Source organism: Bradyrhizobium sp. CW1 (assembly GCF_023100665.1).
GTDB lineage: Bacteria > Pseudomonadota > Alphaproteobacteria > Rhizobiales > Xanthobacteraceae > Bradyrhizobium > Bradyrhizobium canariense_D.
Genome location: NZ_CP064684.1, coordinates 3,306,338 through 3,364,008 on the forward strand (window position 1 = coordinate 3,306,338; position 57,671 = coordinate 3,364,008).

The 57,671-nt window shown below is 61.7% G+C and carries 50 protein-coding genes (2 of these 50 running past the window's edge); 29 read left to right on the forward strand and 21 right to left on the reverse strand.

What is annotated here, in order from left to right; translation table 11 throughout:
• From IVB54_RS16130 to IVB54_RS16170, 9 genes are all read right to left on the reverse strand, one after another.
• Positions 1-783, reverse strand: partial view of a class I SAM-dependent methyltransferase gene (locus tag IVB54_RS16130; RefSeq protein ID WP_247777363.1) — the start only. It extends 804 nt beyond the left edge of the window; only the first 783 of its 1,587 coding nucleotides appear in the window; it begins with the start codon at positions 781-783; its stop codon lies off the left edge, out of view.
• A 5-nt stretch (positions 784-788) separates the two neighbouring features.
• The gene (gene tssH / locus IVB54_RS16135) at positions 789-3,428 is read right to left on the reverse strand and encodes a type VI secretion system ATPase TssH (protein WP_247362313.1); all 2,640 of its coding nucleotides are present in this window, start codon (positions 3,426-3,428) and stop codon (positions 789-791) included.
• A 97-nt stretch (positions 3,429-3,525) separates the two neighbouring features.
• On the reverse strand, positions 3,526-4,590 hold the full coding sequence (gene tssG / locus IVB54_RS16140; protein WP_018457638.1) for a type VI secretion system baseplate subunit TssG: 1,065 nt from the start codon (positions 4,588-4,590) through the stop codon (positions 3,526-3,528).
• Positions 4,554-6,521 carry a type VI secretion system baseplate subunit TssF gene (tssF, locus tag IVB54_RS16145; protein ID WP_247362314.1) on the reverse strand — a complete coding sequence of 656 codons (1,968 nt, stop codon included), beginning with the start codon at positions 6,519-6,521 and terminating at the stop codon, positions 4,554-4,556. The genes tssG and tssF overlap by 37 nt, the downstream gene beginning before the upstream one ends.
• A 1-nt stretch (position 6,522) precedes the next feature.
• Complete coding sequence (gene tssE / locus IVB54_RS16150) at positions 6,523-7,071, reverse strand: type VI secretion system baseplate subunit TssE (protein ID WP_026233415.1); 549 nt, start codon at positions 7,069-7,071, stop codon at positions 6,523-6,525.
• Between the two features lie 181 nt (positions 7,072-7,252).
• On the reverse strand, positions 7,253-7,738 hold the full coding sequence (locus IVB54_RS16155) for a type VI secretion system tube protein Hcp (protein ID WP_018457635.1): 486 nt from the start codon (positions 7,736-7,738) through the stop codon (positions 7,253-7,255).
• Between the two features lie 49 nt (positions 7,739-7,787).
• Positions 7,788-9,290 (reverse strand): type VI secretion system contractile sheath large subunit, encoded by a 1,503-nt coding sequence (gene tssC / locus IVB54_RS16160; protein WP_204511553.1) that lies wholly within the window; start codon positions 9,288-9,290, stop codon positions 7,788-7,790.
• A 16-nt stretch (positions 9,291-9,306) separates the two neighbouring features.
• Positions 9,307-9,834 (reverse strand): type VI secretion system contractile sheath small subunit, encoded by a 528-nt coding sequence (gene tssB, locus IVB54_RS16165; RefSeq protein ID WP_026233414.1) that lies wholly within the window; start codon positions 9,832-9,834, stop codon positions 9,307-9,309.
• Positions 9,835-9,958: 124 nt separating this feature from the next.
• Complete coding sequence (locus IVB54_RS16170; RefSeq protein WP_247362316.1) at positions 9,959-11,299, reverse strand: type VI secretion system ImpA family N-terminal domain-containing protein; 1,341 nt, start codon at positions 11,297-11,299, stop codon at positions 9,959-9,961.
• Positions 11,300-11,620: 321 nt separating this feature from the next.
• Here IVB54_RS16170 and tssI point away from each other — a divergent pair, with 321 nt between their 5' ends.
• The 9 genes from tssI to IVB54_RS16215 are packed head-to-tail and all read left to right on the forward strand — an operon-like array spanning position 11,621 to position 25,211.
• Positions 11,621-13,489, forward strand: a complete 1,869-nt coding sequence (gene tssI, locus IVB54_RS16175) for a type VI secretion system tip protein TssI/VgrG (RefSeq protein ID WP_018457631.1) — start codon at positions 11,621-11,623, stop codon at positions 13,487-13,489.
• Positions 13,490-13,494: 5 nt separating this feature from the next.
• Positions 13,495-14,058, forward strand: a complete 564-nt coding sequence (locus IVB54_RS16180) for a hypothetical protein (RefSeq protein WP_026233412.1) — start codon at positions 13,495-13,497, stop codon at positions 14,056-14,058.
• Positions 14,059-14,070: 12 nt separating this feature from the next.
• A complete protein-coding gene (gene tagH, locus IVB54_RS16185; protein WP_018457629.1) occupies positions 14,071-15,441 on the forward strand; it encodes a type VI secretion system-associated FHA domain protein TagH in 1,371 nt (456 codons plus the stop codon).
• Between the two features lie 48 nt (positions 15,442-15,489).
• A complete protein-coding gene (gene tssK, locus IVB54_RS16190; protein WP_018457628.1) occupies positions 15,490-16,827 on the forward strand; it encodes a type VI secretion system baseplate subunit TssK in 1,338 nt (445 codons plus the stop codon).
• Complete coding sequence (gene tssL, locus IVB54_RS16195) at positions 16,824-18,350, forward strand: type VI secretion system protein TssL, long form (RefSeq protein WP_247362318.1); 1,527 nt, start codon at positions 16,824-16,826, stop codon at positions 18,348-18,350. The genes tssK and tssL overlap by 4 nt, the downstream gene beginning before the upstream one ends.
• A 44-nt stretch (positions 18,351-18,394) precedes the next feature.
• Positions 18,395-21,925 (forward strand): type VI secretion system membrane subunit TssM, encoded by a 3,531-nt coding sequence (gene tssM / locus IVB54_RS16200; protein WP_247562914.1) that lies wholly within the window; start codon positions 18,395-18,397, stop codon positions 21,923-21,925.
• On the forward strand, positions 21,922-22,623 hold the full coding sequence (gene tagF / locus IVB54_RS16205; RefSeq protein WP_018457625.1) for a type VI secretion system-associated protein TagF: 702 nt from the start codon (positions 21,922-21,924) through the stop codon (positions 22,621-22,623). The genes tssM and tagF overlap by 4 nt, the downstream gene beginning before the upstream one ends.
• Before the next feature lie 6 nt (positions 22,624-22,629).
• Positions 22,630-23,406, forward strand: a complete 777-nt coding sequence (locus IVB54_RS16210) for a protein phosphatase 2C domain-containing protein (protein WP_085348552.1) — start codon at positions 22,630-22,632, stop codon at positions 23,404-23,406.
• On the forward strand, positions 23,403-25,211 hold the full coding sequence (locus tag IVB54_RS16215; protein WP_247362322.1) for a serine/threonine-protein kinase: 1,809 nt from the start codon (positions 23,403-23,405) through the stop codon (positions 25,209-25,211). Before IVB54_RS16210 ends, IVB54_RS16215 begins: the two co-directional genes overlap by 4 nt.
• Positions 25,212-25,220: 9 nt before the next feature.
• Here IVB54_RS16215 and IVB54_RS16220 read toward each other — a convergent pair whose 3' ends face one another.
• Positions 25,221-26,204, reverse strand: coding sequence for a DUF4424 domain-containing protein (locus tag IVB54_RS16220; RefSeq protein ID WP_085383672.1), 984 nt, complete (start codon positions 26,202-26,204; stop codon positions 25,221-25,223).
• 98 nt (positions 26,205-26,302) lie between these two features.
• Positions 26,303-26,863 (reverse strand): hypothetical protein, encoded by a 561-nt coding sequence (locus IVB54_RS16225; RefSeq protein WP_231191009.1) that lies wholly within the window; start codon positions 26,861-26,863, stop codon positions 26,303-26,305.
• On the opposite strand from IVB54_RS16225, the gene IVB54_RS16230 reads away from it, so the two are divergent.
• Genes IVB54_RS16230 through IVB54_RS16240 form a run of 3 tightly spaced genes read left to right on the forward strand, consistent with a single transcriptional unit; the run spans position 26,745 to position 30,974 of the window.
• The gene (locus IVB54_RS16230) at positions 26,745-28,472 is read left to right on the forward strand and encodes a hypothetical protein (protein WP_247362323.1); all 1,728 of its coding nucleotides are present in this window, start codon (positions 26,745-26,747) and stop codon (positions 28,470-28,472) included. The two genes, IVB54_RS16225 and IVB54_RS16230, sit on opposite strands and share 119 nt — an antisense overlap.
• Positions 28,473-28,529: 57 nt before the next feature.
• Positions 28,530-30,308, forward strand: a complete 1,779-nt coding sequence (locus IVB54_RS16235) for a caspase family protein (RefSeq protein ID WP_247362325.1) — start codon at positions 28,530-28,532, stop codon at positions 30,306-30,308.
• Between the two features lie 18 nt (positions 30,309-30,326).
• Positions 30,327-30,974, forward strand: coding sequence for a DUF4384 domain-containing protein (locus IVB54_RS16240; protein WP_247362327.1), 648 nt, complete (start codon positions 30,327-30,329; stop codon positions 30,972-30,974).
• 18 nt (positions 30,975-30,992) lie between these two features.
• On the opposite strand, the gene IVB54_RS16245 is transcribed toward IVB54_RS16240, so the two are convergent.
• Together IVB54_RS16245 and IVB54_RS16250 are read right to left on the reverse strand one after the other, a co-directional pair.
• Positions 30,993-31,979 (reverse strand): hypothetical protein, encoded by a 987-nt coding sequence (locus IVB54_RS16245; RefSeq protein WP_247777364.1) that lies wholly within the window; start codon positions 31,977-31,979, stop codon positions 30,993-30,995.
• Between the two features lie 157 nt (positions 31,980-32,136).
• Entirely contained in the window at positions 32,137-33,981 is a 1,845-nt protein-coding gene (locus IVB54_RS16250; protein WP_247362339.1) for a caspase family protein, read from the reverse strand.
• A 706-nt stretch (positions 33,982-34,687) separates the two neighbouring features.
• Between IVB54_RS16250 and IVB54_RS16255 the strand changes: the two genes are divergently transcribed.
• Positions 34,688-35,248 (forward strand): hypothetical protein, encoded by a 561-nt coding sequence (locus IVB54_RS16255; RefSeq protein ID WP_026233406.1) that lies wholly within the window; start codon positions 34,688-34,690, stop codon positions 35,246-35,248.
• 644 nt (positions 35,249-35,892) lie between these two features.
• Positions 35,893-36,852: an OmpA family protein gene (locus IVB54_RS16260; RefSeq protein ID WP_018457614.1), complete on the forward strand. Its 960-nt coding sequence runs from the start codon at positions 35,893-35,895 to the stop codon at positions 36,850-36,852.
• A gap of 301 nt (positions 36,853-37,153) precedes the next feature.
• Here IVB54_RS16260 and IVB54_RS16265 read toward each other — a convergent pair whose 3' ends face one another.
• Together IVB54_RS16265 and IVB54_RS16270 are read right to left on the reverse strand one after the other, a co-directional pair.
• Positions 37,154-37,360 carry a hypothetical protein gene (locus IVB54_RS16265; RefSeq protein WP_018457613.1) on the reverse strand — a complete coding sequence of 69 codons (207 nt, stop codon included), beginning with the start codon at positions 37,358-37,360 and terminating at the stop codon, positions 37,154-37,156.
• A gap of 95 nt (positions 37,361-37,455) precedes the next feature.
• On the reverse strand, positions 37,456-38,319 hold the full coding sequence (locus IVB54_RS16270) for a formate/nitrite transporter family protein (RefSeq protein ID WP_204511540.1): 864 nt from the start codon (positions 38,317-38,319) through the stop codon (positions 37,456-37,458).
• 195 nt (positions 38,320-38,514) lie between these two features.
• On the opposite strand from IVB54_RS16270, the gene IVB54_RS16275 reads away from it, so the two are divergent.
• The 4 genes from IVB54_RS16275 to IVB54_RS16290 are packed head-to-tail and all read left to right on the forward strand — an operon-like array spanning position 38,515 to position 40,731.
• Complete coding sequence (locus IVB54_RS16275) at positions 38,515-38,967, forward strand: DUF2231 domain-containing protein (protein ID WP_085357988.1); 453 nt, start codon at positions 38,515-38,517, stop codon at positions 38,965-38,967.
• Positions 38,964-40,298, forward strand: coding sequence for a sorbosone dehydrogenase family protein (locus IVB54_RS16280; RefSeq protein ID WP_247777365.1), 1,335 nt, complete (start codon positions 38,964-38,966; stop codon positions 40,296-40,298). Before IVB54_RS16275 ends, IVB54_RS16280 begins: the two co-directional genes overlap by 4 nt.
• A 22-nt stretch (positions 40,299-40,320) precedes the next feature.
• Entirely contained in the window at positions 40,321-40,524 is a 204-nt protein-coding gene (locus IVB54_RS16285) for a hypothetical protein (RefSeq protein ID WP_007611681.1), read from the forward strand.
• A 36-nt stretch (positions 40,525-40,560) separates the two neighbouring features.
• Positions 40,561-40,731, forward strand: coding sequence for a hypothetical protein (locus IVB54_RS16290; protein WP_166520788.1), 171 nt, complete (start codon positions 40,561-40,563; stop codon positions 40,729-40,731).
• A gap of 56 nt (positions 40,732-40,787) precedes the next feature.
• On the opposite strand, the gene IVB54_RS16295 is transcribed toward IVB54_RS16290, so the two are convergent.
• Both IVB54_RS16295 and IVB54_RS16300 read right to left on the reverse strand, forming a co-directional pair.
• Entirely contained in the window at positions 40,788-41,171 is a 384-nt protein-coding gene (locus IVB54_RS16295; RefSeq protein WP_247377497.1) for a type II toxin-antitoxin system VapC family toxin, read from the reverse strand.
• Complete coding sequence (locus IVB54_RS16300) at positions 41,168-41,425, reverse strand: type II toxin-antitoxin system prevent-host-death family antitoxin (protein ID WP_018457607.1); 258 nt, start codon at positions 41,423-41,425, stop codon at positions 41,168-41,170. Before IVB54_RS16300 ends, IVB54_RS16295 begins: the two co-directional genes overlap by 4 nt.
• Before the next feature lie 348 nt (positions 41,426-41,773).
• Between IVB54_RS16300 and IVB54_RS16305 the strand changes: the two genes are divergently transcribed.
• The 6 genes from IVB54_RS16305 (at position 41,774) to IVB54_RS16330 (ending at position 47,762) form a co-directional block, all read left to right on the forward strand.
• On the forward strand, positions 41,774-43,165 hold the full coding sequence (locus tag IVB54_RS16305; protein ID WP_247362347.1) for an MFS transporter: 1,392 nt from the start codon (positions 41,774-41,776) through the stop codon (positions 43,163-43,165).
• A 123-nt stretch (positions 43,166-43,288) separates the two neighbouring features.
• The gene (locus tag IVB54_RS16310; protein WP_247362349.1) at positions 43,289-44,116 is read left to right on the forward strand and encodes a 3-keto-5-aminohexanoate cleavage protein; all 828 of its coding nucleotides are present in this window, start codon (positions 43,289-43,291) and stop codon (positions 44,114-44,116) included.
• A gap of 135 nt (positions 44,117-44,251) precedes the next feature.
• Positions 44,252-45,457, forward strand: coding sequence for an MFS transporter (locus IVB54_RS16315; RefSeq protein WP_247377499.1), 1,206 nt, complete (start codon positions 44,252-44,254; stop codon positions 45,455-45,457).
• Between the two features lie 169 nt (positions 45,458-45,626).
• Entirely contained in the window at positions 45,627-46,856 is a 1,230-nt protein-coding gene (locus IVB54_RS16320) for a CaiB/BaiF CoA-transferase family protein (RefSeq protein WP_247362353.1), read from the forward strand.
• A 189-nt stretch (positions 46,857-47,045) separates the two neighbouring features.
• On the forward strand, positions 47,046-47,261 hold the full coding sequence (locus tag IVB54_RS16325) for a hypothetical protein (RefSeq protein ID WP_018457601.1): 216 nt from the start codon (positions 47,046-47,048) through the stop codon (positions 47,259-47,261).
• Positions 47,262-47,369: 108 nt separating this feature from the next.
• Entirely contained in the window at positions 47,370-47,762 is a 393-nt protein-coding gene (locus IVB54_RS16330) for a RidA family protein (RefSeq protein ID WP_162847229.1), read from the forward strand.
• Positions 47,763-47,765: 3 nt separating this feature from the next.
• Here the strand turns inward: IVB54_RS16330 and IVB54_RS16335 are convergent, their stop codons facing one another.
• Positions 47,766-48,428 (reverse strand): TetR/AcrR family transcriptional regulator, encoded by a 663-nt coding sequence (locus IVB54_RS16335; RefSeq protein ID WP_247362355.1) that lies wholly within the window; start codon positions 48,426-48,428, stop codon positions 47,766-47,768.
• A gap of 222 nt (positions 48,429-48,650) precedes the next feature.
• Here IVB54_RS16335 and IVB54_RS16340 point away from each other — a divergent pair, with 222 nt between their 5' ends.
• The 3 genes from IVB54_RS16340 to IVB54_RS16350 all read left to right on the forward strand — a co-directional run bounded on the left by IVB54_RS16340 (position 48,651) and on the right by IVB54_RS16350 (position 51,793).
• A complete protein-coding gene (locus IVB54_RS16340) occupies positions 48,651-49,886 on the forward strand; it encodes an acyl-CoA dehydrogenase family protein (protein WP_007611657.1) in 1,236 nt (411 codons plus the stop codon).
• Between the two features lie 132 nt (positions 49,887-50,018).
• Positions 50,019-51,077: a phosphotransferase family protein gene (locus tag IVB54_RS16345; RefSeq protein ID WP_085351268.1), complete on the forward strand. Its 1,059-nt coding sequence runs from the start codon at positions 50,019-50,021 to the stop codon at positions 51,075-51,077.
• Between the two features lie 89 nt (positions 51,078-51,166).
• Positions 51,167-51,793 (forward strand): LysE family translocator, encoded by a 627-nt coding sequence (locus tag IVB54_RS16350; RefSeq protein WP_247777367.1) that lies wholly within the window; start codon positions 51,167-51,169, stop codon positions 51,791-51,793.
• Positions 51,794-51,994: 201 nt separating this feature from the next.
• Here the strand turns inward: IVB54_RS16350 and argE are convergent, their stop codons facing one another.
• Positions 51,995-53,167, reverse strand: coding sequence for an acetylornithine deacetylase (gene argE, locus IVB54_RS16355; protein ID WP_247362358.1), 1,173 nt, complete (start codon positions 53,165-53,167; stop codon positions 51,995-51,997).
• Between the two features lie 1,015 nt (positions 53,168-54,182).
• Positions 54,183-54,968, reverse strand: coding sequence for an SDR family oxidoreductase (locus IVB54_RS16360; RefSeq protein WP_018456438.1), 786 nt, complete (start codon positions 54,966-54,968; stop codon positions 54,183-54,185).
• A gap of 134 nt (positions 54,969-55,102) precedes the next feature.
• Between IVB54_RS16360 and IVB54_RS16365 the strand changes: the two genes are divergently transcribed.
• Positions 55,103-55,801 carry a histidine phosphatase family protein gene (locus IVB54_RS16365; protein WP_018456439.1) on the forward strand — a complete coding sequence of 233 codons (699 nt, stop codon included), beginning with the start codon at positions 55,103-55,105 and terminating at the stop codon, positions 55,799-55,801.
• Between the two features lie 67 nt (positions 55,802-55,868).
• Positions 55,869-56,636: an SDR family oxidoreductase gene (locus IVB54_RS16370; RefSeq protein ID WP_018456440.1), complete on the forward strand. Its 768-nt coding sequence runs from the start codon at positions 55,869-55,871 to the stop codon at positions 56,634-56,636.
• Positions 56,637-56,801: 165 nt separating this feature from the next.
• On the opposite strand, the gene IVB54_RS16375 is transcribed toward IVB54_RS16370, so the two are convergent.
• Positions 56,802-57,671, reverse strand: partial view of a serine hydrolase domain-containing protein gene (locus tag IVB54_RS16375; protein WP_018456441.1) — the 3' portion only. The gene runs 366 nt beyond the window's last position; the window shows 870 of its 1,236 coding nt (coding positions 367-1,236); the start codon falls outside the window, past its right edge; it ends in the stop codon at positions 56,802-56,804.

The window sequence follows — 57,671 nt, forward strand, 5'->3', positions numbered from 1 at the left end:
CGAGAAATCGGCGTCGCTTAGATATTGCAAGCCATGAGAGCCTGCAAGCTCGACAACCTCGTGCAGCAGGAAGGCCTCGGCGCCTTCGTCGAGATCGTCATGAAACAACAGCTCGTCGGGCGCCTTGAGGACGCGGTTGTACTGATCGCGCATGATCGCGCCGTGAACCGAGTTGGCTTTCGATCCCTCGCTCAAGAACTTCAAGATTGCGCGGGCCTGTCCTACTTTTTCTTTCATGCCGGTGAGGCGGCGGGTGTGATACCGCATCATGTCGCGGACCATGTCGCGCATATGTGAGAACGGGTGCGCATTGTAACTGACGTAGCAGACCCCCTGCGGCGCGAGGTTCTGTTTGAAGATCATCATCATCTTCTCGCGCACCGCCGGTGGCACCCAGGAATACACGCCGTGCGCGATGATGTAGTCGAACCGTCCGAAGCTTGCATCGACATTCATGATGTCGCAGTGGAGAAGCTTGATGTTCTCCAGGCCCAATGTAGCGACATTGTTCTGACCGCGCTCGATCGTCACGCCGCTCAGGTCGACACCGACGAATTCGCTGTTCGGGTATTGAAAGGCCATCGGCAACAGGTTGCCGCCGACGCCGCAGCCAAGCTCCAGCACCCGGCAACGCTCGACCGGCGCCGGCTGCATGCCGTAAACGGCGGCCATGGTAGCAAGATGGTTGGGATGAGTAAGCCCATAAACATGGCCCGGGTAGTAGACCTCGTCGTATGGCGTTGGACCGATGTTTGGGTGACGATGCTCGGTTTGAATGTTCATCGTGCTCAATTCCACGAATATGCGAACTTGTTGTTGTCGATCGAGACACGTGCTTCCTTCACCTCTTCCTTGGCGAGCGACTTGCTGAGGAATTCGCGCGACAGCTCGGGGAGCAGGGTGTTGGTGATGATGTTGTCAATCATTCGCCCACCGGAGTCGGGGTCGTTGCAGCGCGACACAATGTGCTCGACGACCGCGTCGTCATAACCGAAGGTCGCGTTATGATTGTCGCGAAGGCGCCTTCCGATGCGGTCGAGTTGCAAACGCACGATCCCGGACAGCATCTCGTCCGATAGCGGGAAGTACGGTATCGAGACGATGCGTCCGAGCAGCGCCGCTGGGAACACCTTGAGCAACTCCGGCCTTAGCATCCTGGCGAGCTCTTCCGGCTCGTCGCGATACTTTGGATCGCGTGATAGGCCCATGATCATATCGGTGCCGACGTTGGTGGTAAGGATGATCAAAGTGTTCTTGAAGTCGATCCGTCGCCCGTTGCCGTCCTCCATGGTTCCTTTGTCGAATACCTGAAAGAAAATCTCATGGACGTCGGGATGAGCTTTCTCCACCTCGTCGAGCAGAATGACGCTATAGGGCTTGCGCCGGACGGCCTCGGTGAGGCGCCCACCTTCGCCATAGCCGACATACCCGGGAGGTGCGCCTTTCAAGGTCGAGACGGTGTGCGCTTCCTGGAACTCTGACATGTTGATCGTAATCATGTTTTGCTCGCCGCCATAAAGAGTCTCGGCAAGCGCCAGGGCGGTTTCGGTCTTGCCCACACCGGATGGGCCAGCCAACATGAATACGCCGATCGGTTTCGACGGGTTGTCCAGCTTAGCGCGGCTGGTCTCAATTCGCTTGGCGATCATTGTCAGCCCATGGGACTGGCCGACGACGCGGCGGTTGAGGATCTCCGGTAGCTTCAGCACGGTTTCGATCTCGTCGCGCATCATCCGGCCGACCGGGATGCCGGTCCAATCAGAGACAACGGACGCCACCGACTGCTGGTCTACATGGGCATAGACCATTCGCTTTTCCGGATTGATGGTCTCAAGTGTGTCGAACTTGCCGCGCAGCTCCGCGCGCTTGGCAGCCGGATCTTCGCCTTCCTTGGGCCTGGACAGGATTTCACGAATGCTGCGGATGTCCTTGATGAGCTCCTGCTCGACCGCCCAATCGCCATCGAGGTTCGTCAGCTTGTCTTTCAGTGCGGCGATGTCGTTGTCGATCGCGACAATGCGCTCGTTGTCCTCTATCCCAAGGTCGCCGTCGCTGACGAGCGCAGATCTCTCAGCTTCACGAGCGGCAATCGCCACGCGTGCATCCTCGATCAAGGCCGGCGTCGCGCTCTGGCTGATGGCTACGCGTGCCGAGGCTGTATCAAGCAGGCTGACCGCCTTGTCCGGCAACTGCCGTGAAGGAATGTATCGGTGGGACAGGTTGACTGCTGCGACGATCGCAGCATCCGAAATGCGAACGCCATGGTGCTTTTCCATCGGACCGAGAAGTCCGCGAAGCATGATGCAGCAGGTCTCCACATCAGGTTCATCGATCTGGATTGGCTGGAAGCGCCGGGTGAGTGCGGGATCCTTCTCGATGTACTGGCGATATTCCGCCCATGTGGTGGCGGCGATCGTACGCAGCGTGCCACGGGCGAGGGGAGGTTTCAGGAGATTGGCCGCATCGCCGGTACCGGCGGCGCCGCCGGCGCCGATGAGTGTGTGGGCCTCATCGATGAACAAGATGATGGGAGTAGGTGAGCTCTGGACCTCGTCGATCACCGACCGCAAGCGCTGCTCGAACTCGCCCTTCATGGAGGCGCCGGCTTGCATCAGGCCGATGTCGAGTGCGCAGAGCCTTACACCGCGCAGCGGTGGCGGCACGTCGCCGGCGGCAATGCGCTGCGCAAAGCCTTCGACAACTGCGGTCTTGCCGACGCCAGCCTCGCCGGTGAGAATTGGATTGTTCTGCCGCCGACGCATCAACACGTCGATCAGTTGGCGGATTTCTTCGTCCCGGCCAAGGATCGGATCCATTTCGCCCGATTTAGCCTTGGCAGTGAGGTCCTGGGAGAACCGGTCGAGCGGCGTCGTGCCCTTCGGACCAGCTTGGGCCGCGCCTTCCGTGCCGGCGCCAACCAGGCCCGATCCGTCCATCGGCCGCATGTTCTCCTCGTCGGAGCCGGTCCAGACAGCGCGGCGTTCCGCCGCCAGTGCGTCGACGTTGACCTTGGCAAATTCCCGCGAGAGGTTGTTCAGCGCGCGACGAATATCGTTCGATTTCAGGCCGGCAACGAGCAGATGACCGGTGCGGATCTGGGTCTCGCCAAAGAAAAGCGTGGCATAGTGCCAGCCGCGATCGAGCAGATCGATGACCGAATTCGCGACGCCCGGCATGTCGGTCTCGTTCTTAGCAAAGCCGCTGATCACGCCGGCCAGGTCCGACAATAAGCGCGCGCGGTCGAGCTTGTAGTGATCGACCGAGAGGCTGAGATCGTTGCCCTCCTGCTGCAGAATATGAAACAGCCAGTGCGCAAGCTCGACGTTGCGATTGCCGGCGCTCTTTGCGTGGCGGAGGGCCTGTATGAAGGCATCATAGCCGGCCCGGTTCAGCTTGCCCGTTACAGCTTCAATGCTGATGTCGGTCACGGCGGCTCCTCCTGCTCAACTCCTCCGCGGATGCTTGTCATCATGCGGAATTGGCTTCAAATTCCATAGTATTAGGCGATCAGCACTATGGATAGGTTCAAATCGCCGTGGCATTGGCTGCGGCGCTCCGGCGGGATCTCAATCGCTCCCCGAGCTGAAAGCGGGCATCGCGGCGATATTCTTCTGTGGAGGCCCAGTTCGGCGAGACCCAAGAAGTCCATCCAAGTCGACCACTTTGTCCGAGCCTGACCGGTACAACCTCTCCGGCAGGAATGGCGAGCTCTACCTCCCATTCCAATTCGTCGCCGACATAGAAGAAAACGGCGTCGGCCAGTGGCTCCGACAGGTTGGGTGTTTCGGTCGGCAGGAATTGTTCGTACTGAGCAAATGTTCTGACAAAGACCCGAACTCTGATCTTGTCCTCGACGCTGAACACGCGCGAGCCCAGAAGGGCGTCCTGACCGAGCCTCGCATGCGTTCCGCCGAGCCGGCTGCAGTGACTTGGGTCGAACGAGAGCCAAGTGCCGACGAATTCGTCGATCTCGACTTTGACCTCGAACAGTCCTTGCAGGAATCGCGTCAACCGTGATGCACACTTCGCCCTTGGCGCGACCAGTCCAGCGAAGCTGAGCTTCGCCATGTCCGGAACGGTATCGCGATCGGCGAAAACATCGGTGCCCAAGCCGGCGAAGGAGCCGACATAGGCAATGAAGCGATCGTCCGCCGGGCGGTCGTGCTGCGCGATCGGGCGCGCGTCGGCCCAGGCACGAAAGAAGAGTTGCAGGAAGCGCCCGTTAAACAGATCGAGAAAGCGCGGGAAAGCGTCATCCCGCATCAGCCACCAGCTGAGGCTTTCGTCGGTGGTGGCAATGGGCAGGGCGCCCTGCGGGCCCAGGAGGCCGAGAAATTTGACGAGTATCCTGAGCCGGCCACTCTGGTCGTCCACGGCCGCGAGATTCGAGGCGGGAAACTCCAGATAAGGCACTTGGCCGAGGTCGACATATTCGTCGCGGCGCGCGGCACTGTCACCGATCCGCGGTCGATCCGGGTTGGCGCGCTCGAACTGGCGTAACGTATGGAAGAAATCGAAACGCCAGGGCTCGGCCTTCATCTGGTCGATCAGGGTCATAGCGGTCTCCGCGTGCCCATGCGCGGCGGCCATCGCATGATCTCGCCGCGCTCCGGCGTCGAGATGACCGTCTGGGTGAAGGTGTTGAAGCCGGAATAGTCGGCAAAGAAGCGTTCCAGGATCGCCCCGAGCAAGAACACGCCGCTGCCCTCAAATGCCTTCTCGTCGAGTGTGACGATAATCTCCAAGCCACGTGCTGCGCCGCTGCCGGTGCGCTCACGCACGCGTCGCACGATGGGGCGGCTTTCTATGCTGCGCACGCCGCGGATCTTGCGTTCCGTGGCGTCGTCGAATTGGTCGGCGAACAAGGACAGCATCTCGCGCAGCGCTCCGGCGTTCTTGCCGCCACCGCGCTCGACGAGCCCAAGATAGTTGAGGCTGAGCATGTTGATGAGCCGCCAGCTGACAACGCCGCTGTTGACGATTTCGCTGCGGCTGCGCAATTGGGCCACCACCGGCTCGCGCGGCGGCGTCGGACCAGCGACGCACATCAGATCAAGAGATGTGTCGTCCAGCAAACGAAAATCGGCGCCGCCCTGGCCGACCGGCAAGTGCTCCGTGAGATGGCGATTGGAGCAGAGAGCCCGAACGCTCAGTTCGGCGACAGAGCCTTTGCCGCTCAATTCACCGGGCTCGAGCAGTGACAGGAACATGTCCGTCCCGGTGTAGTCTGAGGAGGCGCCGTATGTCTTTTCTTCCACTGTGCGGCGCCGCGGCAAGCGGCGCACAGTGAAATAAAGCCTGTCGGCCGACCCGCCGCTCCGGTCGACGGCGGCCGAATATAGCGGGCGCACGGGGCGCTTATCCTTCTCTGCCGGAAGGTGTGCGTAGACTTCGAGCACCTGGTGCGGTTCGTATTCCAGATAGCGGCTGCGATCTGGCACCACATGGTACTCGTGCGTATTCGACTTGACCGGAATACGATCACTCGTCTTCTCGAACAGATTGATCGCCGGCGCGGTATAGAGCCTGAACGTCTCGGGGCGCACCGAGGCGGCCAATCGTGAACTGTGTTCATCGAATGCGAAGACAATATCGATCGATTTGCTGCGCAGCCGTGACATCACGCCGCGAAGTCCGGTGAGGGTAATGCCGAGGAACTTGCGTGGAAACATGAAATATTCACGCAGCAATTCCGAGCCACGAAAGATCCGGTTATCGTTAGGAAATAGAGACTCATTCTCGTCGAAGCCAATTTGCTGCACGCTGTCATGGGGGGCACGAGTCACCACCGGATCGCCAAAGTCGTCGAGATGCCGGAAGTAGACCCCCCTGCAATTCGAGATCAACTGCTCGTAAAGCGCGATGGCGTCGGATTCCGCACCGGACAGGTAGATCGGAAGCTCGCTCACGCGGCAGCCTGCGAACCACGTTTCCGGCTTGGTCCGAGCCTCCGCGTCCGGCGGCTCGTCCTCGAGCCGGGCCGCACTACGATGGGTCAACGATAGCCTCAGCCCCGCGATGACGTCACTGCCGATCGGGATACCAAGCGCCTGCAGAGCGCCCGCCGTCGAGAAATACTCGGCGCTTGTGACGTCAAATGGCCAGAGCACGATGTCGCGGCAAAGTCGAAACCGGCAGGAAAGACTTCGCTCTCTCTCGCGATAGGTCGCGTCGAAATAGGCGCCGCGCGCGATCTTCCTGCCGTCACGCAGCGCCGGGTCGGCATAGGGTGGCCGTGCGGTCACCAGCATGGCCGAAGGTGTCGGCGCAAGATAGTTCGGTACCAGTTGCTCGAGCAGGTTTGCAGTGAATTCCGGGAACTCGTGCTTGAGCTTGAGTTGAACGCGGGCGGCAAGAAAGGCAGCGCCTTCCAGCAGTCCCGTGATCATCGGGTCCGAGCGGTCTCGGATCAGGCCGCCGAGGCGCTCTGCGATACCTGGATATTCTTCGGCGAAATCTCCCGCCTGCTCGTACAGCAATGACAGTTCACGATTGTAGAAATCGAGGAATTCGCGATTCATGCTAAAGTCGATTGATCTGGATGTCGCCGCTGTCGAGATCGACGTCGGCGACAAATTCCACGGGGACGTTGAGCGGCTCAGCTTTGAGGTCGGCGTGAACGATGAAGCGCAGCTTCAGCTGCTCAGGGCCGACCGAGCCGTCGCGACGAACCCGAATCGTCTTGCGGTCGAGTCTGGGTTCGTAGGTCGCTAGCGTCTCGCGCAACGCGTCGGTGAGTTCGTCGTCCGTAACCTCGTCGATCGAGCGGTGGGCGATATCGGGGAAGCCGTAGTTCAAGATCGATCTCCGGACGCAATCCCGGTCGCTCAGATCCAAAGTCGATTCCAGAGCAATGGTATTGAGAAGGGCTTCTAGGTCATGAGAGATTTCCCGCCGCAACAGCGTTTCCGAGATCGGAAAGCGGCCGGCGCTACGCCGTCCGGCAATGACCCGTTCACCGAATTCATCGCGCAAATTGAGCTTCTTGCGCGCATCGCGAGCTTCATGAGCCAAGCGAAAGGCCAGCATTAGCGGGGGAGAGAGACGATCCCTCTTTGGAGTAATGGTCATTTACCTTCCCCAAGATGCCGGGCCCGCTATGCCCTTCCGCGGAGCATCAGCTGGTCTCCAGGATGCTTGTCGCCTCGGCAGGCGGTCGTGCTCGTAACCGCTCCCGCCGAGACGTCAACGCAATCGCACCGTGCGGCGCCGGCTCAGCTAATCGCAACCAACGCCAAGCAGAAGCCGACGATCAGGCCCATTCCTTGTTGGCGGGAACGTCCCAGCCAAACACCGGCGCCGCTCCAGCGCCGCCTTTTTCCGTCTGGGTCTTGTACGTCATCTTGACCTTGGCGAAATTCAGACTCACGTTTTCAGTGAGGCGATCTTCGCCGTGCGATCCGCCCGTCGATACACTCGTGACCAGAATGTGCTTCATCTCGATCTTGAGATACTCCAGCGGATTTTCACCCGCCTTGCGCACCGTGAGGATCGCCGTATCAATGTGCTTGCCGTTCGCACAGACTTTGAAAAGCTCCGGCGTGGCCTTGTCGACGAAGTGCGTGAAGTGCAGGTCCTGGATGCTGACCTTGCCGGCACCGCCGCCCGAACCGCTGTGGAAAGTGCCTGACTGGCTCTCGCCGAAAGACCAGCTCAAAATATCGATTTCGTCCTTGTGCTTGTCGTCCAGCGACTCGCCCTTAATCGGATCGAGTTTCAGGAAAATGTCGACAGCCATAGCATAGTCCTTTCAAATTTCTGCATGTTACGGTTGCGATGCTGCGGCGTCAGGAGCCGGGGCCGGGAAGGCGCGAAACCAGACTGAGGCCGACGTCCATCGCCTCCAACTGAAAGTGTGGACGAAGAAAGAAGCGCGCGTTGTAATATCCCGGGTTCTCCTCGTTTGCTATGACCTCTACCTTCGCAGCGGCCAGCGGCTTGCGCGCCTTCTGAGCTTCTGACGACAGGGCTGGATTGGCATCAACGTACTCGTTGATCCAGGTCTGCAGCCAGACCGTCAGCTCATCCTTCTCCTTCATGGATCCGATCTTGTCGCGAACCATGCACTTCAGATAGTGCGCAAAGCGAGACACAGCGAACATGTAGGGCAGTCGTGACGACAGGTTATCAGAGGCGGTGGCATCCACGCCTTTCTCGCCGAAATACTTCTTCGGCTTGTAGAGCGACTGAGCGCCGATGAACGCCGCCTTGTCGGTGTTCTTGCGATGGATCAGCGGGATGAGGCCCGCCTTCGCAAGTTCGTGCTCACGGCGATCGCTGATGGCGATCTCGGTCGGGCATTTCAGGTCGACGCCGCCGTCATCGGTCGGGAACGTGTGCGTCGGCAGGTTGATAACTTCACCGCCGGACTGCACACCGCGGATGCGCGTGCACCAGCCAAACTCCTTGAAGGCGCGGTTGATGTTGACGGCCATTGCGTAGGCGGCGTTGATCCAGCCGTATTTGTCGCCGGTGTGTCCGTCCGTCTCCTCTTCGAAGGCGAACTCTTCCACGGGCTCCGATTTCGCGCCGTAGGGGAGGCGGCCGAGCGCGCGCGGCATGCACAGGCCGAGATAGCGCGAGTCGTCCTGATCGCGCAGTCCCTTCCATGCGGCATATTCCGGCGTGTCGAACACCTTGCCGATGTCCCGAGGGTTGGACAGCTCGGTCCAAGAGTCCATTCCCATCAGCGTCGGCTCGGCGCCGCTGAAGAAGGGGGCGTGTGCGGCGCCGGCGATCTTGCTGAGATCGCGGAGCAGTTGCACATCGGTGGGGAGGTGACTGAAATAATAGTCGCCGATCAGGCAGCCGAAAGGCTCGCCACCCAGCTGGCCGAATTCATACTCATAGATCTGCTTGAAAAGGGGGCTCTGGTCCCAGCGTGCATCGGGATAAAGCCGCAGATTTCGATACAGCTCGTTCTTTGAGACGTTCATCACCCGGATTTTCAGGTTGGCGTCGGTCTCGGAATTGAAGACGAGGTAGTGGAGACCGCGCCACGCACTTTCGATTGCCTGGAACTCAGGTGTATGAAGAATCTCGTTCATTTGCGCGGTCAGCTTCTGGTCGATCCGCGCGATCATCTCCTCGATGGTGTCGAGGACGTCCGACTTTATGACGCTTGTGTCCTTCAACGCCTCTTGAACGAGCGTGGATACGGCGTTTTCGACTTCGGTCGCTGCACGTTCAGTGCGCGGTTTGAAGCTTTGCTTTAGCAGGCTGGTAAACTCATCAGCTTCGACGGTTTTGACTTGGGTAGGGCTCTCTGTGTGAACAGCTTCTTTTGCCATGGTCCCCATTCCTTCCTTAGCTCTCGGTGCCAGGTTCGCTCGACTGGCTTGTCGCGCGTTCCCGCAGCGCTGCCATCAGTTGAGGATCGGCGAGAAGTTTTTTCAGCTGGTCCTCGGCGGCCACCTTGCCGTCCATGTAGCGCAGCAGGTTGGCGAGTTGTTCGCGTGCCTCGAGCAGCTTGGCGGTGGCCGGCACCTGGCGGGCGACTGCCACCGGAGTGAAGTCTGCCATCTTGTTGAAGCGCAAGTTGACCGAGATCTTTTCGTCGGAACCATCGCTGAGGCGATTGGCGACGCGCGCCGTCACGCCGGGCTGGATTGCGGCCATGCGGTTGTCGAAATTGTCCATATCGAACTCGAGGAACTTACGCTCCTCGACCTTCGACTTCTCGATGCCGGGGTTGTTGCCGGAGAGGTCGGAGAGGACGCCCATGACGAACGGCAGCTCGATCAGCCGCTCGGCATCGTAAGGATCCTCGTATGTTATGTGCACGCGTGGTGCGCGGTTTCGTCGAATGAATTTTTGACCGCTGTCAGTAGCCATGGTTCCCCTCCCTGCGAAATCGCATCAGAAGCCAAATTGCACGACGCAGATTGACTAAGGCGTCTCAACTTGCGGTCGGCAAAACATTCTTATGTCCAGTTAGTGCCTTCGAGAGAAAGGTGGTTCAATACGATTTGTCGATTGTCTTGAGAGCGCCCTCAGGAAGGACATCATTCAGAAGGCTGAGGAAATCCCGCTGTGCGAGGTCGCGCGCGCGATCGACCAAAAAGGGGATCGGGCTGGACGGCTCCGCGGTTCGGAAAAACGACGCCACCTTCGTCAGCAGACCCAAGGCCTGCGCTCTAGTTTCCACCGAAAAAACAATATCTTGGGCGCTCTCATCCGTCGTTGATGAGAGCGGGGTCGCGAGCTCCGCCATCCGTTCGATCGGCAGGTCGAAGACTTTGTCCCGCCCGATGTTGATGGCAGCGCTCTCCACGTGGGACGGCACCAGCATCCGCATCACTTCAATAAATGATTTGCCGACCATCTCCTGCGCTTGACGTACCAGCAACAGCGCCGGGTTGGATGGTTCCATTCGGGCAAAATAGGCGGCCGCTGCGCCGAGCGCTGCGGACGCCTGTGCAGATGAAGCAAACATCGTGGTTGCGTCCAACGGCACCTGCGTATCGAGGGGACCGGCATCTTCCGCAGTTGCGGCAATCGCCACCGGATCACGCAATGCGACAAGACCCGCAAGCCAGGCAGCCATGCCGTCAACCAAGCCGGAGAGCCTGTCGAGGCTGATAGGTTGCCCCGAATTCATCTTCTCACGCCAGGTCGCCTTGATACCTGCGATTTCAGCAGCGACCGCGGAGCACCGCGCGCTGATTGCCTTGAGAGTATCGAGATCCGTCTCGCTGACGATGCGCTCGATAGTCGCGAGATCGAGCCCGTCGGCGTCGGCATCGCCGGCGGGAATTTCGCCTTGCGCGATTTGATAGGCACGGTAGTGGAGGTTGCCGTGTCTGCGGTTCTCGATCAGGGGGAGGAACTGGAGCGGGTTGATCACGGTCGGAAACACGTCGATTGCTTCGACCGTGACGGCCCGAAGCGCGTAGTCGCCGTTCTCGCCCCTCGGATGTACCGCTTCCCACTGCTCGCGCAGCAGCAAGTTGGTCGCCCTCAGGCAGTTAAGAAAGCCGTCGAGATCGCGGTTGAGGATTGAAAACTTCGCGAGCAGCAGGTTTAGGCGCAGATCGCGGGTACGCGCCAGGAGGGGCTGTGCAGCGGCAAATTGGCCGGCAAAATCGACTGCCTTTGGATCGAAGCGTCCACGCTCCCCATTGGCATTGACGACCTCGAAGAACGACATTGGCAGCAGGGATTCCGCACCTGCGAAGAAGTTCAGATATTGGACGTCTCCGATGGCGTCGAGATCCGGTCCGCAGGGATCGTCAGCGGTAATGGGCAGCGTCAGGGAGGCGACATCAAGCATGCGAGGATCGTCCATCTGCTCGGTCACGGCCCCGCTGCCGAGCCGTGACGACTAAGGGATCGCGCGGGGCGCATGATCCGATTCTATACCTATGGGTCAGATGCCTGCTGATCTTGGTTCATTCCCGAAGATCATGCCATTTTCCCGTGAACCGGCAAGCTCTTGGAGCCGACTACTTGATGGCCGGGGTGGTTCTTTGGACGGCTGTCGTGAAACGTCAGGAGGCCAGCCCCGGGGCGGACTTGCCGGCACTGCCAATTGGCGGGGCAGGATTTCCGCGGATCTTGCATACGTCTGATCAGCTCTTTGCAGCGGGTCATTCGATCGAAGGAGGGAGTTTAAGCCCACATGGGCCAGCTTACTCAGGATACCCGCCTCTGCGAACTCAAGACGCCTCTTGGCAAGGACGTTCTGGTTTTTGCCGGATTCGAGGGCTCGGAAGGTCTCAGCGAACTGTTCGAGTATCGCATAGAGTGTCTCAGTGAGGATGCCGACCTCGACTTCGACCGAGCCATCGGTCAGCAATGCACGCTGACCATAAAGCTGCATGAAAAGGAGCGCGAGTTCAGTGGCATTCTGACAGAGGCCCAGTGGCTCGGGGTAAGGAACGACTATTTCAGCTACCGGATCGTGCTGAGGCCCTGGTTTTGGCTGTTGTCGCGGACCACCGATTGCCGGATCTTTCAGGACAAGAAAGCGCCCGACATCATCAAGGAGGTGTTCAACGAACGCGGCTTCACCGATTATGAATCCAAACTGACCGAAGAGGGGTCCTGTCCGAAGCTCGAATATTGCGTTCAGTACCGCGAGACTGACATGAATTTCGTGTGCCGGCTGATGGAACAGCACGGCATCTACTACTTCTTCAAACACGAGGGCGGCAAACATACGCTGGTGTTGGCGGATTCCAAATCGTCGCATAGCCCGATCAACGGTCTTGCTACGATTCCCTATATCCCGTTAACGGGGGCCGATCGTCGAGGCGAGCAGCATATCTACGAATGGGTCTCGGAGCGCCGGTTTCGAACCGGCAAGATCGAGCTTAACGACTACAACTATCAAAAGCCCAACGCGCAGATGATCAGCGACGCCAAGGGCTCCGAGCACTACACCCGGTCGGAGATGGAGTTTTACGACTATCCAGGGAAGTTCAAGGAAAAATCCGACGGCGAGCGCTACGCGAAGATCCAGCTCCAGGCCGAGCAGGCAATGGACCGAAGGCGCCGCGGCAACGGCGACGCCGTCAACCTGTTCCCCGGTGGGTTAACGAAGCTTGAAAAGCACTCCAAGGATTCGCAGAACGTGGAATATCTCGTGGTGCGAGCCACGCACTCGTTCTCGATCGAATCTTATCGCACCGGAGGTCCGAGCGACGCCGGGCAACACGTCTATTTCGGCAGCTACGAGTTTCTGCCGAGCGATCGGCCGTTTCGAGCGCCAATGACGACGCCGAAGCCAAGGATCAATGGCATCCAGACTGCCAAGGTAGTGACCAAAGACGACAATTCGAGCGAGGAAATCGACGTCGAGTCGCTCGGCGAAATCTATGTCCGCTTTTTCTGGGATCGCAAGAAGAAGCGGTCGTGCCGGTTGCGCGTCGCCCAGGTTTGGTCCGGCAAGCGCTGGGGCGGTCAGATCATTCCGCGTGTCGGACAGGAAGTCGTTGTCGAGTTCCTGGAAGGGGATCCGGACCGGCCCCTGGTGATTGGCACCGTGTACAACGACGAATACAAGCTGCCTTACGATCTGCCGTCGAAAAAGACGATTGGCGGCTTGAAGTCGGACTCCACCAAAGGTGGCGGCGGCTTCAACGAGTGGAGCTTCGAGGACAAGAAGGGGTCCGAGAAGATCACGGTGCATGCCGAGAAGGACCATGACGTGACGGTCCGGGACACCGAGACACGGACCATCGGCGAAGCTGCATTCGGCGGCGATACCCGCAAGACCACGCTCAAGAAAGGCAATGACAAACTCGATATCGAATTGGGCGGTCAACACATCACGCTGGCCATGGACCAGTCTGTCAATGCGGGCATCAGCATCACGCTCACGGCCAGCGCCAATATCACCCTGCAGGTTGGTCCCAGCCAGATTATCCTGACCCCGGCGGGCATCGTCATCAACGCGCCGACGATCGCCATGACAGCGCAGGCCGGCATGGCGCTTGCTGCCGGCGGTCCGCTGGTCGCTCACGGCACTCCAACTCTTGTCGGCTGACGATCATGGGGCAGGTTCGATTCGGAACGGTACAGGATCTGTTTCAGGCCTATCCGTTGGCGCGCTATGATGTCGGCAGAGCCGACGCTGACAAGCCTTCGCTGGATTTCCTTCAGGAGGCCGCCGACGCGTGCAATTGGCACCCGGCCGTGTCTTATTGTGCATACCTACTTCCAAGGCGTGTGGCAATTGGCTGGGGATGTCGCTCTCTGCGGCGGATGTTCGATCATTTCGATGCCAGCGATAGCAGGTCGCTCAATATTGTGGAGACCTGGGTCCGGCAACCGGACGAGCAGTCCCGGAACAAGGCGCTGGCTGTCGGCAATGCCAACGATCCTGAGCAGCCGGCAACGTGGCTGGCGCTGGCGGCCGGCTGGTCCGGCGGAAGCGTGGTTCCCCCGGAATTTGCGCCCGTGGAAGCCAAGCCAGATCAGGCCGCACGGGCGGTGCGTACAGCACTGCTGATTGGCCTCTGCCGGCTCCCTCGTGACTTCCGGGACCAGATAATGACGTCGTGCCTGGAGGATGGTATTCAATTGGCACGCGGCGAACCGCGCCCTCCGCGCTAACGAGACGATGTGATGGTGCTTCGCTTTAATATCGAGAACGAACCGAATCTTCCGGACGGCGGACCTGTGACGTTTACGGTCACCGGCAGGCGTTCGGTCGATATTGGCCGGGACCGTCACCTCGACTGGACGCTGCCGGATCCGGCGCGGACTATTTCCGGAAAGCATTGCGAGGTGCACTTTCGCGACGGTGGCTATTGGCTGCACGACGTCTCGACCAACGGCACCTTTCTCAATGGTGCCGACCAGCGCATGCGGGGGCCGCACCGCTTGCGCGACGGCGATCGGCTCACGATCGGCCACTACATCATCGGAGTTTCGCTGGAGGATGAGGCTGGCGGGCGTATCCCAAATCAAGCGGCGCAACTGCACGAACCCTCGGTCCAGCAGCATGCGGATTACGGAGAGCTTTGGACGGCCGATCGTGACGTTCCGCCGCCGATCGATCCGCAACTGTTGAAGAAGCCACGCGAGGCGGCGCGGCCCGTCAATCCGGGGTTCCTTGATTGGGCAGCGAGCGTGCCGGCGCCGGGTGTAGACCCATTTCGATGGTCATCGCCGACGTCTACGTCCCAACCGTCCGTGCAGGACGATGACATGAACTGGGCAGCCGGTCCGGTCACCGCGCCGAAACCGCAAGTCGAGCGCCCGCAAGCCATCCCGACTCCACGCCGGCCGTCGGTTTGGATCGATGATGAACCAGTCGCTGCCCAGCCGCCAACATCGCCATCGCACCCGCAGGTCGAGACGGCGCAAGCAGCAGACGAGCGACCTGTCGCGGCCAAGCCAGTCGGTGGTACCGAGTTCGCGCGACTGGTGGCGCGCGCTGCGGGATTGCCGGAGAATTTCTTCGCCAGCAAGTCCGATGCCGAACTCGCCGAACAGCTCGGCATCATCTTGCGTATGACCGTGGACAATCTGATGGCGCTGCTGCAAGCGCGAACCCAAGCCAAGCAGCTGACCCGTAGCACCAGCCAGACCACCGTCCAAGCCCTCGAAAATAATCCGCTGAAATTCTCGCCGACCTCGGAGGAAGCGATGCGCATTCTCTTTGGGCCGCCGACACGCAGCTATCTCGATGCACAGCGCGCCTTTGCACAGGGCTTCAGTGATCTCAAGTCACATCAGTTGAGAACCTATATGGCGATGCAGCACGCTGTCCATGAGCTGATTGCGGGCATAGATCCGACGCTGATGGCGCGCGAGCTCGAGCTTCAGCGTGGCGCAAGCTCCTGGCTCGGCACGAACAAGGGCAAACTCTGGGACGAGTTCTTGACGCGCTGGAAAGCGCATCTTGGCCGCGACAACAACGCCCCGATCGAAACCTTTATGTTGCTTTTCTCGAACTATTACGACCGCGGTGATAAGCCCGGCTCAAAGTAAACTCTCGGCGACCACGAGGTTGCCTACAATTTCTAAGTGGATATAGGAATGTCTTGGTACAGCAAGGTCTTCTGGTCGGAAGGTTTGTTTCTGCGGCCGCATCATCTGCAGCAGAACGACCGCTACATCGAACACTTGCTGGAAAAGCGCGTTCGCTACACGACACCATACCCTTGGGGCTTTGCCGAGCTAGAGATCGATAGGGATCTTACCGAACAGAGCAAATTCGCGGTGCGCAGTGCGTCCGGCCTCATGCCGGACGGTACGCCGTTCGATATCCCTGCGGACAGCCCAATACCCGAATCGATCGAGGTGCCGGAGACGGCTGCAGGCCAGATCGTCTGGCTGATGATGCCGGTCGCGGCGCCAAACACCCGCGAGGTCGACGAGGACCGCACCGACAGCGCCAGTCGTTATGTTCGCACTTCGGAAACCTTCATCGACTCGACCTCGGCGCTCCGCATCGAGGAAGAGATCGACATCGCTTATCCGCGCCTGTCTTTCGAACTGCGCAAGACGAGCAAGCCCGGATACATGGGCCTGGGCATCGCGCGCATTCTGGAGGTGCGCGACAAGAACATCCTGTTCGACGACAAGTTCGTGCCGCCGATGCTGGTCTGCGCCGCGCATCCGATCATCGATGGCTGGCTCAACCGCATCATCGGCTGGGTTGAGACTAAACTCGACGAGTTGGCGCGTTACGCCGTCGATCCGTCATCCGGTGGTGGGTTGCAGAGCGTCGACTATCTGGTCCTGCAAGTGCTGAACCGTACCATTCCCGTGCTGACTCATTTCCAGCGCTCCGGCAGCGTTCACCCGGAGCGCCTGTACGAGGAATTGCTGAGGTTCGCGGGTGAACTTGCGACGTTTTCCACGGCGGAACGGCGGGCGCGCAACTATCCGGCGTACAATCACGACGATCTCGAGAACGTCTTCACACCCTTGGTGAGCGACATCCAGGACTTCTTGAGCGCGCGGCTGGGTCGGCGGGCGATCCGCCTGGAGATCATCGAGCGCGCACAGAATGCGTTCGTATCGCCGATCCGCGATCGAGCGCTATTCCGAAATGCGACCCTGGTGCTGGAAGTTGCCGCACGGCGGCCGCTTGTGGAGATCCAGAACGATTTCCCGCACCTGTTCAAGGTCGGGCCGAACACAAAGATGAACGAGATCGTGCACGCAAACCTGCCGGGCCTCACGTTGGCGCATTTGCCGACGCCGCCGCCGCATATCCGGGCCATCACGGATCACGTCTATTTCTATCTCGACCGCAAGTCACCGCTGTGGCCCGAGTTCAGTACGGCTGCGTCGATCGGAATGCATTTTTCCGGCGACTGGCCCGAGCTTGAGCTGTATCTTTGGGCTATCCTGGAAGACAGGCCATGAGCGACAAGGACAAGCCGGTCAATCCTTTCGGGCGGGGCGAACGGACGATCATCCGTCCCAACCCCGGCGGGAAGTTGCCGCCGGCGCCGATCTCTCAACCTCCGCCGGGTGGGGGGCCCGCAGCACGCCCAGCCTATTCGCCATCACCCGTACCCTCTCCCGGCACGCCGGCCCCACCACCATCCTTTTCGCCCGTTCCACAGGGCTCGAACTACGCCTCCGCGCCGGCCAGCCATCCAGCCGAGGAATGGATTTCGACACCCGCGCAAGGCCAGGTGCCGCAACCCTTGATGCCGCCAGGGCCGCCGTTGCGCGTTGACGATCTGGTCGCGCCAAATGCCAATCCGGTGATGCGCGCTGCGGGCCCGTTGCTGCAACTGCTCGGTCGGTTGCGTGTGGCGCTCATGCGAGCGTCATTCGCCAGCCTGATGGAGCAGGTCGCAGACGCGATCAAATTCTTTGAGAAGGACATCCGTTCAGCGGGCATTTCCGAGCACCAGGCCAACACAGCAAAATACATCCTGTGTGCCACTGCTGACGATATCGTGCAGCACATCCCAACCGAAGAGCGTCACGTCTGGACGCAATATTCGATGCTGAGCCGGTTCTTCGGCGAGCGTGTCGGCGGCGTCCGTTTCTTTGAGATCCTCGACCATTTGAAGGTTGATCCACTGGTCAACTATCCGGTCCTCGAACTTCAGCACGCCTGCCTTGCGCTTGGTTTTCAGGGCATCCACCGGACGTCAGGGGGCGGACTTGCGAACCTGCAACTGATCCAGCGCAACCTCTATGAATTGCTGCGCCGGGTTAGACCGAAAACGATGAGCGACCTGTCGCCCAACTGGCGCGGGCAGGCGCTGGCGGGGCGCCGGCAGCGTCTGCGTGTTCCGGTTTGGCTCGTGGCAGCCGTGGTCGCCGCGCTGCTGACCGGGTCCTATTTCGTTCTGCGGACGCTCCTCGCTGGACGGGCAGAGAATGCTGCTGAGGTGGCGCTCGCGCTCCATCCGGCCGGTCCGATCGAACTCAAGCGTCAGGTCGTTGCACCACCCCCACCGCCGCCGCCTCCGCCGCCGCCGGATCGCATTACCCAGTTGCAACGCATCCGCAATGCACTCGCGAAGGAGAACACCGCCTGCGCCATGACGGCGGACCAGACCCCCAGCTTCATCGTGATCAGGGTCTGCGACCTGGCCTTGTTTGCGTCGGGCCAAGCGACCATCCTCGACGGCTTTAAGCCGATCGCTCTCCGCGTCGCAGCAACCCTCGACAAGGAGCCGGGACGGATCCGGGTCGTCGGCCATACTGACAGTTCGCCGATCCGCACAGTCCGCTTCCCGACCAATTTCGAGTTGTCGGTCGAGCGCGCCAAGGCGGTTGCCGCGGCACTGAAACCTGGCTTGAACGATGGTTCGCGCGTCGACGTCGAGGGCAAGGGAGCAGATGCGCCGATTGCCAACAACACAACGCCGGAGGGACGTGCCAAGAACCGGCGCGTCGAGATCTTTATCGAACGCAGCGAATAGGCACACACCGCCGGATCAGGTGGTTTTGCGACGGGTACGGTTAGATGCTTGCCAAGGACATTCTTCGCATCGTTCTCTACGGGGTCGGGCTCAGCTCGCTCGGAGCGGTGATCTATTTCGCCGGTCCCTTCATCGCATTCGGCGATTGGCGGCCGCTGGAGAACCATATCGTCCGGCAGATCGCTATTCTGCTGCTCACCACGGCCGTGGCAGGCATCGTTGGCCTCAATCTGTTCAAGCGGCGCAAGGGTGCCAAGGAGATTGCCGATGGTATCGCTGGTGCAGACCAGCCCGTCAGCGATGAACCAGTGCTCAAGGAGCGCATGAAGGATGCGCTCGCGACGCTGAAGACCGCCAGCGGCAACAAGTCGGGCTATCTCTACGATCTCCCCTGGTACGTCATCATCGGTCCGCCCGGCGCCGGCAAGACCACGGCGCTTGTCAATTCCGGGCTCAAATTTCCGCTCGCGCGCGGGGCAACGCCCGCGGCGATCGCAGGGGTCGGCGGTACCCGCTACTGCGATTGGTGGTTTACAGAGGAGGCGGTGCTGATCGATACCGCCGGCCGCTACACCACCCAGGACTCCAACAGCAAGGCCGACAAGGACAGCTGGCTGGCGTTCCTGGACATCCTGAAGAAAAGCCGGTCGCGCCAACCGATCAACGGCGTTCTTGTCGCCATCAGTATCGAAGACATCCTGACGCTGCCGAAGCAGGAGCTCGCACTTCATGCCGATGCCATCAGGATGCGCCTGCTCGAGCTGCATCAGAGACTCAAGGTCAGCTTCCCAGTCTACGCGCTATTTACCAAAGCGGATCTCGTTGCCGGCTTCACCGAGTATTTCGCCTATCTCGGGGAGGCCGGCCGCCGTCAAGTCTGGGGTGCCACGTTCCAGACCGCCGACAAGACCCAGAATCTGGTTGGGCAGATCCCGTTCGAGTTCGACCGTCTGCTGGAGCGCCTGAGCGAAGAGACGCTCGACCGTCTGCAGGACGAGCCGACGCCCCAGCACCGCGTGCAATTGTTCGGTTTTCCGGCACAGATGGCGCGGCTCAAGCCTCAGATCCACGATTTCCTCAACCTGATCTTCGAGCCGACGCGCTATCACGTGAACGCGAACCTGCGCGGATTCTACTTTACTTCGGGTACGCAGCAGGGCACGCCGATCGATCAATTGATCGGGTCGCTGGCGCGCACGTTCGGCGCTGAGGAAGTCGGTTCCGGATCCTATTCGGGCACGGGCAAGAGCTTCTTCCTTGCCGATCTGATTTCCAAGGTCATCATCGGCGAGGCCGACTGGGTCTCGACTGACCGTGCCGCGGTGCGCCGCGCGCTGGTCCTGAAGACCGCAGCCCTGTCATTGATCGGTCTGGTCTCGATCGGGCTGATCGCAGCTTGGCTGGTGAGCTACAAGCGGAACGCCGATTTGATCGAGCAAAGCCTGCAGGCGGATAGCGAGTATGCAACCGCCGGCGCGGCACTTATCAAGCAGACGTTGATTGCCGATCATGATCTCGACAAGGTGCTGCCGCTACTCTACCGGCTTCGCAACGCCCCGGCGGGCTACGGATCGCGCGGCGAATCGGTGCCTCTGTCGGCTCGCTACGGGCTCAGTCAGCGCGCCCGGCTGCTGTCGCCCTCGAAAGCGGCCTATCACACCGCGCTTGAACGCATGTTCCGACCGCGCCTGCTGTATCGCCTGGAAGAGCAGCTCAATGCGCGCATAAACGAGCCTGCCTTCGTCTATGAGGCGCTCAAGGTCTATCTGATGATCGGTGGCCTGCAGTCGCCGGATCGCGAGTTGATCCGCTCCTGGATGCAACGTGACTGGGCGGATAATCTCTATCCTGGCGCCACCAACGCAGAAGGGCGGCGTCTGCTCGACGAGAACCTCGTGGCAATGTTCGACCTCGAGACCGAACAGCCGCCCTTGGTCGAACTCGACGGCCGGTTGATCAAGCAGGCCCAGAACTCCTTGGCGCGCCTGAACGTGTCGCAACGAGCGTACGAGTTTCTGAAATCGGAGGCTCGCGCGTCGATCGCCGGCGACTGGATCGCCGGCCGCCATGGCGGACCCGACATGGGTGTCGTGTTCGAAACCACGACCGGGCAGCCTTTGGACGCCGTGCGGGTACCTGAGTTCTTCACGTATAACGGCTTCCATCAGAAGTTCGTCGCCCGGCTGTCCGGATTGTCTGAGCGGATGAAGCGGGAGCGATGGGTTTTGGGGGATGCCGGCCAGCAGTCGGCCATCAACCAGCAGTACGACAATCTGGCCGGCGATCTGCTCAGCATCTATTCAAACGATTTCGTGACGACCTGGCGAACGGCGCTCGGGAGCCTGCGCCTGAAGAAGCTGCTCGCCGACAAACCGAAATATGAGGTGCTTCGGGCGCTTTCGGCGCCGACCTCGCCGATGCGGCAAATTCTGGAGTCGGTGCGCGACGAGACGGTGCTGACCAAGGAACGGGCGAAGAGCGCTTCGGCGCCAGCTGCCGCATCGGCGCCAGCACTCTTCACGAATGCTCAGGATGGACCGCCTGGCACGATGATCGAAGCACAGTTCAAGCCTTACCACGCAGCGCTCGAAGGCGAGAGCACCCGCCGGCCAATCGACTCGACCGTCGCGAACCTGAACGACATCGCGCAGAACCTGACGCTGATCATCGAGAATCCCCAACTGACCGCACAAGCCACAGCTGCGCTCCAGAACCAGGTCGCAGCGCTCCGCAACAACGCCTCGCGCATGCCGCCGCCATTCTCCGATATGTTGCGAGCAGCAGCCGCGGAGTTCGAAGGTAGCATCGCGGCTTCAACCGCCGGACAAATCCTGCAAACGTTGCGCGATCAGGTCACGCCGGTCTGCCAACAGACCGTGACTAATCGCTACCCGTTTATCCGCGGCAGCGGCCAGGAAGTTCCGCTCGCGGATTTTGCCAAATTGTTCAGTCCGAATGGCGTTATGGACAGGTTCTTCACCCAGTACCTGGCACCTTATGCCGACACGTCGCGGTCGGACTGGGCTTGGCGAAAGGAGAGCCCCGTTGGTCGGTCGTTCTCGCCCGAGACGCTCAAACAATTCCAGAATGCGGCTTATATCCGGGATGCGTTCTTCCAGACGGGCGGCGGTGTGCCCGCCGTTTCATTCGCGATCCGACCCCCTGGGGCACCGGGACCAGGCGTGACAGTTAAGACCGAGATCGGTGGCACCACAATTGCGAGCCCAACCATTGCCGGATCGGCCCCTCCGTCCTTGTTCGGCGGGCCGCAACCTACGCCACCGCCACAGCCGCAGACCAACTCGCCGACTACTATCCTATGGCCGGGCCCAGCGCCGCGAACGGCAATTTCAGTCAGTAACGATACCGGCCCGCCATCCGTACTTGAGCGCATTGGTCCCTGGTCGTTGTTTCGGATGTTGGAGGCGGGCTCGTTAGTGGTGAAAGCGGAAACGGCCAGCGCGAGTTTCATCGTCGCCGGGCGCGAGCTCAACTATCAAATTTCGACCGGATCGTTGCGCAACCCGCTGAACCTGTCAGTGCTGCGCGAGTTTCGTTGCCCGACCGGGATATGACCATGCGTTGCGGGATATTCGGCAAAATCGGTGCGAAGCGCGATTTCATCGCGATCGCGACCCCGCGCAGCTTCCTGGAAGCCTGGGAGCCGTGGGTACAGGCTGCGCTGTCAGCAAGTCGCCACCAGCTTGGCCCAGGATGGCAACAGGCCTTTCTGACCGCGCCGGTCTGGCGGTTTTGGCTCGGCGCCGCGATCTGCGGCACGACAGTGGCGGGTGCGATCATGCCCTCGCTCGATGGGGTGGGGCGATACTATCCCTTGACCCTGCATGCGGTGACCGGCGAGGCCGTCTCGCTGCCGCCGCCGAGCATTGATCCGCAGGACGAATGGTTCGGGCAAGTGGAGGCGTTCCTGCTTTCGACCCTGGATCGGGCCGCAACCTTCGAGCAGATCTCCGATGCATTGGATCGGCTTTCGGTGCCACGACTGCAGGAGACCATCACCGGCGATCCGCCGGTCACGTCGCTTGGTACTGCGGCAATGGGGAGGGCTTCGGCGGTCGAAGCCTTCGCGGCGTCGTTTGCAGCACTTTGCGCTGCCAACCCACAGGTCTACGCCGCGGCTAGCTTCTGGTGGACCGCCGGAGGGGAAGGCTTCCCGCCAATGGCGCTGAGTTGTCGCGGATTGCCAGATCCGTTTCACTACGTCACGCTGCTGACCGGTGATCTCGGACCCGCGGCATCCGGGAATGGATGACGCGCGATGGTGCATATTCCGTCCTTGTTCGATGTTGGCAGCGTCACCCATGCCGGACGCGTGCGGGAGCGGAACGAGGATTCATGTTTGGTACGAACCGACGTTGGTCTGTGGGCGGTCGCCGACGGCATGGGGGGGCACGAGGCCGGTGATCTCGCCAGTCGCATCGTAGTGCAGTCGCTCGACGCTATCGCTACACCAGAATCAGCCGCAGACCTGCTGGCGGAATGCGAGGAGCGGCTTTTCAGCGCAAACCAGCAGATACTGGCGCTTAGTCATGAACGACAGGGTGCCACCGTCGGGACAACAGCGGCGGTTCTGCTCGTTCGCGATAACTACTATGCCTGCATATGGGCGGGTGACAGCCGGGTCTACCTTATTAGTCGCGGCGCAATTCGCCAGGTCTCGCATGATCACAGCGAACTGGAGGAGCTGATCGCAAAAGGTGCGCTGTCGCGCGAAGACGTGAATGATTGGCCGAGCAATGCCATTACGCGTGCCGTCGGTGTCGCCGATGATCCGGAATTCGAGGTGGTGACAGGCCCGGCCGAGCCAGAAGATATCTTCGTGATCTGCAGCGATGGCCTGACCAGGCACGTGCAGGACGACGAGATCCTGCAGCACGCGGCTACGCGACGCGCCCAGGCGGCTTGCGATGACATGCTCGCGCTGGCTCTTGATCGTGGCGGGCTTGACAATTTGACGATTGTGATCGTGCGACTACTGACGCCACGATCTCAGGGGACGACAAGATCTCCGCTCAATCGGGAGCCGCAACCATGAGTCCGAGCGATCCGTTCCGATCGTCCTATCACGGCGTGCCGCCCGGCACCCGTCTCAATGGCATTTACGAGATCGAAGCGATGATCGGCGCGGGCGGCATGGGTGAGGTCTACAAATGCCGTGAGATCCAGACTGGATCGCCTATTGCGGTGAAAATGCTACTGCCCGACGTGGTTGATAACGAGGCCGCGCTCGCGCTGTTCCGTCGAGAGGCCGCGGCACTCCACAATCTTCCGCACGACGCGATCGTTCGCTACTTCCTGTTTACCGTCGAGCCGGTGCTGCAGCGACCTTATCTCGCGATGGAGTTCGTGAATGGCCGCTCGCTCTCGAACATGCTCGATGATGGGCCGTTGACCTTCGAGGCGCTGATCAGGCTGAGGCAGCGTGTCGCATTGGGACTGGAGGCCGCACATGAGCACGGCATCATCCATCGCGACGTGTCTCCGGACAACATCATCATTCCGCTCGACGACGTCAGTCGGGCCAAGATCATCGACTTCGGCATCGCTCGGTCGACCCAAATGGGCGACAAAACCATCATCGGCTCGGGCTTCGCCGGCAAGGACAACTACGCATCGCCGGAGCAAGTAGGGTTGTACGGCAATGACGTGACTGCGAAATCCGATGTCTACAGCCTCGGTCTTGTGCTGTTCCATGCGCTGACCGGACAGAAACTCGACATGGGCGGCAGCCAATTTCAACTGGTGGAGAAGCGCCGGCGTGTGCCCGATCTCGGTGGTGTGGATATGCGCATCCGACCTTTGCTGGAGCGGATGCTGCAGCCTGATCCGGCATTGCGCCCCACTATGGGGGAGGTCGCCAGCTGGACGCCAACCGGTTCCGCCCAGACGCCGGCCGCGCCGTTATATGGCTTCGATCCGCTGCGGCGGCCGGAAAGCGCGTCGCCGGCGCCGCAGGACAGGATGCCGGAGATCGCGCGGAGTCCGCGCCGCCTCTGGCTGGGGGCGGGCGCCGCGGCATTGTTGCTGCTGGTCGGCGGTGGTGGATATGCCTTCTACAAGCTGGTTTGGTCAGCGCCAGGCACCGCGGTCTTGTCGCCACCCCCGAAACTCGCCGGAGCAATGGCGCCGCCGAAGGTCGAGCCCGCTGGACCACAGCCCGGACGCCAAGAGCCGGAGAAGTTGCCCGCGCAGCCGACGGCGACGCAGTCTCCGGCACTCGATGGGCCAGGGCGCGCCGAGCGCATCCGCAAATACGTGGCCCAATATTCCGGCGGTGACTGCTTCTTCGTGTTGCCGATTGCCGTGAGCCCAAATGCCGCTGTCATCGAAGGGTTCGGTGCCTCGACCGTCCCATTCGACACGTTCGACAAAGCGTTTCGGCGTGAGCAGGGTTTCGAGGCTTCGATCGGCGTCAGGCAAGTGACCCAGGCGCAATGCCCAGCCGTCAAGTTCTTGAGTCAGGTCGGGAGCGATCAGGCGCGAATGCCACGCATCACCTTGTCAGCGACAGAGCTGAAGGGCGGTGAAACCCTCAATGGGACCATCGAGAACTTTGCCAACCGCGTGGTGGAGCTCCTGATGGTATCTGATCGCGGCGAAGTTCAGAGCCTGTCTTATCTTCTGAAGCCGGGCATCGACTCACTTTCGTTTACGCTCCCGACAGCGCGCGCGAGCGGTCCGCAACTGCTATTGGTCGTGGCGGTCCCGCAGGTTCTCGACTCGTTGCGCCAGCCGCGACCGATCGCCGCCGACACGTTCTTCCTGCAGGCGCTAAGCGAGGCTCAGCGCAATAAGATGACTGTCATCGCGGCCGTGCGCTACGTGCTGCTCACCAATTGACCGGCACGCTCAGAATGTTCCGATCACCAGGATTTTCAGGTCGGCATCCGGCTTGAAGTCGCTTGCCGTATATTCAAGCGTGTTTCCAGTAGCGGACGATGCCTTTAGCCGCCCAGGACAGAAGCTCACCAAGCGGTCGCTGCCGCCTGGGTCGATAGTCAGCTTGAATGACCGGATCGGCCCAGCCCAATTCGCGCCGGTCTTGAGCACGTACGATATGCGCCGCTCCTGGAGATTTGCGCCGTTGGTCTGGTTATTGCCCGTGCGCTTGTCGAGCTCGGCAAGGAACGTATCCTGGATGCAGTATTCTTTCCGGTAACGCGCAACTTCCTGACCGAGTGCGCTGCTGCGGCGCAGGCTCGAGCGCAGAATGGTGTCAGGACTGGAGCCGACGCTCGGCCGGTACTGGTGTTCGACCGTGACGCTGCGCACGGGCGGAAACAACTGCTGGCGCACAGCCGAGGTCTTGACGGTCCACCCCGGCGCATATTGCTGGCGACCGTTGTCGCTCATTCCGGCAGGCATCAGAAGTCCGTCGTCCACAAGCCGGGTCCGGGTCGCCGCGGGCAGGTCGGTCACCCGGATCTCGCGGCCACCAATCGGCAGCAGCGGCAACTTGAGTTCGCGGAGCAGGGCACTGACATCCCTGTTGCCAACCATGGCGCGCTGATCGACGGTCAGCGGCGCCAGGTTGCCATCGACCTTGGTCTCGAATTCGACGAAGTTGATCGGATCACTTGACGGCAATGCAACATTCTCAGCCTCCGACAGGTCGATGTCGGGCAGCGGAAAGGCAACATTAAGCGTGACCGGCTTGGCGGTGAGGTTGGCGAATTGGTAGCGAACGCTGATTCTGTCGAGCGTGATACGAAGGTTCTCGCTCTCCATGGCCACGTCATTGGTGCGTACGAACTGGAGCCCACCGATCGACAATTCCGCAGCCGAGTCGTTGGCGCGTGCCGGCCAGCCTGTCGCAACGAGCAGCGCGACCATCAGGGCCCGTATAAGGAACGACAGTCGGGCGGAGGGTCCGTTCGGCAAGCTAGTCTGTATGCGGCGTCGCAGCATTTGCCGGCTCCATCCGATGCGGGTCAATCGATCGGTTGATAAAGATCGCCCCACTCGGGCTTCCAGACCCCGTCTGGATCGCACACCACGAGCGCGAGCTTGACGTCGTTAGCCAGCCGGATCGCGCCGCGAAAAGCATCCTGAGCCGGCAATTGCGCGCTGACCTGGTCGGTGGTCAGCCGCCCTTGGCTCGCGGCGGCAGGCAGCACGATCGCTCCGGAGGCACCGTCACTGTCGCGTTTCAGGAGCAGCGTGACCGCGTCGGGCTGGACTTCGTTCACTTGCTCAAATCTATTCCGGGCCATGGTTTTCCTCGGCAAGCTGAAGAAATTTCGGACTATCACCGTCCAGTGATAGAATTGAACGCGATTGAGATTGCTCACCACTAATTGACGCGCGGCATCAACGGCATCTCGGATTAGTCGATCCGACGCGGCGATCGGTTCGGGGTACATTGAGGCGAATATGCTTCGTCCAAAACATTGGATCTGGGTCTTCATCGTTAGCGCGGGCATTTTCGGAACCAAGGCGCACGCCGACGATACTGTCGTACGCAGCTTTACCGGCGGTTCGGCTGCTTCCATGGTCGGCATAGTCCCGGCCAGCGAGGACGTGGAACTCGCGGGACCGCAAGCACTCAGCGCCGACGGGCAGGGCAACCTGTTTTTGCTCGATCAGATCAACGGTCGCATCATCCAGTTTGACCCGAAACAGCCAAACTCCGATCCCGACGTCCTCAAGATGCCGAAAGACGTCCAGCCGACCGATCTCGTCGTCCATGAGGACGACATAATGGTTTGGGACGGTGGCGTACGGACGCTGAAGGCGGCGCCGGGGCAATCCACGCGCGGACTCGGCGGTGACGTGATCCAGCTTGAGGAGGTCTCGAGCCGTGGAGCAGACGACCAGGTTGCCGTCTCCGCTTTCGCCCAGATGGGATCGCAGGCACCCGGCAGCGCGGCGGACCTGCTCGATCAGAACACCCGCGCGGCCATCATCAGGACGACCCGGCAGCCTGACCGGCAATACGTGGCTTCTCGAAGCAAGGGCTCGGTGATCGCCGACATCATTCCGGACAAGGGCAATGCCAGCGTCCGGGTCGAGATCCAGACCATGGTCACCAACGAAACCATCGGCCAACTCGGCCTGCGCGTGCGCAACCAGCTCGGCACGGTGGAGTTTCTCGAGATCGACAACAGCGACCGCTTCTACGTGCTGGCCGAGGACGTTCCGCCATCAGGAAAGAACGCCTCCACGTTCGTCGCACGCTATGCCGCGAACGGGCGTCTCGAGGGAATCTATGAGCTTCCTCTGGAAAATACGCCGCTGACCAGACGGTTCGTCACGGTGTCGGGCAGTGGCGATGTCTATTTCCTGCGAACCAAGCCGGACGGTATCGAAGTGATTGGCGTCGGGTTCCGACCTCTGACCAATGCCTCGATTATCGACGTGCGGCCGTCGCGAACGACGACGGCGCCGGCACCACAATCCGGCGTCAAATTTGACGCTTCGGCCGCCGTGAGGCCGTCCAATCGCCAGCAGGCGATCGAGACCGCGTTTGCGTTCGAGGGTATCCAGTGGAAGCTGACGCAGGCGAACTACGGCAACGATCCCGACAGCCAATGCAGCGGCTTCAGCCGTGTTCGTCGGCCGTGGTATCTGCAGGGAAAAGTGAACCAGGAGGTGCGCGGCGTACCGTATTGCTGGGGCTGCCACGGTTCGCTCGCGAACTTCCGGCAGCGGATCGAGAGCGGAACGCTGGCTGGCAATGTGTGCACCCGCAATGCGCCACGGCCCGATGTGGCGGGCGTCGACTGTTCGGCATTCGTCAGCGCCGCGTGGGGGCTCTCCGTCCACTATACGACTGCAGCTATCCCCGCGATCGCTGCGCCCGTGGCAAATCCTTGGGACCTGAGGCCCGGCGATGCGCTGAACAAGCCAGGCTCGCATGTGATGCTGTTCCTGCGGTTCACGCCTGATCGCAAGGCCGAGGTGATGGAATCCTCGACCGGTGGCTGCAACGGCCGCGTCTGTCGCAACGTCTATCCATTGGCGAGCTTGCTCGCGCGCGGCTATGTTCCGGTCCGCTTTCGAGCGTTCGCGGATGATCAGACGACGGTTTCAGCGGGCGCCTATCAGGAGCAGACTGAACAACCGCCGGCGGGCCGCAAAACGGCAGGCAAAAGGCGCTGAACCCAGTGTGTCGCCAGAGCTACAAAATGGGTAGGCATGATGTCGAGGTGGATCACGATGCGGATGCCCAGAGGACTTGACTGCGGGATCGGGCGGCTGTGCGCCACCATCGGGCTCGCCGCGTTGATCGGACTGACAATCCCGCGGGCGCATGCGGCAGGAGATTTGTCGCTCAGCAATCCAGATGGGGCGGCGGTGCGTGCGCTCGTGATCGGGATCGACGACTACCAGCACGTGCGCAAATTGAAGGGTGCGGTCGCTGACGCTACGGACATCGTGACCAGCCTTAAATCCATGGGGGTTGGCGACGTCGTCGAACTGACTAACGCGCAGGCCGACAGGGCAGGCGTCCTGCGCGAGATCAGTGCACTGGTGGAGCGGACCAAGAACAACGACCTCATCTTTCTGTCGATCGCCGGCCATGGCACCCAGGAGCCGGAGCGCGTCAAGGGCGCGGAGCCGGACGGGATGGAGAACGTGTTCCTGCTGCCAGGCTTTGAAACCACGCCAACCGGGTCCGTTGAGCGGGTTCTGGGCAGCGAGTTCAACCATTTCATACGGCAGTTCGAGCTGCGCGGAGCGAGGGTGATCTTCGTGGCTGACACCTGCCACGGTGGCGGTATGGTGCGCGACATCGATCCGCGTGCCGCTGAGATGAGCTTCCGGCAGGTCCCGCGCTACACGTTGCTGGTCGACGAACTGAAGCCGGTGTCGGACAGCAACGATCCGAAGTCTGAACTTGACCTTGACCACACGGCGTTTCTGGCCGCGGTGGACCGCTACACCAAAGCGCCGGAAGTCCGCATCCCTGGCATCGATGGCCTACGCGGGGCTCTCAGCTATGCGGTCGCGCGTGCGGTGGAAGGTAGCGCGGACATCAATCACGATGGGAAGGTGACGCTTAAGGAGCTTTTCAGCAACGTTCGGCAGGTGGTCTATCAGCTCTCGGACCAGCGCCAGAATATCGTGACTGTATCATCGCCAGCTCAGACGCCGGATACCGACGTCGCCTTCGGATTGACGCGCGGTGTCGTGCTGATTCAGGGGCCGGCCGCGAGAGCGGCCTCGGGTCAGGCCGGAGCCGGGGTGCCCGTCGATGGACAGGCGCCCGCACCGCCGGCTGTCACGGCCAAGGCTCCAACCATTCCGACCCTTGCGGGCGCGGCCAAGGAACTTCCGATCGCCGGCGCGCCGGGGCCTCTACGCCTCGTTGCACCAATCCGGCTGGCGGCGCTGGACGGCAAGACTAGCTATTTTGTAAGCGTGAAGCCAAAAGATGTTTCCGTGCAGGCTGTTCAACCGACGGACAATCCCGACCTGATATGGGATCCTGTGTCGCACGACGTGATCGCTTGGGGTGATGTGGTCGCCTACGGGATGGACGTTGCCAGCCTGCCGACGGTGATTGATAGGACTGCGGCAATTCGTGAACTCAAGCGCATTGCGACACGGTCGCCGCAGGTGATGCGTATTTGGCCAGACGATCGCCAACAACGTGCTGGCCAGACCATCGAAGTTGACCTATCTGATGTGGCATCAAGGGCGGTGCTGCTGTTCAATGTGTCCGGCGACGGCACCATCCAATTGTTGTATCCGGTGGGTGCTGATGCGGCGTTGGCCAGATCGGCGAGTTTGCGCCTACCGCTCAGGGTCGGCGAGCCGTTCGGTGCGGAACAGATCGTTGCGGTGACTTCGCAGCAACGCATGGTCGAGCTTGAGACAGCCCTAGTACAGTTCAACCGGCGTCGCGCCTCGGGGCAGGTGATCAAGAGTCTCGAGCGTTACTTGCCCGCGGACGCGCGAATCGCCTCGATCGGCTTCTTCAGTGCTCCCTGACTCTTAGGGGAGCACGCCATGCCGTCATCGCAGTCGATCCGCCGCCAGCGAGCATGGTTCGCATTCCTGCTGCTACAGGCGGGCAGCGGACCTGCGTCCGCAGCACCGTTGCCGACGGGGGCGTTGCATATCGGCACGACGTACGTACCTTGGCTTTGGCCCGCACAAGCGGTGCGCAGGCAGACCAATACCGCGAGTGTGTCCCTTCAGATCCTGCCGAGTCAGACCGTCAACGTCGGCGCCAAGGTCTCGTTCGGCGTCACCGCCAGGAGGCCTGGATATCTCATTCTGGTTGACGTCGACTCGGAAGGGCGGATGTCCCAGATCTTTCCGACCCCCGAGCTATTGGCGCAGTCGAACGAACGCGACATTAATCTCGTCAAGCCGGGTGTCGAATTTGTCGTCCCTGCTCCGGCGGCGCGGCAGCGTGGTTTTGAATATGTCGTCGCACCGCCGACGGGGTCCGCAGTGATGATCGCCATCCTGAGCGAGCTGCGCGTGCAATTGCTCGATTTGCCGGACATGCCTCGCAAGCTGGAAGGTCAGGCGGACGCGTTGAGCTATCTATCGGCCTGGACCAGTGAGCTGCGCGTGCCGGACAACAGCAGCGGAAAGCTTGTGACGAACAATTGGTCGTTCGACGTCAAATCCTATTCCATCAAGTGAGTCCTGTGAGGCTTGGGGCTATAGCTTGCTCAGTCGGCTGAAGAAGCCACCGCGGGCGATCATGTAATGAATGTCCTTTGGAAAGGGAAAAGCACTGCGAATGTTGGAAATCGCGTGCTGGAGGAATTCCCCGTCCAGCGGCGCAGGCTTATGCCGCGGTTGGTCCGCGACCTGCGGTATCATGAAGCGATCCACGAAAGCCGCGTCAAGATCGTTGACCCTGACCATCTGTCCAAATGCCGGGAACAGGTCGTAATGACCCAAGCTTACGTTGATATTCTTGAGGGCAGGGCGCTGAGGCTGGGTTTGATTGCCATCGGCCGTCGCCAGCCCGCGCCCGATCAGGTCCAGCTTCACCGATTGCGGGAGAGTTGACGGACCATACACGATCTCGAGGGCGTGGCCGCTCTGCCCAGATAGCCACTGGTACCAAAAGGTCGCATCGTCGGGCCGCGCATTGGCACCGTAAAGGCAATCAAATCCCCAACAAGCCGTCAGCTTCCCCTGATACTTTCCGAGGCTCCCGACGAGATTGCGCATGCCGTTACCACCGCCGGAGTGGCATGCGATGATGAGCTTGCCGATCTGGAGCTGAGGAATGGACGTCGAGGAGATACCCAGGAACCTGGCCAGAGCTCCAAGGATCTCCTCGAGATAGCGTTCACCCCAGTTCGCGGTGGCCAGGTCGGACACGCTGTAGTTTCCGGCAAAGGTGTTGCCCACAGCATATTCGTAGCCCAGGAAGGGCGCGATGAGCACCACGTCCTTGCCGGAATCCCGGACCTGTTCGCGCAGCAGCGCTGGATCGTTGTGGAAAAGGAATTCATGGTTTTTGACGTAGAAGCCGTGAAGCCAGATCACGACATCGAACTTGGTGGCGGCTGTTGGGTGCTTTGGCGGAAGATAAACCGCCGTTGGTTTCATGCCGGGCGCCTGCCGCTTCGTGAAGAGCGTCACCCCAGGAAAGGCGTTGGCGTCCTTTTGCTCAAGCTCACACGCAACCACGCAGGTCGCTCCGATTCGGCCACATCAGGCTTGGGACTCTGACGTTAGCTCGGCCACTTGCCATGCTTGCGATCCTAAATCCACCGGGCCTGATGGCTCCGACGCGCCGTGACAACTCGGCGCCGTGCCAGCGCGCAGTTGTGTAGGAGCGGTGAGGCTAATGGCATACCTCGACATTGGCCTCGTTGCCTGGCCCGCCACCGCCGCGATATTCGAGATGGCAGCCGCGCTGGACCGGACGGCAGCTGCTGGCGTTGCATATGATCTGAGGACTGGCCGTCGCATGGCCCACCGCAGCGCCATAGCCGCCTGCGCTCGCCTGCGCCCGCTGACGCAATGGCCGATCCTGCCGCTGACTGTCATTGCTCTTGGCGGCATTGACGGGCCTGGCGCGCTGTTTCTCGCATTCATTGTCGTCGTTGAGGAACGAGCCCCTTGCACAGGAGATTCTGCTGCAGTGGTCGCCGGCAGCCTTGTAGCCATGATCACAGATCAGGGGACAGACGCGGGACGGCTTGAGCTTGATTGCGTCAAGCGCGTCGAGACTTGCGAGCTTGGCGTCAAATTTGGTTCCCGCGTGCTGGTTGAAGAGAGCCAAGGAGCGCTGGGAGGCTGCATTCCATTGGCCATCTACGCTACCGGTGAAGCAGCCGACGCGGTTCAATTCGCTTTGTACGGATTTGGTGATATCGGCTTTTGCGATATCGGTCTGGCGCGGCTCGGCGCTGAGTGCGGCAAGCTTTGGCGGCGTATTGTCGTCAGCCAGCGCAGCGACTGTAGGATTGTCCGCGAAGGCACTCCCAACAGCCGGCTTATTCCCGGAGAGAGCCGCAACGATTGTAGATTCGGACGCAATTCGTTTCCGTTCTGCCTCGGTGGCCTGCTCCTGCGCGGCCTGCTTCGCCTTCTCGGCGGCAATTCGGGCGTCTTCCGCAGCCTTCAGATCCGCGGCCGCCTTCTCTTGGTCGGCACGCTGGGCGCCCTGCGACATCAGCCGAGTTTTCTGCTGTTCCGCCTGCTGCGCCTTCGCTGTTGCCGCGACGCGTGCGTCCTCAGCATCGAGCTGATTAAGCTGCAGCTTGGCAAGATTTGCGTAGTATCCGTCCGGATGCTGGTTCAGGAACGCGTCCAGAGCGGGCTTGTTGCGTAGTTGCAAGGCCAATTCGTAATCACGACGAATTTCTGCCTGGGGGTTGGCTGCTTGCACCGGCTCATCAGCCTTGGCAGCGGGAACAAGTGCAACGTCTTCGCCGCCCAGCGAGCCGTAGACATAGGGCTCCTGTCGGTTGCCGGTGGCTTGCAAGACATCATCGCGGACGAAGCCGAAGGCCCTACGCAAGTCGAGCCCCGGCTTTGCGATGTACTTTACGAGAGCCGTCGCATACGGACTATTCTTGCTGTTGCCATCGAGGGCGGTTAGTCCGGCTTTCGCGGCAAACGCGATCAGCGTGTTGGAGACGGCGGGTTCGACCCTGGCCAGCCCGCGGCTGATTGATCGAGAGGCAACTGTACGCTTCATCGAATCGGCAAACGGATTGTTGCGGCACGCGTCGACGATCACCACGCGCAACTGTCTCGCAGGCTCGATTGCCAGCAGGACGCGGTCGAGTGAGAATGCTTCGTCATAAATATCAGTGTCACGTTCGAGTCTGGCGTCGGTCGGGATCAGATAGTTTGTCCCGTCGATCTCGATGCCGTGGCCAGCATAGTACACCAGGGCTATGTCCGCATTGCGCGCCTGATCGGCGAATTCTCTCAGGGCCCGCCGCATATCGGTCGCGGCGAGGTTGAGCCTTGAGTCAACCACATCGAAACCTGCGCCCTTCAAGGTTTCAGTGATGGCGGCAGCGTCGTTGGCCGGGTTTGGGAGCAGAGGGGCATTCTGATAGTTGGCATTGCCAACCACCAAAGCCACGCGCTTTGTCGCCCAGGCTGGCTGGGCTGCCAGTAACAGCGAAGCGGCAAGAAGAAGCAAAACTCGAAGGTGCCTGTATAACCTCATGGCGAACACCCAACCTATGCTCATCGAATGATAACGTCGCGAAGATGGCCGCGTAAGGCATGATTACTGAATTCACACGCCACTGGCCGCTGGCCTATCTCCGTACAGTACCAGTTTCGAGCCCGATCCATTCCTATGTGTTGTCTGGCACTGCGCTCGCGTTCAAACGGCACGGAAGAAATCGCGGGCCGGCGCTGTGTGCCGTTTCATGAGGATGATGGGCACCCGCCAGTATCGATGTCTCGCGCTGGCGAATTAAGCTTTTGAAATTATAGGATTATTGCACTTAAGGCGTGTTCGCGGCAGTGCAGCAGAGCCTCTGGCTTAGTTCAAACGAAGATTCCGCGGTCGGCAGATCGAGGGGACGTGAAGTCTAGGACGCCGGCTTGCGGGTCAATCTCTCGGTTACAGCTTGCGCGGAGGTCAGGAGCCCGTCAGTTCGGCTTTCCATGGTCCCCGGTGCTCGATCTTCAGGTTCCTGCCGGACGCTCGCCCCGGCAACTGCTCCTTCGCAACGAGGGAACCAGTCTCCGAGTCGCGAAGGCGGGCCTTGGTCGACCAGTCGATCGCGTCGGTGGCCGCTGCCGGAAGTCGTCAGTGCGCAAGTCGCCAGCCGACTTAATCAGAAAGCCCTGAATATAAGCCGCTCTATTTCGAACGATAGCGTACGGAGATACAATCGCAATTCCGAACTTTGGAGAAGTTGATGCCCATTCCGTTGAGGATTTACATCACGCCATTTGCCGATAGGGGGAGCGTTGAGCCCGGGCAATGGAGCAGCGAGACAGCCAAGAAGGCGCTCGACGTGGTCAATACGATCTGGTCAAAGGCCAAGATCGCGTTCGTGATCAGCGATTGCTTGATGGAGAAGCCGCTCGACATGGCAAAGAGCGCGCGCAGCAATGACCAGCGATTGCTGGGTGTTCTTGCCTCTCGGCACGATCCGGACAATGCCGTCCACATCTACCTCGTCAATTCGATTGAAAATCTGGCCGCCGGTGGAAGCTCATACCCCAATAGCCAACCGGAGCCGGCAAGCTTCGTCCAATGGTATGGCAATGACCACGCCAATGGACGCGCCTGGGCTCACGAGCTCGGCCATCTAATGAGCCTCGATCACGTCGAGATCGACTATTCCAATGAGAAGCAGGCGGCGCGGCGTGTCAAGAACCTCATGACGATAGGATTGAGCGTCGGTTCTGACCTGACGGGCCAGCAGATTGATGCAGCCAAGGGTTCAAAGCTGGTCAAGCGATTTGGTGGATAAGTCCGTGGCCGGCCGCAGAATTTGTCAGCTCCGTCGTTCTGCACGTTGCGCGCCTTCGTTCCTATTCGCGAGATCCTCGTCGCTCCAATCCAGGCGTTCGGCGCAAGAGTCCATGATTGCGATCACGCTGGTAACCACTTCTCCCGCTTTGGGAAAAGCCATCCGCAATTAATATGCAAATGACCCCAACGATGAGATCACCAACGACCATGTCAAGTGCTTCCGGGATATTGCAGCTGCGCTAGACGACGCTTACCGTTTCGCTCTATTTTTGATGGGCGATCAGGCAGACGCAGAACAAGCCGGCAAACGTACTATCCAGATGCACTGCCGATTTAACGTGGTTGGGTAGCGGCCCTCCAAGTCTAGGGCGATCGCGCAAAGTCGTCGTGCTGTACGAATTCCAGGGCCCGTCCTATCGCGACTCTCTTATATCGTAGCTGCTCCGATCGCGACAGTGATGTCGCGTATTGCACAAGCGCATACTCCTTCGGTGCCAGATCGAAATGGGAGCAAGGTCACAACCTTCGTTGCAGCTGTCGATTTGAACTTCTCTTTTCCTGCCTGCACTAAAACAAGGTGGTCCTGCGGCCGTCCGGACGATCACCGACGAGTTCCTATTTGTCGATTGCAGGTCGAAGAGAATGTTCCACAAAACCGGTCCGGGCAAGGTTGACGTCGATCTGGATTTTTCGGGAGTGGGGGTTTTGCACGCGCGGCTTTGGAATTTCGATTTCGATGACTTTGCCGGCTACCAGTTTCGGGGCTTGAAGACAGAGCACTTCGAATTTCTGAAGAACAAGGTGGTTCCCCTGGTGGAGCACGACGCTGGTCAGATCTGGATGACGGGATCCGCGAGCCGGATCGGTACGGCTGATTGGAATATGACGACATCAGCCAACCGCGTCATTACGGTCGCGCGGTCTCTGTCAGAGATGGGCATCCGCCCGGAGCAAATGCAGACGCACGCCATCGGCAATACGCAGACGGCAAATCACAGGCTGGACGAAGACAACGATAGATCAGTGGTCCTTTGGGTTCTGCCTAAGGTCTATTTCGAACCGATCATAAAGCCAGACTTGCCGCGACCCGTTCCGCCGAAGCCAAAGGTCAGTCGAAATTTCAAGATAGCCATGCTGCTTGAGGTCGACGGTTCGATCTCGTTTGCAGCGAGAGCGGCCATCAAGCGCATCGTCAAGGGCAGGGCCGGAGCCGGGATTGCGTTTGCCAGCGCGTTGTTCTCCATATGGGACACGGAAAACAATTTGAAGTGCACCTACGTCTATGCGGCGGTCGGCCTAGGCTTCGGCTTGACCCTTCCGAAGACCGGCGGCAGATCGGGTACTCTGCATGGCCCCTGGAATTCGTTTACGACCGAAAAGCCCATCTCCTGTTCGCAGTTCGGCAAGTCAATGCGCTTTACGACTATCGGGATAGGGGACTTAAGCAAGAACTGGATCTTGCTCGAAACGCCCAGAGGAGTGAAGGACGTCTACTTGAGCATCAGCACGGGCACGACCATCGGCGGCGGCGCGTCGACCTACCCAGCCCATTTGAGCGCTTTCGTCCCGCTGGAGCGACCGAAGCCGTTTGGCGGGCCTTGAGTGAATCGGCTCATCATAACCTTTAGCCGGCGTCGGCGAGGGGAGCTCCGGGTTGACCCGCCGTAGTGATCTCAATGGGTCAAAAAACGCCGAAAATGTCAGAATAGCCTTTGAAGACACTACAGTATTTCGAGACTTCCAAGCTGAATACGAGGGTTCGATTCCCTTCACCCGCTCCATCCCAACAATTGATGCATCTTGATTGACCGACTTTGACCGTCAAGTCGGTCCCGGTGACGGCTGGAGCTTGGAGCGGGCGGCCTTGCGATAACCGGGTGCGTTTCGGGTCGGCAGAGCGGCTCTATTCCTGTTTGCTGTCCTTCTCCTCGCGCTGCTTCCGGGCACGATCGACTGCGCCGCCCTGGGGCTGCCCGCTGACCTTCACGCCGGGGAGATGATCGACCTTGTTGTTGGCGGTATCTTCGGCACGCTGCAATTCACGATCGATGATGTCGCGTGATCCTTCGGCCGGGTCCTTGTCGAATGGGCTCTTGGTATCGGTGCTCATGATTGATCCTGCTCGTCGGCGCGCGTTGATTTGCCGAGGCAAGCTCGGCTCGGGCCCATCGTTCCTGTCGAGGCGGCAGCTTTTGTGCAGGCTCTTTACTCCCTGTGGTCGCGGATTTCGGGGGCGACCTGTCCGTAGTTCAGCAGGGCCACGAGGGTCGTTCCGCCCAGAATATTGCCGAGGAGTGTCGGTACGAAGAAGTCCGAGGCATATTGCGAGAGCGACGCCAGGCCGCTCTGCACCAGGAAGGCGCACTCGACCGAGCCCGCGATGATGTGCGCGAACTGGCCGAGCGCGACCACATAGGTCATCACGACGACGAGGTGCGGGCGCGATCCCTTCACGGCAGGCAGTAGCCACGCCATCAAGGCGATCAGCCAGCCGGCAAAGATCGCCCGGACAAGGGTCGTCGCGAACGTACCCTCGATGGTGTGGCGGCTGAGATCGACGAAGGCGCCCACGATGCGGGGTTCGAAGATGCTGGTGTGCGCGAGCACGGATCCAACGGCCCAGGTTCCTGCGATGTTGGAGGCGAGGACCAGGCCCCAAAGCTTGATCACGCTCCCAAGCGTGCCGAGATCCCTGTTGTGCAACAGCGGCAGCATCGGCGTCAGGGTGTTCTCGGTGAAGAGCTGCTGCCGTCCCAGCACCACGACCAGGAAACCGACCGTGTAGCCGAGCGGAGCCACCAGCCGTCGGGTGGCCTCGTCGGAAATCAGCGCGTGAAACTCGCCCTGGACAATCAGGGACAATCCCATCGAAAGGCCGGCGGCGAGGCCGGACAGCACGATGGCCCACCATCGCCGTTCCAGTTCCTGCTCACCCTCGGCGCGGATTGTCTCATGGATCAGCGCTGCGCTAGGCCGGCTCTGGGATTCGATCTGTTTCGTCTGGCGCCGCGAGACGCCGTCGAGCTTTGAGGCTGGATTGAAGGAGGCGCCGTCGCCAGGCTGGTCCACTCCGCGGTCTCCTGAAGGGCAGGTTCATCTCAATGCCGGGATCAAGGCTCGGAGCGGCAAGGGGTTCCTGGTAAGTGCTCGCACGCCGCAGCATTGTTGAGGCACAGCGGCGGCGCCGTGGTCGACCATCAGGAACCTTCGTGGAAAGCGGGTGTTTTCTACCGGGGCGGGTGGCGATCTGACAAGAGGCCAACCGTGCAAGACAATTTGCGTGTGCGCTCAACCGCGCAGATCGCGGGCCATCCGATTCATCCGATGCTGGTGCCGATACCGATCGCTTGTTTCATCGGAGCGCTGTTGACCGATATCGCCTATGTCGTCAGTGCCGAGATCATGTGGGCGGATTTTTCCGCCTGGCTTCTGGTCGTCGGCGTCATCTTCGGCGTACTGGCGGCGATCGCGGGCCTGACCGATTTTCTCGGCAACCGTCTGGTGCGGGCGCAACCGCCGGCCTGGCCGCATCTGATCGGCAACGCGGTGGCGTTGGTCCTGGCGATCGTCAATGCGTTGATCCATACGCGCGATGCCTGGACCTCGGTGTGGCCGACCGGGCTCATTCTTTCAGCCATCACCGTATTGATCCTGCCGGTCACCGGCTGGCTCGGCTGGGCGATGGTGTATCGCCACGGTGTAGGAGTTGCGCGATGAACTCCGCAATCGTTTGGGTGCTGTTGTGTGCCTCGCTGCTGTGTCTCGCCGGCTGCAATGACGGCAGTGGCGATCCGAAGGCGCAAACCGGCGCCAACCCGACGCTGCCCGACATCCAGCAATACCTGCTGCCGCCGATGCACATCGCCCGTATCGTCGGCTGGAAAAAGGACGAGACCCCGGCCGTCGCGCAGGGCTTGCAGGCCAAGGCCTTCGCGACCGGCTTGCAGCACCCCCGATTCCTCTACGTGCTGCCCAACGGCGACGTGCTGGTGGTGGAATCCAAGGCGCCGAAGGGCGCTCCGATCAAGCGGCCCAAGGAAATCGTGATGGGATACATCGAGTCCTGGGCGACATCAGGCGGCGACACCGGCGCGAGCAACCGCATCACGCTGCTGCGCGACAGCAACGGCGACGGCGTGCCGGACGTGCAGAGCGTCTTCCTCGACCATCTCAACTCGCCGTTCGGCGTCGCGCTGGTCGGCAACGATCTCTATGTCGCCAACACCGATGCGATCGTCAGATATCCCTACACGGAGGGTGATACGAAGATCACCGCGCCGGGCACGGTGCTGACGCCGCTGCCGGGCGGACCAATCGATCATCACTGGACCAAGAGCCTGGTCGCGAGCCCCGACGGTTCAAAGCTCTATGCCGGCGTCGGCTCCAACAGCAACATCACCGAGAACGGCATGGAGGCCGAGCACAATCGCGCCGCGATCCTCGAGATCGACCGTGCCAGCGGCCGCTGGCGCATCTTCGCGAGCGGCTTGCGCAACCCGAACGGCCTCAGCTTCGAGCCGCAGACCGGGACGCTGTGGACGGTGGTGAACGAGCGCGACGAACTCGGTCCCGATCTCGTGCCGGACTACATGACGTCGGTGAGGGACGGCGGCTTCTATGGCTGGCCCTACAGCTATTACGGCCAGCACGTCGATCCTCGCGTCAAGCCGGAGCGTCCTGATCTCGTCGCCAAGGCGATCGTGCCTGACTATGCGCTGAGCTCGCATGTCGCGCCGCTCGGCATGGCCTTCAACACGAGCGCGAGTTTGCCGGCGGCCTATCGCGGCGGCGCCTTCGTCGGCGAGCACGGCAGTTGGAACAGGCAGGTCTTGAACGGCTACAAGGTGGTGTTCGTGCCATTCACGGATGGCAGGCCGAGCGGTCCGCCGCAGGACGTCGTCACCGGCTTCCTCAACAGCGACAACCAGGCGCGCGGGCGGCCCGTCGGCGTCGCCATCGACAAGACCGGCGCGCTGCTGGTCGCCGATGACAGCGGCAACACGGTGTGGCGCGTGACGGCGGCGCACCCGCAGCTCACGCAGCGATAGATAGATCTCGAGGAGTTACACCATGGGCCTTGCTCAATACACGATCGTGCCGGTGCAGGACGAATGGGGCGTGCTGCATGACGGCGACGTCAAGAACAGATACTCCACCAAGGAAGCGGCCTTCGAATCGGCGGTGGCTGCCGCCTCGCTGGCGCTTCGCGAGGGACACGAAGTCCATGTCAGCGTGCCCGGCCGGGAAGCCGGCGAGAACGCGCTGGGAATTTGATGGGACACTCCGAGCAGAACACTTCAGGAGGCTGCGATGACCAAGCCCCGTGAACCGAACGGCATTGAACCCTCCCGCTCTGAAGACGACATTCAGCGAGACCAGCTCGGGCCGCGCGGCGTGCCGGGTGCGCCGGATCCGGCCAAGATGACACCCCAACGCGACAAGAAAACGCCGAAGCACGTCGATCCCGGTCACACGGCCTGACGGCTGCCCCGCGCGGCTTTTCTGTTCGGCCGGTAAGTCGGCGCCCGGCCGTCGACTTACGCCGCCGCAACGATATCCGTCTTGGCAAAGTCGTCGCCGACATAAAGAAGTGCGCAGCCATGCTCCTTGGCGACATCGTAGGCGAAGCAGTCACCAAAGTTGAGACCGGCAGGACGAATGCCTTTGCCCCAACGCGAGTAGATTTGCGCCACGCGTTCGGCCGAAGCTAGGGTCACCGAGATCACGTTCAAACCGAGATCGTTAATCAGCTTGTTCATCTCTTCGTCGACGCCCCGCCGTGCCGCGACGATCAGGCTTTCTGCAACGGAGGCCGCCGAGATCAGGATTTCGTCGGCGGTGTCCAGCGCGGTGATGCAAGCATCGGCTTGGGGTTCGTCGAGCACGATCGCCATCAGCGCGGAGGTATCGACTGCGATCATTCCGGCAGTCCATCATCGCCGAAAAGAAAGTCCTGACTGCGCGCGGCGCTCGGTCCGGGAATAGCTTTCGCCCCGCCGGTCCTTCGCGCCGCCTCAAGCGCGGTCCGGCGGGTGGCGCGGTCCGGCGAAAGCTTGACCGGGACGAGCCGTACCGCGGGATGCCCATGTCGCGTCAGGATCACCTCGTCGCCGGCCTCTGCGCGGCGGACAAGATCGGTCAATTGTCCTTTTGCGTCGGTAACGGAGACCCGCATCTCATTGTCCTTCCTCAGTTTTCATAAAATGGACCATGCAATGGTCCAATGTCAACCACCTCCCACCCCACCATCGCCGGACGCGATCTCGCGGTTGATCTCGGCATGAGCCTGCCGGCGGTGTTCGCCGGAACGTGGGCTCTCCGTACAAAATAACATCATGTTAGGTTTGTCGAATAACTGGGTAATTGTGTTAGCCCGGCGAAAGCTTATCGTCGCCACCAAGCAGACACCCATCGGCAATGACAAGCGCTCGCGAAACTCCGCAGAGCGGCCGGAGAGTGCTGCCCAATTTTGAGCGAAGCCCGTCAACGGGACGTCAGCAAAACCCAAGGGAGGAATCTTGAGATGACCGCGATCCATCAGATGAGTCAGTCCAGGAAAGCCGCTGCCAGCGGCTGGATCGGGTCGGCTCTCGAATATTATGACTTCTTCATCTACGCGACCGCCGCGTCACTGATTTTCCCGCAAATCTTCTTCCCGTCGGAGAATCCCACCGTCGCGATCGTCGCCTCGTTGGCGACCTATGGCGTCGGGTATGTGGCCCGGCCGATTGGCGCGTTCGTCCTCGGGCACTGGGGCGACACCCATGGCCGCAAGACGGTTCTCATCGTCTGCATGTTCCTGATGGGCATCTCGACGATGGCCGTGGGTATCCTGCCGACCTACCAGCAGGTTGGCATCCTGGCGCCAATTCTGCTCGTCATTCTGCGCCTCGTGCAGGGATTTGCCGTTGCCGGCGAAATCTCGGGCGCAAGCTCGATGATCCTGGAGCACGCGCCGTTCGGCCGACGGGGCTTCTATGCCAGCTTCGCCCTTCAGGGGGTGCAGGCCGGACAGATCCTCGCCGCAGCAATCTTCCTGCCGTTGGCGGCCTATATGCCGACCGACGCCTTCAACAGCTGGGGCTGGCGGATTCCCTTCCTGCTCAGCTTCTTCGTCATCGTCGCGGGCTACATCATTCGTCGCGAAGTCGACGAGACCCCTGCTTTTGCCCGCGAGGGCGAACGGGGAGAAACGCCGCGCGCGCCCATCGTCCAGGCCATCAAGCTGAGCTGGCGCGACATGCTCAGGGTCATCTGCATGGCGCTGATGAATGTCATTCCTGTCGTTGCGACCATCTTCGGCGCGGCCTATGCGGTGCAGCCGGCCTACGGGATCGGTTTTGCCAAGGACGTCTATCTCTGGATCCCCGTGCTCGGAAACATGCTGGCCGTGTTCGTCATTCCCTTCGTCGGCAATCTCTCCGACAAGGTCGGCCGCAAGCCCCCGATCATCGTCGGCGCGCTTCTCTCCGGCTTGCTCGCCTTTTGCTATCTCTATGCCATCAGCATCAGGAATGTGCCGCTGGCAATATTGGTGTCGCTCTTGATGTGGGGCGTCGTCTATCAGGGCTACAACGCGATCTTCCCGAGCTTTTACCCGGAGCTGTTTCCGACCCGCACCCGCGTCTCGGCGATGGCGATATCGCAGAACATCGGAACCACCATCACCGCATTGCTGCCCGCCCTGTTTGCGACCGTCGCGCCTCCCGGCTCGACCAACATTCCGTTGACGGTGGGGGCGATTGCCTTCGCTATCACGGTCATCGCCGCGCTGGCCGCCCTGACCGCGCGGGAAACCTATCGGATCAGGATCGACGATCTCGGCAATCCCAATGCCGTTCCAATGCTGCGGGCAGATTATGACCGTCAGCGCGCCGGCGATGCGGTGAGCGGGGCTGCCACGGTTCGGACCTGACGGGTATGGTAGAGGCAACTGCCGCCGCGATCGATGATGTTCGCGGCGGCAGGGCCTCACTGCATAGTCAGGCCGCCGATTCGAATTTGGTGCGCGCGAGCGCAATCAATATGAGGTTGCAAGATGAACCCCGTCGTCATTGCCGTCGCAATCACCGGCTCCGTTCCGCGCAAGAAGGACAATCCCGCGGTCCCGATTCTGCCGTCCGAGCAGATCGAGTCGACGCACCAGGCCTTTGAAGCCGGTGCCACGCTCGCCCATATCCATGTTCGCAACGATGACGAGACGCCGTCCTCCGATCCCGAGCGTTTCGCCCTGGTGCAGGCGGGGATCAAGAAGCACTGTCCGGACATGATCGTTCAGTTCTCGACCGGAGGGCGGGGCCGCGATCCCTCGGCGCGCGGATCGTCGCTCTACCTGAAGCCGGACATGGCCTCGCTGTCCACGGGATCGGTGAACTTTCCGACCATCGTCTACGAGAACAGCGCCGCGCTGGTCGAGACCCTCGCCACCGGGATGAAGGCGAATGGCATCCGGCCGGAAATCGAGATCTTCGATTTGTCGCATCTGCATGGCGCCCGCCGCCTGATCGAGGCGGGGCTGATCGACCAGCGTCCGCACGTGCAGTTCGTCATGGGCGTCAAGAACGCCATGCCCGCGGACGAGCATGTCCTCGACATCTTGCTGGGAGAGCTCAGGCGGCTGATCCCGGAGGCGACATGGACGGCAGCGGGGATCGGACGCCACCAGGCCGAGGTCATGGGCTGGGCGCTCGCGCGGGGCGCCGATGCGGTCCGCACCGGCCTCGAGGACAATATCAGGATCGACAAGGCGCGCCTCGCGGCCAGCAACGCCGAGCTCGTGGCCGTCGCCGGTGAGGCTGTCGCGCGTCACGGCCGGCGCGTGGCGACTGCGGCCGAGGCGCGATCCCTGCTCGGGCTCGCGGGGTAGGGCGCTCCTGCCGCCACCTGACATGCTCCCGGCCGCCTGCTGCCATTCGACGGCCGGCGTTTCCCTGCGCTAAGTCCGGGGGTAAGACAGGTGTCACAGGCGTGATCGGCGCCTGCCGGGCAGGCGACGATTGGAATGCGGTTCTTGAAATCTGACAGCAGGCTCATCGGGGTCCTGCTGGTGCTTGCGGTCTCCCAGCTTGTCGGGTGGGGTACGATAGGTCTTCCCGCCATCGTCGGACGCGATCTCGCGGCCGATCTCGGCATGAGCCTGCCGGCGGTGTTCGCCGGGACGTCCGTCCTCTATGTGTCGATGGGGCTATGCGCGCCCTGGCTCGCCAGGTCGTTTGCGCGGCACGGCGCACGAAAGGTCATGATCTCAGGCACGGTCCTCACCGTGCCGGGCTTCATCCTGCTGTCCCTCGCGCGCGAGCCGATGCTGTATTTCGCGGCCTGGATCGTCCTTGGCATCGCCGGCAGCGCCACGCTTTCGACCGGCGCCTATATCATGCTGAACGAGGTCGCCGGGCGGCAGGCCAAGAATGCCATCGGCGCGCTGATGCTGGTGACGGGCCTGTCGAGCAGCATCTTCTGGCCGACGACGTCGTTCCTCAGCGGTTTGCTCGGCTGGCGCGGGACGTGCCTCGTCTATGCAGCCATGATGGTCGTCATCAACCTTCCGCTCTATGCATTCTTTGCACCGCGCCGGAAAATCGTCGGTGATCGTGGCGGCGAGCCGGTGAAATCTTCGCCGCCGCCTGCGATTCCCAGGAGCACCTTCAGCCTCGTCGTTGCCGCGATCACGCTGAATGCCTTCGTCAATTTTGGCATCGGCGCCATCATGATCGAGTTGCTCCGGGCGGAGGGGCTTCCCCCGGCGCAGGCGCTTGCGTTTGGCTCGATGCTGGGCGTGATCCAGGTCAGCGCCCGCGGACTCGATTTTCTCGGCGGAGGGCGGTGGGATGGAATCACGACCGGGCTCGTCGCCGGCACGGCGCTGCCGATCGCCATGCTGCTGCTGATGACGAGCGAGGGCGCGACCTGGGCGGTTGCGGCCTTCATCCTGCTCTACGGCGCCGGCAGCGGCGCGATGGCGGTGGCGCGGGCAACGATCCCGCTCGTGTTCTACGATCAGACCGAGTTCGCCAAGGCGATGTCGATGATCGCGTTGCCGCTCAATCTCGCCTCCGCGGTCTCGCCGCCGCTCCTTGTCGGCCTGCTCACCCAGTTCGGCAGCCGCGGCGCGCTCGGTCTCACCTTCGTCTGCTCCTGCGCCACGGTGCTGATCCTGGTCCTGCTCGGCCGCCGCCGGCCGCAGGTGGCTGCAGCGGCTGCAACCTGAGAATATTCGCCATGCGGAAATTCACCGCGCGGTGACCTGCGCCGGGCGGGCTGGGGGATGGCCGTATGCCCACAGTGCAGTGCTCGGATCGCCAAAATAGTGTATCCGCAGGAAGCGCGGCCTGCGATCTCGCCGCCGCGCCAAGATCCAGTTCCCGGAGGAATTCGACATGTCGGCCCTGCCGCTCTCAGGCATCAAGATCCTTGACCTCACCCGCGTGCTTGCCGGGCCTCTGTCGGCCCAGATGCTGGGCGATTTGGGCGCGGAGGTTATCAAGATCGAGCGGCCGGGCACCGGTGACGACGCGCGCGCCTTCGGCCCGCCTTACCTGACTGACCCCGAGGGCAAGGCCAACAACAACAATTCATTCTACCTCTGCGCCAACCGCAACAAGAAGTCGGTCACGGTCAACATCGCCAAGCCCGAGGGGCAGGCGATTATCCGCGAGCTCGCCAAGGATGTCGACGTCTTCATGGAGAACTACAAGGTCGGCGATCTCAAGCGCTACGGCCTCGACTACGAGACCATCAAGGCGATCAATCCCGGCATTATCTACTGCTCGGTGACCGGCTTCGGCCAGACCGGCCCCTATGCGCCGCGCGCCGGCTACGACGCCATCCTGCAGGCGATGGGCGGCCTGATGAGCGTCACCGGCCATATCGACGGCGAGCCCGGCGAGGGCCCGATGAAGGTCGGCCCGTCGATCGTCGACTACATGACCGGCATGAACACCTCGATCGGGATTCTCTCGGCGCTCTATCATCGCGACGCCAATGATGGCGTGGGGCAGCATATCGACGTCTGCCTGTTCGACACCGTCATCGCGTCGTTGTCGCACTGGCTGCAGATCTACCTCGTCAACGGCAAGACGCCGCCGCGCCGCGGCACCTGGGGCAATGGCGGCATGCCGGCCGGCGTGTTCCGCTGCACCGACGGCGAGCTGATGCTGGTGGTCGGCAATGACGGCCAGTTCCAGCGCACCTGCGCCGTGCTCGGCGCGCCCGAACTCGCGAGCGACAAGCGTTTCGTCAGGAACAACGACCGCGTCGTGCACGGCAAGGAGATCATGGCGATCTTCGCCGGCCTGTTCCTGAAGCAGCCGGTGGCCTATTGGCTGGACAGATTGGAGGAGGCCGGCGTGCCCTCCGGCCCGATCAACAATTTCGAGCAGGTGTTTTCCGATCCGCACGTCCAGTCGCGCGGCATGCGGGTGAAGGTCGATCATCCCTTCCAGCCCGATCTCTCGCTGATCCGCAACGCGCTGACGCTCTCGGAAACCCCGATCAAGGATTACCGCGCCCCGCCGCTGCTCGGTGAGCACACCCAGGAGGTGCTCGCCGGCAAGCTCGGCTACGATGCCGGCAAGATCGAGGCGCTGAAGCAGCAGGGGATTATCTAGCTTCGGCGAAGCGGCGCGCGCGGTTTGGCCTGATCGCCACTGGATAAAAAGGGACGTCAACATGACGCTCCTGCGGCCTTGCGCGAACCTTGCGGGCAATCCCCAGATAATTCCGGTCCGTACTCACACAGGCTTCCGCTCCGCGCGCGACTCAGATTCGATCGGTCCACTCAGTCCGGGAGGGAACGCATGTCCTACACGATCGGGTTTCAGGCCAAGAACCAGAAGGCAATTCTGGCGACCGAGGCGGCAACGGCCAACCAGGCCGTCGCGATCATTGCCGCGTTGCGGCAAAGCGCCGACGAAATAAAGTTCATCCGCTCGCCGCAGGAAGGCGACATGGGCATCGAGATGCTGCTGCTGCTCGCCAAGGAAGAGGCCGAGGAGATGCCGCAGCACGCCTAGGCGGCTCGGCGACCAAACTTCGATCAGAAGCGAAGCATGACGGCTGCAACATGCTGTAGCAAGCCGTCATCTCGCTTGGACCGAAGGTGGCCGCCCATGAATCTCGAAATGAAACGCGAAGCGCTCCGCGTCGAACCGATCTCGACTTTCCTCGATCGTCGGCAGGCGCCGGTCTCGCCGGTCACGCGCGCCGGCAACATGATCTTCGTCGCCGGCCTGCCGCCATTCGACCCCGAGACGGGCGAGATCGCGGACGTGCCGATCGAACGGCAGAGCGAGCTGATCATGGAGCAGATGAAGCTGTGCCTTGAGACGGCGGGCGCGAGCCTCGACAACGTCATGAAGTGCAACGTCTACTGCACCTCGACCAAGCACTTCGCCGCGTTCAACAACGTCTATGCGCGCTATTTCCCGCACGATCCGCCGGCGCGGATCTTCGTCTGTACGCCGGAATGGTTCGGCCCCTTCGACGTCGAGATCGACTGCATCGCGATGATGTGAAGGTTAGCGCGCCGCCATTTTTGACGGCGCCTTCGCCTCCGTCCGTCCCGCCGTCAGCGCCATCGTCGCCACGCTGACGACGCGCGCGACCACGTCCTCGACATCGTCGAGGTCGCATTTGCCCTCCGACAGTTTCGTCAGCCGCTCGCTCTCGCGGATGGTGTGGTGCGCCATGGCGAGCGCGAAGTTCAGGCCCCAGTAAATATCGACGTCGCTGCGGTCGGGCAGGGACCTTCGCATCGCGCCGGCGAATTTGCGCAAATGGTCGATCTCGCGATTCTTGATGCGGCGGATCGGCGGCACGGATTCGATCGAAGCGCGGATCATGAAGCGCGCCGCGCTCGAGCGCTGGTTCTCGGGACCGAGGCAGCCGCGCAGCGTCGGGCCGACCAAGGCATGCAGGATTACCTCGATCGGCGCGCGGCCGCCGCCTTGTTCTTCCGCCGCCTTCAATTCGCGCAGACGCTCGCGATTGGTGGCGATCGAGCGTGTCACGAACAGCTCCGCGATCAACTCGTCCTTCGAGCCGAAATGATAGTTCACCGCCGCGAGGTTGACATTGGCCTCAGCGACGATGTCGCGCAACGTCACGTCGCCGAACCCGCGATCGGCATAGAGCCGTTCGGCGGCGGCGAGAATGGCAGTCCGGGTATGATCGCTGGCCATGGGAGCCCCTCGGGGAGGGAGTTGCAATTCAAACGGTTGTATGAAACTATCGTTTGAAGGCCGGGAAAGTCAATCCGCAATCGGGACTCGTTCGCAAAGGCGCGAATGGGTTCCGGAGCATCCGCAAGCCGCGCATTCGCACTTGCGGGTCGCACAATGCGGGTGGACAGTCCGGCGCAAAACAAGTTCGCCAAACGAGTTGGCAAAGACGAGGAGCGTCCCATGGATTTCGATCTGTCGCCGAAGCAGAAGGAATGGCTCGACCGCGTGCAGTCCTTCATGGCCAAGCACGTGCGCCCGGCGGTGCCGGTCTATGATGAGCAGGATCGCAGCGGCGAACGCTGGAAGGTGATCCCGGTGCTCGAGGATCTCAAGAAGAAGGCGAAAGCCGAAGGCCTCTGGAACATGTTCATGCCGCCCAACGAGCATGAGGACGACGAATTCCGCGGCGCGGGACTGACCAATCTCGAATACGCGCTGCTCTCCGAGCAGATGGGCCACATCTCCTGGGCTTCGGAAGTCTTCAATTGTTCCGCGCCCGACACCGGCAACATGGAAGTATTCATGCGCTACGGCTCCAAGGAGCAGAAGCGCAAATGGCTGCGTCCGCTGATGGACGGCGAAATCCGCTCCGCCTTCCTGATGACGGAGCCGGCCGTGGCCTCGTCTGACGCCACCAACATCGAGACCAGCATTGTGCGCGACGGCGACCACTACGTCATCAACGGCCGCAAATGGTGGTCGTCCGGCGTCGGCGATCCCCGCTGCAAGATCGCGATCCTGATGGGCAAGACCGACTTCAAGGCGGCCAAGCACCAGCAGCAGTCGCAGATCCTGGTTCCGCTCGACACCCCCGGCATCAAGGTCGAGAAGATGCTGCCCGTGTTCGGCTTCGACGACGCGCCGCACGGCCACGCCCAGGTGCTGCTCGAGAACGTGCGGGTGCCGAAGGAGAACATCCTGCTCGGCGAAGGCCGCGGCTTCGAGATCGCGCAGGGCCGCCTCGGTCCCGGCCGTATCCATCACTGCATGCGCACCATCGGCAAGGCCGAGGAGGCGCTGGAGAAAATGGTGAAGCGGCTTACCTCGCGCACTGCCTTCGGCAAGCGGATCGTCGAGCATTCGGTGTGGGAGCAGCGCATCGGCGAGGCCCGCACCAACATCGAGATGACGCGGTTGTTGTGCCTCAAGGCCGCCGACATGATGGACAAGGTCGGCAACAAGACCGCGCAGGCCGAGATCGCCATGATCAAGGTCGCAGCCCCCAACATGGCGCTGAAGATCATCGACGAGGCGATCCAGGCCTTCGGCGGTGCAGGCGTCTCGGACGAAGCCGGCCTCGCCAAGGACTACGCCCACATCCGCACGCTCCGTCTCGCCGACGGCCCGGACGAGGTGCACAATCGCGCCATTGCCAGGCTCGAGGTTCGGAAGTATGCAAACTCTTCCAGTCATTAAGCGGGAGAGCACGCTGGCGCTCCCGATTTGAAGAAACGACAGGGCATGATCCGTGATCGGATGACCGCTTGACGCAAGTGCGCTGGGGGTTACCGATTAGGATCATGTTCGGACTGAAGAGGGAGCGTCATCGTGGCTGACGGCGTCAGGAAAGACGAAGAGTTCTCGGGCACCAAACCGGTCGAGGAGCGTCATCGCATCGACGAGATGCGGCTCGAAGCCTGGCTGCGCGAGAACGTCGAGGGTTATGAGGGACCGCTGGTCGTGCTCCAGTTCAAGGGCGGCCAGTCCAACCCGACCTATCGGCTCGACACGCCGAACCGCTCCTATGTGATGCGCCGAAAACCGTTCGGCAAATTGTTGCCGTCGGCGCACGCGGTCGATCGCGAATATCGCGTGATCGCGGCGCTGGGAAAGCAGGGCTTTCCGGTCGCGAAGGCCTATGCGCTGTGCCAGGACGACAGCATCATCGGTTCGGCCTTCTACATCATGTCGATGGAAGACGGCCGGGTGTTCTGGGATCCGACGCTGCCGAGCCAGACGCGGGATGATCGTCGAAAGATCTTCACCAGCAAGATCGAGACGCTGGCAAAACTCCACATGTTCGATCCCGTCGCGATCGGTCTTGGCGACTTCGGCAAACCCGGCAACTACTTTGCCCGGCAGATCGACCGCTGGACCAAGCAGTACCGCGCGTCCGAGACCCAGACCATTCCGGAGTTCGAGAAGGTCGCCGAATGGTTGCCGAAGACCGTGCCGGAGCAGGCGCGCGTCTCGATCGTCCACGGCGACTATCGCCTCGACAACATGATTTTCCACGCGACGGAACCACGCGTGCAGGCCGTGCTCGATTGGGAATTGTCGACGCTCGGCGATCCCATGGCCGACTTCACCTATCTGCTGATGCAGTGGGTCATGCCCGGCCTGGACGGCGCCGACCTCAAGGCGCTCAACATCCCGAGCGTGGAGGAGGCCGCGCAGATCTATTGCAACGTCACCAAGATGACGGTGCCTGACCTCAACTGGTATTTCGCCTACAACCTGTTCCGTCTCGCCGGCATCACGCAAGGCATCGCCGGCCGGGTCCGCGACGGCACCGCGGCGAATGCCAAGGCGCTGGAGTCAGCCAAGCGCACCGTTCCGCTGTCGAAGGCGTCTTGGGAGTACGCGCAGAAGGCGGGCGCGGTTTAAGGAATCCGAAGGCGCGGCTGACGGCCGCGCCTTTGCTTGCGTTCCTCTCGTGTCTGGACACGGGACAGAATGACGAGAGAGATGCCCGCATGATTGATCACACCACCCTCATCACCTACATCCTCATCGTCCTCGGCTTCGTCTTCATTCCCGGACCGGCGACACTCCTCACCATGGCGCGCGCCGCGAGCTCGGGAACCAGGGTCGGCATCGCGACGGGCGCGGGAATTGCGGCTGGTGACGTGGTCCACACCACCATGGCGATCGTCGGCCTCTCTGCGATCATCGCGACTTCGGCACTCCTGTTCAGCGTCGTCAAATACGCGGGCGCGGGCTTTCTGATCTATCTCGGCATTCGCGCCATGCTCGACAAGACGCCGATCGAGGTGAATGGCGGTGCGCCCGCGATCAGCGCAGCGCGGGCATTCCGGCAGGCCGTGCTGACCGAGGTGCTGAATCCGAAGACCGCGCTGTTCTTCCTCGCGTTCCTGCTGCAGTTCGTCCGGCCCGAGCATGGTTCGACGACGCTGCAGCTCGCGCTGCTCGGTGCTGTGTTCGTGTTGCTCGGCCTCCTTAGCACGGTGGTGTTCGCCGTCGGCGCCGGCCGTCTCGGCAATTTGCTACGCCGCCATCCAGCCGTCGTGAAATGGCAGGGCAAGGTGGTCGGGACCATCTACTGCGCCGTCGGCGTGCGGCTGGCTTTGCAGGAGCGATGAGGCGCACCGCTCATTCGTAGCCCGGATGAGCGCAGCGATATCCGGGACAGCGGCCCCGCATGTCGCCGCTATGCTCATGCGGACTACGGGTGTCTCCAGACGCTCGTCATTGCGAGCGAAGCGAAGCAATCCAGAATCTTCGCACGGTGGCAGTCTGGATTGCTTCGTCGCAAGAGCTCCTCGCAATGACGCGGAAACACCTTACCCCTTCACGCAATGCGCGATCAGCTTCTCCACGAAGCCTGCGCATTTCTCCAGCTCCGCCATCTCCACGAACTCGTCCGGCGTATGCGCCTGCGCGATCGACCCGGGCCCGATCACCACTGACGGGATATCGGTCATGCTGGCGAACAGGCTCGCCTCGGTGCCGAAGGCGACCTTGGCGTGGTCGTTGCGCCCTGCGAGGCTCTTGGCCAGCGTGACGATGGTGGCGTCGGCGGCGGTGTCGAGGGCGGGATAATCGAGGATCTCTTCGAAGTCGATGCCGCACTCCGGGTGTCGCGCCCTCATCGCCGGCTCGATCTCGGTCTTGGCCCAGGCGACGATCGCATCCGTCACCTCCCTGGATTCGGTTATGCCGATGCCGCGGCATTCGAAATCCACCGTGCAGGTATCGGGCACGATGTTGAGCGCGGCGCCGCCATGCACGATGCTGGTGAGCAGCGTCGAGTGAGGGACATCGTAGAGGCTGTTCGTTGCTTTCGTGCTTGCGAGTTGCAACGCGCGGCGGCGGATTTCGACGATCAGCTCGGCGGCGTATTCGATCGCGTTGACGCCCTCGGGTGCGATCGAGGAGTGGCGGGCGAGGCCCTGGAACGTGGCGCGCACGCCGTGCTTGCCCTTGTGGCCGATGATGACCTTCATCTCGGTCGGCTCGCCGATGAAGGCGCCGAGCGGCTTGATCCGTTTCTTCGCGAGCTCGCGCAGCATCGGCCGCACGCCGACGCAACCGATCTCCTCGTCATAGGAGATGGCGAGATGAATCGGCGTTGTCAGCTTCGCCTCCAGCATCTCCGGCACCATGGCAAGGCACACCGCGACGAATCCCTTCATGTCGGTGGTGCCGCGGCCGTAAAGCTTGCCGTCGCGCTCGATCAGCTTGAAGGGATCGTGGCTCCAGTCCTGGCCGACCACAGGCACCACGTCGGTATGTCCCGACAGCACCAGGCCGGGGCGGTCCTCGGGTCCAATGGTGACCCATAGCGCGGCTTTCTGTCCGGTCTCGTCGACGATGCGCTCACTCTTGACGCCGTGTGCGGCGAGATAGCTCTCGATATGCGCGATCAGGGGCAGGTTGGAGCGATCGCTGATCGTGTCGAAGCCGACGAGGTCGGCGAGCAGCTTGCGAATACGGTCGGGTCTTGAGCTTGGCATTGTCACGTTCTTGTCAGGGGGATGGAAGCTGAAGTGCTTGCACGAACCATACCAACGTCGGCTGTGGTAGAGCAAATCAACACAGACCGGTAGCCCGGGTGAGCGAAGCGATACCCGGGACAGCTCGTGGTCGGAATCCCGGATGTCGCTTCGCTCATCCGGGCTACAAGCCCTTGCATTGGCCGACGGGCAAAACACGCGAGCGGCAGGTCAACGCCCGCCGCTGAAAATATTCCACTTTACCGAAATTCGGAAACGGCGTATGTGTCGCCGTAACCCGGCCCAAGGAAGAGGGGCGTATCGCGATCGTCACGAACGCGGGCCGGACAGCGGCGGACGCTGGGCCACACCGGCGCGAATGGTTTCGCAGGGCGGGCAACCGTGAGCGAAGGCGTCGCGCACACGACCGGTGCTGACAGCGTACGGCAAAACCGTGTCGTCCTGACGCCCGGGGTCTGTGCGTCAAGTCTTGTGGTGATGTGGCGGCCCGACCGGGTTCGCGCATCAGCCATCCATGAGGCGACGGGGGCAATAGTGCATCGCTCCCCGGGGAGAGCACGGCATAAGCCGTAAAACCGCTGCGCAGCGAAGGCCGGACGTTTTGGCTTCACCTGTATGCCGCTGTGCAGATTTTTTACTGCAACTTCGCACAGTGGACCGCGGGTGCCAGCCGGCGCCCGGTCTTCCCTGCGCCCTCTTTCATTCGAGGGTGAGGCGACCAAGCAAAGCTCGGGCGAACAAGCCGCGAGAGGGCGAAGGTGTGTCTGCGAACGGGAATGCGAATGGAAGCGCGACCCTGCCACCCACAGACTCCGTCATTGCGAGCACAGACTCCGTCATTGCGAGCACAGCGAAGCAATCCAGGCTGACGCCGCGGAAAGACTCTGGATGGCTTCGCTGTGCTCGCAATGACGATGCTGAAGCAGTTGCGCGCCAAAACTTCTGTCTCGTGCCCCGGACGCAGCGCAGCAGCGTGAGAAAGCTGCAGCGCCTCCGGGACGCGAGAGTGCGTGAACTAAACCGGCTTCCCCGTATACGGCATCGACGCCGTCAGTCCGCCGTCCACCGGGAAGGCCTGGCCATTGACGTACGACGCCTCGTCGCTGGCCAAGAACAGTCCCATCGCGGCGAGCTCGTGCGGCTGGCCGGGGCGCTTGAGCGGATTGAGCTGGCCGATCTTGTCGGCGGTGCCGCGCTCCTTGGCGCGGTCGAAGATCGGCTTGGTCATGCCGGTCTCGATCAGGCCCGGGCACACCGCGTTGATGCGCACACCGGTGCCGGTGAGCGAATAGGCGGTGGTCTGCACCAGGGAGATGACGCCGGCCTTGCTCGCGGCATAGGGATGTCCGCTGGCGCCGGCCTTGAGGCCCGCGACGGACGCGGTGAGCACGATCGCGCCGGACTGCTGCTTCACCATGTGCGGCATCGCATGCTTCACCGCGAGAAACGGCCCGATCAGGTTGATGCGCAAGACTTCCTGCCATTGCTCGACGGTCTGCTCGCCGAGCGGAACGAGTCCGCCGGAGACGCCGGCATTGGCCCAGATCACGTCGAGCCGGCCGTGCGTCTTCACCGCCTTGTCGATCACGGCCATGACGTCCTTTTCGGAGCCGGCATCCGCCATCATGGCTTCCGCGACACCGCCGGCCTTCTTCACCTCGTCGACCGTCTCCTTCACCGCCTCGCTGCGATCGACCGCGATTAGCTTGGCGCCTTCCCTGGTGAACAGCAGCGCGGCCGCGCGGCCGATGCCGCTGCCGGCACCGGTGATGATGACGGATTTGCCTTGCAGACGGCCCATGCGGTTTCTCCCTTTGGTTCGCGCGCGACGCTTGCCGCGCGACGGAATTTCAAACAAGATTTCAAACGGTAAAGTGTCTTGAGACACGTTCGCTACTGACGTACAGCGACATCAGACGGGATGGAAGGGTTTCGATGGCAGGTGCAGACAAGCCCAAAGTGGTCACGACACGCTGGTGGTGGGTCCGTCACGCGCCCGTGCGCAATGACGGTGGCAACATCTACGGTCAGTCCGATCTCGCCTGCGACACCAGCGATACCTACGTCTTCAATGCTGTTGCCAAGGTGCTGCCACGCAAGGCGGTCTGGTATTCGAGCAATCTGATGCGCACCCATCAGACCGCCGAAGCGATCTGGGCGGCCGGATTCCCGAGGCCTGCATCGATGAAATGGGAGGCGGACCTCGCCGAACAAAACCTCGGCCGTTGGCAGGGCATGAACCGCGCCGAGTTCATCGCCAGCCGTCCCGTCGGCTCGAGCTGGTTTGCCGACATCAACGAGCCTGCACCCGGCGGCGAAAGCTTCATGGACCTCTACAACCGCACCCGCCGCACCATCGAGCGGATCAACAATGAGGCCGCCGGGCAGGACGTGATCGCGGTCGCACATGGCGGCACCATCAAGGCAGCGCTGGGGCTGGCGCTCGACAATCAGCCGGAGCGAGGGCTCGCGTTCGATATCGACAATTGCTCTGTGACGCGGCTCGACTATTTCGCAAGCCCCGAACGCAATGTCTGGCGGCTGCCGATGGTGAACCAGCAGCCGTGGATCGCGGACGATGCGCATGCGGCGATGCATCAACCCGCGGGACCGGAAGTCAAGAAGCTCGCCTGAGCAATTGCCCGGTCGCGCGGACGCGGCGTAAGCTTCAAGCAATCAAAACGTACTCTGGGAGAGAAACATGACCTTGTTCGACATGAAGGGGAAAGTCGCCGTCATCACTGGTTCGACGCGCGGCATTGGGCTTGCGATCGCCGAGCGCATGGCCGAGCACGGCGCCAAGGTGGTGATCTCCTCGCGCAAGGCCGACGTTTGCGACCAGGTCGCCAAGAGGATCAACGACAAGTTCGGCAAGGGCACGGCGGTGGCGATCGCCGCCAACATCTCGTCGAAGGAAAATCTGCAGAACCTCATCGACGAGAGCAACCGCGCCTTCGGCAAGATCGACGTGCTGGTCTGCAACGCCGCGTCGAACCCGTATTACGGCCCGCTCGCCGGCATCTCGGACGATCAGTTCAGGAAGATCCTGGACAACAACATCGTCGCCAACAACTGGCTGATCTCGATGGTGGTGCCGCAGATGATCGAGCGCAAGGATGGCTCGATCATCATCGTCTCCTCGATCGGCGGCCTGAAAGGCTCGACCATCCTCGGCGCCTACGCGATCTCGAAAGCCGCCGACATGCAGCTCGCGCGCAATTTGGCCTGCGAATATGGCCCGCACAATATCCGCGTGAACTGCATCGCGCCCGGCCTGATCAAGACCGATTTCGCGAAAGCGTTGTGGGACAATCCGGAGAACCTGAAAGCCTCGACTGCGCGTTCGCCGCTGCTGCGCATCGGCATCCCCGACGAGATCGCGGGCGCCGCGGTGTTCCTGGGCTCGAAGGCCGGCGACTTCATGACCGGCCAGACCATGGTGATCGACGGCGGCGCGACGATCAGTTGAGGCCCCAATAGGTGTCATCGCCCGTGAAGGCGGGCGATCCAGTACTCCGCGGCCTTCGTTGGAGAGCTCGCTCTCGCCACATCCGCCCCGGAGTACTGGATGCCCCGGTCAAGCCGGGGCATGACAGCGAAAATGTGATGCAGCGCCGCGCATAGCGGCGCCGCCTCAATCCACCGCCGCGTACACCAGATCCCGCACCAGCGTACGCGTATGATCGCGCTGCCCCGGGCCCTGGCTCATGAACACGACGAACAGATCCTCCTTCGGATCGATCCAGAAGAACGTCCCCGCGATGCCGCTCCAGAAAAACTGGCCGACGCTGCCGGGGAAGGGCGCGATGCCGGCTTCACGCCGCACCGCGAACCCGAGGCCGAAACCATGGCCAGGCGACAGCAGCGTGCCGTTGGTCACGACGTTCGGGCCGAGATGATCGGAGGCCATCAGCTCCAGCGTCTTGCGGCCGATGATCCTGTTGCCGTCGAGCGTGCCGCCATTGCGCAGCATCAGCGCGAAGCGGGCATAGTCCATCGTGGTGGAGACGAGGCCGCCGCCGCCGGACTCCATGATGGGCTGCTCGAGCATGTTGAACAGCGCGACCTTGTCGCCGGTCCAGGGATCGGCCGCGAATGGCTCGGCGAGCCTGTTGGCATTGACCTCCGCTGTCGCAAAGCCGGTCTCGGCCATCTGCAAGGGCGTGAGAATGCGCTCGGTGAGGTACGTGCCGAGCGACTTGCCGCTGACGACCTCGATGATGCGCCCGAGGATGTCGGTGGAGCGGCTGTAGTTGAACTCGTCGCCGGGGTGACAGACCAGCGGGAAGCTCGCGACCAGGGCGGCGTGCTCGGCATTGGTGATCTTGCGGCTGCGCACCCGCGAGTCCTGATAGATCTTGTGCACGGGGCCGTCGCCCTGGTGCTCGTAGGTCAGGCCGGAGGTGTGGCGGAGCAGGTCCTGCACCGTCATCGGGCGCTTCGGCGGAACCAGTTCCAGCTTGCCGCCGCTGACCACGCCGACCTTCTGGTTGGCGAACTCCGG

Excerpts from the sequence above, each read along its gene's own strand:
- IVB54_RS16325 (WP_018457601.1), top strand. The coding sequence starts at position 47,046 with ATGTCCTACACGATCGGGTTTCAGGCCAAGAACCAGAAGGCAATTCTG.
- tssM (WP_247562914.1), top strand. The coding sequence starts at position 18,395 with ATGCTTGCCAAGGACATTCTTCGCATCGTTCTCTACGGGGTCGGGCTC.
- IVB54_RS16295 (WP_247377497.1), bottom strand. The coding sequence starts at position 41,171 with ATGATCGCAGTCGATACCTCCGCGCTGATGGCGATCGTGCTCGACGAA.
- IVB54_RS16280 (WP_247777365.1), top strand. The coding sequence starts at position 38,964 with ATGAACTCCGCAATCGTTTGGGTGCTGTTGTGTGCCTCGCTGCTGTGT.
- IVB54_RS16240 (WP_247362327.1), top strand. The coding sequence starts at position 30,327 with ATGCCGTCATCGCAGTCGATCCGCCGCCAGCGAGCATGGTTCGCATTC.
- IVB54_RS16215 (WP_247362322.1), top strand. The coding sequence starts at position 23,403 with ATGAGTCCGAGCGATCCGTTCCGATCGTCCTATCACGGCGTGCCGCCC.
- IVB54_RS16300 (WP_018457607.1), bottom strand. The coding sequence starts at position 41,425 with ATGCGGGTCTCCGTTACCGACGCAAAAGGACAATTGACCGATCTTGTC.
- IVB54_RS16350 (WP_247777367.1), top strand. The coding sequence starts at position 51,167 with ATGATTGATCACACCACCCTCATCACCTACATCCTCATCGTCCTCGGC.
- argE (WP_247362358.1), bottom strand. The coding sequence starts at position 53,167 with ATGCCAAGCTCAAGACCCGACCGTATTCGCAAGCTGCTCGCCGACCTC.
- IVB54_RS16235 (WP_247362325.1), top strand. The coding sequence starts at position 28,530 with ATGCGGATGCCCAGAGGACTTGACTGCGGGATCGGGCGGCTGTGCGCC.
- IVB54_RS16315 (WP_247377499.1), top strand. The coding sequence starts at position 44,252 with ATGCGGTTCTTGAAATCTGACAGCAGGCTCATCGGGGTCCTGCTGGTG.
- IVB54_RS16320 (WP_247362353.1), top strand. The coding sequence starts at position 45,627 with ATGTCGGCCCTGCCGCTCTCAGGCATCAAGATCCTTGACCTCACCCGC.
- IVB54_RS16220 (WP_085383672.1), bottom strand. The coding sequence starts at position 26,204 with ATGGTCGCGCTGCTCGTTGCGACAGGCTGGCCGGCACGCGCCAACGAC.
- IVB54_RS16155 (WP_018457635.1), bottom strand. The coding sequence starts at position 7,738 with ATGGCTGTCGACATTTTCCTGAAACTCGATCCGATTAAGGGCGAGTCG.
- IVB54_RS16330 (WP_162847229.1), top strand. The coding sequence starts at position 47,370 with ATGAAACGCGAAGCGCTCCGCGTCGAACCGATCTCGACTTTCCTCGAT.
- IVB54_RS16180 (WP_026233412.1), top strand. The coding sequence starts at position 13,495 with ATGGGGCAGGTTCGATTCGGAACGGTACAGGATCTGTTTCAGGCCTAT.
- IVB54_RS16225 (WP_231191009.1), bottom strand. The coding sequence starts at position 26,863 with ATGGAAGCAGCCGAACCGCCGGTAAAGCTGCGTACGACAGTATCGTCG.
- IVB54_RS16360 (WP_018456438.1), bottom strand. The coding sequence starts at position 54,968 with ATGGGCCGTCTGCAAGGCAAATCCGTCATCATCACCGGTGCCGGCAGC.
- tssF (WP_247362314.1), bottom strand. The coding sequence starts at position 6,521 with ATGAATCGCGAATTCCTCGATTTCTACAATCGTGAACTGTCATTGCTG.
- IVB54_RS16285 (WP_007611681.1), top strand. The coding sequence starts at position 40,321 with ATGGGCCTTGCTCAATACACGATCGTGCCGGTGCAGGACGAATGGGGC.
- IVB54_RS16335 (WP_247362355.1), bottom strand. The coding sequence starts at position 48,428 with ATGGCCAGCGATCATACCCGGACTGCCATTCTCGCCGCCGCCGAACGG.
- tssL (WP_247362318.1), top strand. The coding sequence starts at position 16,824 with ATGAGCGACAAGGACAAGCCGGTCAATCCTTTCGGGCGGGGCGAACGG.
- IVB54_RS16365 (WP_018456439.1), top strand. The coding sequence starts at position 55,103 with ATGGCAGGTGCAGACAAGCCCAAAGTGGTCACGACACGCTGGTGGTGG.
- tssG (WP_018457638.1), bottom strand. The coding sequence starts at position 4,590 with ATGGCCGCCGCGCATGGGCACGCGGAGACCGCTATGACCCTGATCGAC.
- IVB54_RS16290 (WP_166520788.1), top strand. The coding sequence starts at position 40,561 with ATGACCAAGCCCCGTGAACCGAACGGCATTGAACCCTCCCGCTCTGAA.
- IVB54_RS16230 (WP_247362323.1), top strand. The coding sequence starts at position 26,745 with ATGCTTCGTCCAAAACATTGGATCTGGGTCTTCATCGTTAGCGCGGGC.
- IVB54_RS16370 (WP_018456440.1), top strand. The coding sequence starts at position 55,869 with ATGACCTTGTTCGACATGAAGGGGAAAGTCGCCGTCATCACTGGTTCG.
- IVB54_RS16340 (WP_007611657.1), top strand. The coding sequence starts at position 48,651 with ATGGATTTCGATCTGTCGCCGAAGCAGAAGGAATGGCTCGACCGCGTG.
- tssI (WP_018457631.1), top strand. The coding sequence starts at position 11,621 with ATGGGCCAGCTTACTCAGGATACCCGCCTCTGCGAACTCAAGACGCCT.
- tssE (WP_026233415.1), bottom strand. The coding sequence starts at position 7,071 with ATGACCATTACTCCAAAGAGGGATCGTCTCTCTCCCCCGCTAATGCTG.
- IVB54_RS16305 (WP_247362347.1), top strand. The coding sequence starts at position 41,774 with ATGACCGCGATCCATCAGATGAGTCAGTCCAGGAAAGCCGCTGCCAGC.
- IVB54_RS16310 (WP_247362349.1), top strand. The coding sequence starts at position 43,289 with ATGAACCCCGTCGTCATTGCCGTCGCAATCACCGGCTCCGTTCCGCGC.
- tssK (WP_018457628.1), top strand. The coding sequence starts at position 15,490 with ATGTCTTGGTACAGCAAGGTCTTCTGGTCGGAAGGTTTGTTTCTGCGG.
- tagH (WP_018457629.1), top strand. The coding sequence starts at position 14,071 with ATGGTGCTTCGCTTTAATATCGAGAACGAACCGAATCTTCCGGACGGC.
- IVB54_RS16265 (WP_018457613.1), bottom strand. The coding sequence starts at position 37,360 with ATGAGCACCGATACCAAGAGCCCATTCGACAAGGACCCGGCCGAAGGA.
- IVB54_RS16255 (WP_026233406.1), top strand. The coding sequence starts at position 34,688 with ATGCCCATTCCGTTGAGGATTTACATCACGCCATTTGCCGATAGGGGG.
- tssC (WP_204511553.1), bottom strand. The coding sequence starts at position 9,290 with ATGGCAAAAGAAGCTGTTCACACAGAGAGCCCTACCCAAGTCAAAACC.
- IVB54_RS16260 (WP_018457614.1), top strand. The coding sequence starts at position 35,893 with ATGTTCCACAAAACCGGTCCGGGCAAGGTTGACGTCGATCTGGATTTT.
- IVB54_RS16250 (WP_247362339.1), bottom strand. The coding sequence starts at position 33,981 with ATGAGGTTATACAGGCACCTTCGAGTTTTGCTTCTTCTTGCCGCTTCG.
- tssB (WP_026233414.1), bottom strand. The coding sequence starts at position 9,834 with ATGGCTACTGACAGCGGTCAAAAATTCATTCGACGAAACCGCGCACCA.
- tagF (WP_018457625.1), top strand. The coding sequence starts at position 21,922 with ATGACCATGCGTTGCGGGATATTCGGCAAAATCGGTGCGAAGCGCGAT.
- IVB54_RS16210 (WP_085348552.1), top strand. The coding sequence starts at position 22,630 with ATGGTGCATATTCCGTCCTTGTTCGATGTTGGCAGCGTCACCCATGCC.